Source organism: Rhodococcus sp. P4_F3_2, assembly GCF_056401335.1.
Map to the genome: position 1 here is coordinate 114,367 of NZ_JBFUJN010000010.1, position 57,671 is coordinate 172,037.

Sequence of the window (57,671 nt, forward strand, 5' to 3'; positions counted from 1 at the left end):
GGATTCCCATGGTGTCGAATCGTTCCATCCTGAGTTGACACCTCAACCCGTCTTCCATGGCGCTCAATCGGCGGAGTTCTGCCGCAATCGCGGCGCCCATCCGAACGCTGAAGAAATCCGGCTCGGTAGCCGCATCCGGATACTCCGGCACGATCACATCGACCAAACCGACCGCGCGAAGGTCGGTGGAGTCGATACGTTGGCGCACTGCCATTTCCGGTGCGTGGGAGATGTCGTGGAACAGAATCGCACTCGCCCCCTCCGGAGGTAGAGGAGACAACCATCCATGTTGTGCGGCAATGACGGCATCGGCCGGAAGAAGCGCCACAGCAGCACCGCCGGTACCTTGTCCGAGTAATACCGATACCGTCGGGACATCCAAGGCAATCAGGTCGGAGATACAGCGGGCGATTTCGCCGGCGAGTCCGCCCTCTTCGGCTGCCTTGCTCAGCGCCGCACCCGAAGTGTCGATCACGGACACCAAGGGTAGCTGGAGTTCCTTGGCGAGTTTCATACCCCGGCGTGCCTCACGTAAGGCAGCCGGACCCAACGGATTCGACACTGTTTGACCGCGGCGATCCTGGCCCAGAAGCACGCACGAAACGTCACCGAAGCGAACTAGGGCTAGCAACAGTGCCGGATCATTCTCGCCTTGGCCGGTGCCGTTGAGCGCCAATGACTCCGTTGCGGCATGCTCGAGTAGTTCTCGCACACCGGGACGCTTGGTCGATCGCGACGCAATCACCGACGCCCATGCGTCACCATCCTCATCCGAAACGGGCGCACCTATGTCGTCTCCGCCCGCAGGTTCAAGCCGAGGAGGGCTCGGCAACGAGATGATCGACAAGGCGCGGGCGATGAGCTGACTCAACTCTTGCGGTGGCACAACGGCATCGACCAGTCCATGCCGGAACAAGTTTTCGGCCACCTGCACATCCGCCGGAAAGGACTCACCGTAGAGGGATTCGTACACGCGGGGTCCGAGGAATCCGAGTAGCGCTCCAGGTTCGGCGAACGTGATATGCCCGAGCGATGCCCAAGAGGCGAAGACACCACCTGTAGTGGGGTGACGCAAGTACACCAGATAGGGCAGATGCGCGGCCTTATGTTGGTTGACAGCGGCGGTAATCCGAATCATCTGAAGGAAAGCACTTGTGCCCTCTTGCATTCGGGTGCCACCCGAGGCCGGCAGTGCGACTAGTGGAAGTCGCGCGGCGGTCGCGCGGCGGATTGCCGCGACGATCCGCTCCCCCGTCGCGACACCGATCGAGCCGCCCATGAATCCGAACTCACCGAATACGAGAGCGACGCACCTGCCATGCACGGTAGCCTGACCAGTCGTGACGGCCTCGTCCATTCCCGTTGTAGCACGGGCACGGCCCAATTCGGCTGAATACTCGTCATCGGCGACAGCGTCACGCGGAGATTCGTCCCAGCACCGCCACGATCCCTGATCGATGACCAGATCCCTCATCTCTGCGGCGCTCCGGCGCGTCATCGACCGACCTCGATTTGCCACTGCTTCGCACTGATCGTGGTGGGATCGCCAGCAGCAGAAGGGCATTGCCAGATGACGGGCAGGGTACTGGTCGTATGCGTCTCGCACATCGGTGTACTCCAATCGTTTGTGGTCCGGTTCGGTTAGTTGTTCACGTCGTTGAGCAACGTGTTCGAGCGAAGAGTTGTGCGCCTTCGGTCACGGCCTCAGTGGTTCACTCATTGCCCACTACGCGTTGGCATCCGAGGGATCCGACTCTCGAGGTTCGGCGAGTACGTTCCGCGCCGGCGCGTCCGCTGTTCGTTTGATGTTGCGCCTGGTCGACAGCACGATGATCACGATGGCCGATATCAGGGCACAACCGCCGAGTATGGACAGACTTGACGAAGGCTGGGCGGAGACGCCCCCGGAAGTGACCAAGATCGGTCCGACAATGAGACCTAGGTTGCCGCAGAAGTTGACGAATCCCGTGGCGCCGCCGGACAAACTTCGCGAGAAGTTGTCGATGACCCAAGCCCACCAGGGACCGAGCCCGGCATAAAGCCCAGCAACTGCGATGTAGAGAAGAAGTAACTCGACACCGAATGCCCCGTGGACGTATCCCCCCGCGAGCAGAGCTGCACCGCCTATCAGCAGTGGGACTGCAGCGTTCCATCCCCGACTCCACGGAGACTTGTCCGACAGAAGAGAATTGAGCAGCATCACAAGAACGGCAACTACGAAAGGCACGATGGAGACAAGGCTGACCGTTGCGACGCTGATTTCAAATGCCTGCGCGACCAAGCTCGGTAGCCACAAAGCCATGCCGTAGAAGGCGGACTGCCACAGGAGGAAGGTGCCGCCGAGTATCCACGCCATCGGACGCCGCAAAACTCCCCGAGCGAACGATCCTGGCGTCGATTCGGAGCGCCTACCCGCCAGAATGTAGTTGCGCTCCCCTTCGGTGAGTCGCCGATCGGTGTCGGGTGAGTCAGCTCCGAAAACCGCGAACAGTGCTGCCATCACGAATGCAGCCAGTCCCAGGCTGATGAACACCCAGTGCCAGGTCAGTGCCTGGGTCAGCCATCCACTGGACAGGCTCGCTATGACTGCGGCCAGCGGGATCGAGATCACGGTGAACGTGGCTGCCCGTCCGCGCTCCCATGTCGGATACCAGTTCGCAACGATCACGGCAAATGTCGACCACAAGGCTCCTGCCGCAAGGCCCATGGCGAAACGAATCGCTATGAGCGCACCGTAATTCGGGATAGTGGCGCAGAGAACGGCGCATAACCCCCAGATCGCCAGGGTCGCAAGCATTACGCGTTTCGGTCCGAATCTCGCTGCCAGGACGCCACCCGGGATTTGGGTGATGATGTATCCCCAGAAGAACGCGCTGAGCAGAACCCCGGTTGCTGTCGCGGCGAGCTGCAAGTCCGTAGAGATAAGCGGTGTAGCAATCGGAAAACTGGTCTGGTCCACGAACGTGATGAGGTAAATCACGAACAGCATCAAGCCAATTCGGTACCAGCGCGCACGCCCGACCCGGATCTGCGCCGGAGTTGCAGTAACAGCCATAGGAGGTGCCTCGTATTCAGGAGTAAGAAGGAGTAATTCGCAACTTTCGGCCGTACGCCGCAAAACTGTTCACAGAATCGCCCCGGACAGGGTGTTCTCCACACCGGTACGCAAATGTGCATGCCGATCGATCGGATACTCGACCACTTCGAACAGCACGTCTACATACTCGTGAATGTTGTAGTTGCGAAACAATTTTCGACAACCTTGCATCGTGATGATGCGGCGGGTTTTGCGGAGTGCGTCATCCCGTACAATCTCGGTTCCGTTGCTTCACAACGTAGTTAAAGTATTCCAACGGCCAACCAGTGCGATCATGGTTCAGAAAATCTCAGAATTCGTCATTCCCAGCTGCGACTCGCGTAGCATCCTGTGACGTGACACCGGCCCACGAAAGCCGATCCGGGCTGGCGGGCCCGTCGAGCAGGCTTATGGACGTGGCACCGAGACTATGCAGAATAGCCGCGAGCGCACCATCATCGGCCTCTGTCCAAGCGTGTGCAACCGGTAGCACAGCGCCGCGACCATGGGGGCGCCTGAGGTAGACGAGTAAACCTCCGTCCACCGCGATTCGCTCGGTAGCCTTGACAAGTTCACGCCCGCAGAAACATGAGTCCGACCCGAAGATGCCGCCCATCGTGCACTCCACATGCACTGACACAACAGGGCGCACAGGTGTACCCGGACCGCGCACCACAATGTGCTCGGCGCCGGTGATCTCATCGACGAAGCCCACGACGTCGAGGGCGCTGCGGATGGCATGCCATGGCGTTCCGACAGCGCGGGTGACCCGGCCTCGGGCACCGTCACCGACAAACAGGCGGTGCGTCACGAGATCAGCGATATCGACGATCGGGTGGTCGTGACTGTCGCCGAGATCCGTTATGTCTGCCTCACGAACAATTTCTCCGTCGTCTCGTACAAGTTGCCCAGCAAGGGCGACCGGTGGCAGGCCTGCCAAGCGACAAAGGTCCACCGCAGCTTCGATGCGCCCCGGACTGACAACAACACCCCCGTCGGAAGCGACGACAGGCATGAGGTGCCCAGGGCGCGTGAGGTCGGCGGGCGTGGAACCTGGATCAGCCAGCACCCGCGCGGTCCGAGCCCTGTCGATTGCGCTTATGCCCGTCGTTATCCCAACGGCAGCATCGACAGACACGGTGTGCGTCCTCGTTCGTGGGCTGTCTCCATTGCGCACCATCAGCGGCAGGTCGAGATCCTCAGCCAGATCCGATGGAAGCGGGGCATATAGAAAGCCCGACGACCACCGGACCGCCCAGGCTGTCCAGGCTGTGTCCGCAAGCGCAGCGGACATCACCATGTCGTAACCGCCGCCGGAACCGGGTTCTGCACCCACAAGTACCGGTCGGCCGGCCTGCAATGCCGACACTGCGGATTGAATCGCGGATCGGCCTTGCCACCAATCGCCCCGAGGTAGTGCTTGTGTCAGGGACATCAGGTTGCCTCGGACGCCAGCGTCCGGAAACCACTGCCATGGAAGACCAGCGGTGCAACGTCCGGATGGTCTTGCATAGCTTCAACCCGAAGCAGAACCACATCGTGGTCCCCGGCCCGTACGATCTCATGGATGGTGCACTCGAGCCACGCAACGGCCCCATGCAGCAGCACCGCACCACCATCGGTCACCGTATAGGACGTATCCGCGAACCGGTCGTTCGCCGACTTCGACGCGAGTCGACGGCACATGACGCCTTGGTCGCTTCCGAGCACCGACAGACCGAGTCGTGGGCGGTCGACAAGTAGCGGCCAGGTCGTCGACGTGTCCTGCACGCACACCGACACCAGAGGCGGGTCTACCGAAACCGAAACGAATGAGCTCGCTGCGAAACCCACTGGGGAACCATCACGCAAGGCACATACCGCTGTCACCCCGCTCGGGAAGGTGCCATAGATGGCGCGTAGTGCCATCGGTTCGGAAGGGTTCGGGATAATCAAGGGAAAACCTCCAGCATTTCAGGGATCTCGCCGGCCACGTAGCTGCCTGCGAGCTGGACGCGCCACTGGGGCCACAGCCGCTCACCCGCTCGACGTCCGATTGGTAGTCGAGCGGATGAGCATTGGACACCGCGGAGCCGGACCGGCAGGGAACCTTGAAGCCGGACCAGCGGGGATCTTGGAGCCGGACCGCATCATGTCCAAGCCTGCAGGCCTGACCACCGTGACCTACATTCGTAGGGGTCCCAGCGGCATCACACTAACATCGTGATGATAACTCTCACAACGGTTTCCGCCCGGTTGCGAAACACCGCAATCGCAACTCCGGCTGACTCGAGTTCGCACCGACTCGTCGAGAAAGTCCCCGCCGGTGCGAATGGCACCGCGGACGAAGGACTTCGTCTCCGCCTTCGGCCGGAATTGGCATCTTGTCGTTCTCTCGGACCGATACCCCCTCTATCGGGAGGCGCGCTCCGCGGCGTCCTCTGCGATTGCTTTGTCCTGCGCGGCACGGAATTCCGCACCGAATGCTTGGCGACCCGAGTACAGGCGATCCCACGACGATACGAGCGGTGCCGAAGTGCCCTGAAATTCGGGAATGACGTACTGGGCGAACAGTTCCAACGACTTCTTTGTTGCCGCCTGATTAGCCCAGTCGCTCCCGGCAAGCAGCAGTGTCCCGAAGCCGCCTGACTGCTTCTCGAGGCGACTGACAAGTTCAATGGCTTGTTCGGGTGTACCCACCACTCCCATGCCACTCATGTTCAGACCATCGACCATTTCCTCGTGGGTTGTCGAAGCGAGTACCTGTTCGATGTCCACGGCTTCACCCGCGAACGGGCCGGTAGCACCGAACTTCGACATCGGCACCAGGCCGTGGCGCACATCCTCGTATGCTTGCTCTTTCGTTTCCGCGAGGTGAATCGGGGCCATCACCCGCCAGTTGTCGCGACTCACCGACTGCCCCGATTCTTTCGCTCGTTCCTCCATCAGACGCCAGGTCTCACCGACAAAGGAAAAGCCGCCGTTCGGATCGGTCGCAGCGATCGACAGAAGGCCGAATCCGTAACGGCCAGCGAGCTTCACACCCGACGGTGAGCGGACCGAAGCAACTGCGATCTCGAGATCGCGGCCCTTGTACGGCAGGACCTGCAGACGTGCGCCCTGGAGGGTGAACCAATCGGTCTTCATGTCGACGGTCTCACCTCTGAGCAACCGGGTGATCGCGTCCAAGCCTTCTTCCATCATGCGGCGCTGGTTATTCGGTTCAATGCCCATCATGTGCGCATCGGTCACGAGCGCTCCTGGCCCCGCACCAAAGGTGAAACGACCACGAGTAAGGTTGTCCAACAATGTGATACGACCAGCAGCCACCAAGGGCTGGTGGTACGGGACCGAGGTGACACCGGTGCCGAACCGAATGTCGCGTGTGCGCTGCGCTGCCGCCGCAATGAAAAGGTCCGGAGCTGAAACAATCTCGAACCCACCGGAGTGATGTTCACCGATCCACACTTCGTCGTATCCGAGGCGGTCCATGTGCTCGATGATGTCGAGGTCGTGCGCGAGCGATACCGATGGGCTCTTCCCCGGAATATGATACGGAGACATGAAGATACCGAACTTCATTGGAGTTTTCCTATCCTTGAATTGAATGATCACGGGTTCTGAGGATGGAGGCATGGGAGCCTCGAACCTAGGCAGTGGCGGCGATGTCAGTGCATCGAACGTCCACCATTGACATGAAGGATTTGCCCTGTGATGTACCGTGCGCGATCCGAACCGAGGAAGACTATCGCCTCTGCTATCTCCTCGGGACGTCCGAGACGGCCCATCGGCACCAAGGCCATCATCTGCGGATCCGAGTCGGCATCGACCTGGCCGTCCGCGAGCGTTCCACCTGGGCCGATACAGTTCACTCGCACCGAAGGGCCGAGTTCAGCCGCGATCACGCGGGAGAACGAAATGACCCCACCTTTACTCGCCGAGTACGCAGAGAGTCCGGGATACGGGATGCGTGCCGCGCCTGAAATAACGTTGACAATCGCCGCACCCTCTTGCTCGCTCAGCACCGGCGCCCAGGCACGGCACATGAAGAAGGTGCCATCGAGGTTCACGGCCAGAGTGCGCCGCCAAACATCATCCGAAGTCTCCGTCATCAACGAGTTCGGGTAAATACCAGCGACATTGGCCAGTACATCGACCTTGCCGACGGACTCGATAACTCGTTCCTTCATGCTCTCGACGCTTGCCGACAACGAAACGTCGACATCGACAGCGAAGTGAGAGACTCCCTGCGAATCAAGGGTTTCGAGAGCTCTCTTGGCTGCGTCGCCGTTCAGATCGGCGACGACAACTTGCGCTCCGCGCGATGCAAAGAGTTGCGCAGTCGCCAGGCCGATGCCCTGGGCGCCACCGGTCACGATGACCGTTTTTCCCGCAAGTTCTAGGTTCATATGCCCTCCGAGGTAACTGTTGTGCTGGCAGGGGTTAGCAGTGGGCCGCACAGAACGCGCGGCCGAAGACGGTTACGACACGCTGGCCCTGCTCCCGAGTTCTCCGAATGACCAGATGCCAAGTCGGAATTCTCGAAGTGCGTACCGTCACGGTCGAATTCGATGGCTGTGCGACGAGAACAATGCAGGGAAGCCGGGTCTGTCGCGAGCGCAACTGGCAGACTCGGTGGCTTTCTTACCATTGGCGCCACCCCACATCCTCGAAGCTTCGATAAGCCTCTAATGATTTTCATCACAAGTCAAGGTTTTAGTTTGATGAAAATCTGAAAAGTGTTCCGAATGCTTACTTTCACCCCACTTTGCCCACCCCATCGTGCTACAGTTTTGCATCAATCAAACTATCGAGAGGCATGGTGCAATGAACGATCTGCTGGTGGACAGACTCGAGAACGTAACAGTCTTCACGCTGAACCGCCCAGAGGCGATGAACGCCTTGAACGGCGCGATCATGTCGGAACTCGAGGAGGGTCTACGGGAGTTCAACGCTGACGACAACCAACGGGTGGCCATCATTACCGGCGCCGGCGCAAGAGCATTCAGCGCTGGCGGAGACCTCAAGGCCATGGCTTCAGGACCGGCGAAGAACGCTGTTCCGCTCTCTCCCCAACCGGACATCGCGGGTGTCGCCGCAAGCGAGAAGCCAGTGATTGCCGCGATCAATGGATTGGCCGTTGCGGGCGGCCTCGAATTGGCGATTTGCGCGGACATCAGAATCGCCGCTGATACGGCATGGTTCGGCGTATTCGAAGTCAAGCGAGGATTTCTCGCGGGTGTGGCTGCTAACGTTCTGCCGCGTCTGATGCCCTTCGGAGCTGCGATGGACCTGATGTTGACGGGCGAGCGTCTTTCCGCCGAGGACGCACTTCGTCTTGGACTGGTACAGAAGGTTGTTCCTGCCGAGAAACTCCTCGACACAGCAATCGAGAAAGCTGCGGCCATCGCATCACACTCGCAGGTCGCAGTGCGGGGCACCAAGCAGGTACTACGCTACTGGCGCGACGTGCAACTTGCCGAGCAGCAGAAGTACTACGAGTCGGTCATGCAGCGCGTACTGCTCGCCGGCGACTTCGTCGAAGGCGCTCACGCTTTTGCAGAGAAACGCGAGCCTGCTTTCGCCAACGGCTGGCCCGATCCGTTCAGCAACCGGTGAAGATGCAGTAACGGCTGAACTCGAACCCGGCGGCGCCTTGCGCGATAGTTACCAGGGATGTGTGAACGCCAATTCGTTTTCTATGACGACCAGCGTTCTGCGCCGCCGGAAGTGCAGGATACTGGCCGCAGCCATAGTCGCCGCTCGGGCCTAGTGGCTGCTACATGGCTGCTGCTACATCGGCGCGGGTCTCTCTCCTGCAAGCGAATTCGACCGTCATTGCTAGTGCGGTAGGTGCTTTACCGCAAACTCATTGCAGCGAAGCCTCCGACTTGGGCGCGAACAAGATCGGTGCAGCAAGTGCGCGTGCCGTCGTAAGCCATTCCGGCAACATCGCAGCCAATGTGGCACTCAGGTCGTCGTCTCGATCGGCCTCCTGCAGCGATTCCAGCAAAATAGCAAGGATTCCCCCGACCAAGAACGACGCCGCCTTCCCCGCGTCCAGGCTGCCGGGCTTGCCAGGCGACTGATGGATAGCCGCGGTCAGTTGGTCTACCAACGTTGTCTTCAGTTCGGCAAGCGCCGGCAACTGTGTATCGGAGACTAGAACTGCAGAACACAGGCGGCGATGCTGCCCGAGATGGGCAAACAAATCTTCGAAAGTAACCGAGGCAGATGCTCCGTCCTGACGATCTACGTTGCGAACCTCTCCCGGCTCGAATTCGTCCAAGATCGACCGGAGCGCTGCGACTCCCACTTCTTCGATCCCCGTGAAGTGAGCGTAGAACGAACTCCGACTCACTCCGGCCTCACGAACGAGTTCGGCGACGGTTGGCATCTTGTCTGCTTCCAGCAACTGTTCGAAAGCCTCCAATAGTTGTCGACGAGTCCGCATCGAGCGCGGATCCATCGGATCTCCCTCCCGCATGAAAACTGCAGGTGGAATGCCAGTCAAGCCCATGAGGTCACCTCCATTTTTCATAAACACTAACAGCTGACATCGGACAGGTGTCCGTTAGTGTTTTCGCGGAACCACCGCAGAACGAAGGCGATGAGATGCCAACGACGGCCACTCATGCGTTTGTCTCCGAGCGCACCAGCGTCAGGCTAACTTCGTGTTCTGCCACCCTCGGATACACGTTGGATGCGAAAGACCTTTCAAATTACCGCTTTTCGGCGCGGATGGCTCGAAGCGAACGCAGCGGTCACACTCCTAGCCAGGGAGATTCCGAAAGCCGTTGATCGGCATAAGATTTCACCCAATCCCCGTGCGGCACGCCCAGAACTGACGGCCTGCATTTTTCGAGGTTGGGTGACTACAGGTGCTTGACAGACCCCGAGAATACTTAGATCATTGCAAATGTATCTAAATATAGATGCGAATCATACTTCACCCACGGCGGTTTCCACGAAGATCGTGATGGCCGTCATATCCCAAGCCGGAAGGTTTCAAATGACTGGAAGAGTTCAGGGCAAAGTCGCATTCATCACGGGCGCTGCTCGCGGGCAAGGACGTAGCCACGCCGTACGTCTGGCCGAAGAGGGTGCAGACATCATCGCAATCGACATCTGCAGTCCTATGGATTCGGTCGACTATCCGTTGGCGACGCCCGATGATTTGGCAGAAACCGTGCGATTGGTTGAGGCCCTCGGCCAGCGCATCGTTGCCACTCAGGCCGACGTGCGTGATTTCAGCGCGGTGGAGGCGGCCGTCAACGATGGTGTTGCACAACTCGGACGACTGGATATCGTCGCCGCAAACTCCGGAATCTTCAGCGCTGCCCGTATGGAGAATCTCGAGGAAAATGCCTGGCGGGAAATCATCGACGTCAATCTCACAGGGGCGTGGCACACAGCCAAAGCCACGATCCCGCATCTCCGCGAGGCCGGCGGCGGCGCGATTGTCATTACCAGCTCGGTTGCAGGCCTGAGGGGCGCACAAAACGCCGGCGCATACGTTGCATCCAAACATGGCGTGGTCGGTCTGATGCGCAGCCTCGCCCTCGAACTTGCCCAGGATCACATTCGCGTCAACACCGTTCACCCGGCAATGGTTGACACACCGATCATTCAAAATCCCTACATGTACGAGGTATATGCGCCCGATTTGACCCCGGAGGAACGGACCAAGGAGACGATGGCCGACAGGTTCGGCATGTCACACGCGCTTCCGTTGTCGTGGTTGGAATCCGTGGACATCTCCAACGCCGTTCTGTTCCTTGCCTCAGATGAAGGGCGCTACGTCACGGGCGTCGCAATGCCGGTCGACGCTGGTTGCATGCTGAAATAACGCGACCAACCTCTTCACCATCAAGTAGCCGAACGCCGAAGTGAGTGCCGCAGAATGCGACAGATTTGCGGCACTCACTGGAGGAGAATCAGGAGGACTCGGTCGGCTGGAATCTACGAGTGCATCCTCCGACAAGAACCGCACGTCCAGCTCAACCACGGGGAGCGATGCTCCCCGCGACCTTTCCCTCACCAGGTAGTGACCACCGGAACATGCTCCGCGCCAACGGCTACCGGATGAGCCACGTGATCTGTCATTGCCTGCCCGTGTCCCCTGCCTGTGGCCGCGGGAAATTTCAGCACGCCATCATCAACCGGCGCGATATCCGGAGCAAGTACCGAAATCGCCTCGAGCAGTGCGTGCAATGCTTCGGGACGAAGCGTGTAGAAGTTGTTACGACCCTCTTTGCGGAGGTACATGAGACCAGCTTGTATAAGGATCTTCGTGTGGTATGAAATCGTGGGTTTGGATACGTTCAACGTGTGCTCGAGCGTGCTACAAGGCAACTCCGAGACGGCGCACAGCTGGCGAACGATGCTCCAACGAACCGGGTCACCGAGAGCGCGGAGAAGGTCCATCGGACCGACCTCAGCCAGTGAGCCAACTGACACACCCGCATCGGACATGGAATCGGTTCGATCTTGTGACCACTCCATTGCACCTTGCATGAGTCCATCATAAACCACAACATGTCGTTAACTATCAAACAGATAGCAATAGTGACAACGGTAACTCGACGCCGGCGACTGTTTCGCCTCAGTCAACCGTGTTGGCCGGACTATCTTCCACACGAGTGACTCTGCACATTCGCCGCGCGTGCTGTGACCACTCAGTCACCAGTGAATACCGGTCGACGGCGCTCTTGGCTGGCGGCGATCCCCTCATGCAAATCCGCCGTAGCCATCGTTACCGGTTGCGCCAGAGACTCCCAAGTCACGGCAGCCGCCAGACCTGCGCGCCCCTGCTCGAGTCCCATCTTGGTCAGCTTGGTCGGAATGGGTGCCGCCGAGGCAATTGTCCGCGCCACATCAATCGAATAGCTGAGTACATCGTCCTGCACGCCGGTTACCAAACCCAATCTGAGAGCCTCGTCGGCCAAGACGTCACGGCCCGTATAGAGCATCTCCCGCGCCCAGGCGTAGCCGATTACCTCAGGCAAAAGCGCTGTGATTCCCATGCCCCCGTGTGTGCCCAAAAAGTTGAAGGGGGTCTTGAACAGTGCATCGTTGCTCGCATAACGCAGATCGCAGGCTAGTGCAAGGCACACGCCGGCACCGACTGCTGGCCCATTGATCGCCGCGATCACCGGGAATGGCATCTCCCGGGGCGCCAGCCAAGAGCGGTAGAAGGGTGCCATCTTTCGCTGCAGCCGATCGGGGGTGCGTTCGCCCGAAGGAGCGTCGTCCAGCCAAGACAGGTCCGCCCCCGAGCAGAACGACGTACCACTCCCCGTCACCACCAACGCCCGTACATCACGATCATTCTCAATGGCGTCGAGCGCCTCGGTCCAGGACCAAGTCATCTCTTCTGTCATTGCGTTTCGCAGATGAGGCAAATTGAGGGTCAACAACCGAACGTGAGGGGCTGGCTCGCTCAGGAGCACAGCCTGCTGTGGATCCGATTGCGTCATCGGTTACTCCTAGTGCGTAGGTCGCGCGGGTCTCACGTGAACCTGAAAATATGAGGCATAGAGATGCGATTGTTCAGAAACTATCACACGATGGGACCGGCTTTGCCGTGGTCACGGATCGAAGAATCAGCTGCAGAACACAGCACCGGACAGGATGCTCGTACTAAATTCGCCGACGAGAGGGGCTTCGCCCCTGTGCGCCTTTTTGGTAGCGCCCACTACCAGAAAGGCGCACGGGGCTGCAGGCCCTACTTACCTCAGATTGCGTCGAATACCCTGGGGCCGAACAGGATTGATGCGTCTTCGAGGCCGGGGCCTTCGGCGATGTCGCCTAGGATGCGGCGCATGACCTTGCCGGATCGGGTCTTCGGGAGTTCGGAAGTTCGGGGACGATGGTGATCCGCCGGGGTTTGGCGATGGGTCTAATGTCGGTGGACACCTGAGCCTTGAGTTCGGAGATCAGGACGTCGCCGGTGTTTTCGACACCTTCCGCCACGACTCGAATCCCGCCGGCATCATTCGCCGGCGGGCGTCCTACGAGAGATCGTCAAGCTGGACCGTCATCGAGAGTCGGTCGAATGCTCGATGTCGGCAAGAAGAATCCGGTTCCGAACAGATAACTGAGTTGGATCCTCAATGCGGTTACAGGTCTGCGATGACCCTGCAGCGATCCGCCAGTGTGCGACGGGTGACCCCGATATCCAGACTCATGCGGTCATGTCCGTGAATTACACCAGGAAGAACCTGCAATTCACATGAGATTCCCACCTCGTACAGTCTGCGAGCGTACGAAATCGATTCATCCCTGAAGATGTCGAGTTCACCCACTTCGATATAGGTAGGAGGAAGACCCGAAAAGTCCTCGAGACGCGCGGGCGCGGCGATCGGCGAGACCCTGTCGCTGCCGAAGTCTGCTCCGAGCACCGCTCTCCAGGAGGTCCAGTTGTTATCATGGGTCCACGCGACGGCACCCTCGAGAATCGGGTCCGGTTCAGTGTTTCGGTCGTCCAGCATCGGGTAAATGAGAATTTGTTTCGAGACCGGAACGCCTCTGTCGCGAGCAAGAATCACAGTTCCTGCAGCGACACCGCCGCCGCCGCTATCGCCCATGACGGCAATGCGAGCTGGATCTACTCCGAGTTCATCGGCGTGGTCGACAAGCCATTGAAGACCGGTGAATCCGTCTTCCGCAAGTGAGGTGCCTGTCTGTTCGGGAGCGAGCCGGTAATCAACAAGCAGCAGTGGAACATTCGACTCCTGCACGTAGTAGCGAACGATTCCGTCGTAGTGGTCGGGTTTGCCGGAGATCATCCCTCCACCGTGCAAGTACACGACTGCTGGACGGTCGGTCGTCCCGGTATCGGTGCTGTAGAAATGCAATCCAATTTCTGAGCCGTCAGGCGTCGGGGCGAAGTGCGAACTTACGGAGACGCCAGTTGAGGGCGGAGAAGGAACGCCAGCCATCCCGGCTTCGAGGACGGCCCGAAGCCCTAACGCGTCGCCGCGCTCAGGGATTGTGATCCCGCCATTCGCCATGGCTTCGGAAGCGATAACAGCGCAGGCTGCTGCCAGTTCAGGATCCATCATGTTGATCGTTGACATCGTTGTCCTATCAAGCTCGTGTTGGGTTGGGATCAGCGCCCTCACCGAGACACTAACGGACAACTGTACGATTGTCACCACTAATGGACAGTTGTTTGATTACGGCAGTTTATGATCGAACTATGGAGCTCCAGCGCATCGACCTGCACAGCGGTGCGCGATTCTTGGATGCATGGAACCCGTAGCGCCCGTTGTCGTTACGAAGTCGACATCCATAATTCGGCACGACCCCGGCCGGCACGACAGCAAGAGGGCCACGAGTAGCGACAGCTGCAGCCCGTCGACCCAAGCCCCCCCGGAGCTGTTCCGCAGATTTGCGCCATCGACACATAATCCCGCCCTCCGAGTGGCGACTACCGGCAGCCACCCGGCAGCGATATCCTGAGAACATCGTCGACAAGGTGGCATACGTCACACCTGCTTCGATGACACGAAGAGGGTGAAGTGCACAGAAGCCGATGGCCGACCAGAAATCCGTTCGGGACGCGGGGTGACATGGTCCCCGACGTCAGCATTGAATTGAGTGCCGCGGGATTCGACAACGCCCGCGAGATCGAACGTGGCGATTTCAGTGTGGTCTATCGGTGCGATCAAACCTCGCTCAACCGCACCGTGACAGTCACCGTCATCCTCTCCGACCTGGACGTCGGCGACCGGAAGCGCTTCCTCCGGAAACAACAGGCAATGGGCCGACTCGCCGGACACCCCCACATTGTCACCGTCCTACAGGCCGGCGCCACCGAAAGCGGGCACCCGTTCCTCGTGACGCAAGACCAGTTGCGCAGTTCCCTCGATGCTCAACTCCGCCAGCACGGCCCACTGACTCTGGAAGACACATTGAGGTTAGGGGTAAAACTAGCCGGCGCACTCGAAGCCGCGCACCGACTCGGAATCGTGCACCGCGACGTGAAACCCGCGAACATCCTATTCACGGAATACGGCGAGCCTGCGCTCACCGACTTCGAGATCGCCTACATTGCAAGCAATCTCGAGACCACGACCGACGTCCTGACCGTGCCGTCCGCGTTCACTGCACCCGAAATCCTCACGGGCGAATCTCCAAGCCCCACCTCGGACATCTACGGTCTCGCTGCCACCTTGTACTGCGCTGTGACAGGTCATCCCGAATTCGAACGCCGCAGCGATCAGCCATTGTCCATCAAGATCACGACACAGCCCATTCCAGACCTACGCGATCAAGGCATCGCCGACGCCTTATGTGCGGTGATCGAACGCGCCACGTCCACAAATCCGGACGACAGACACCGAACGGCAGCCGCACTCGGCGAGGAGCTTCGCGATCTCTTACTGCGACACGACATCCCGGCCGACGACATAGCCGCGCATGGACAACCTGAACCACCCTCGGGACCGCGACGTCTTCGCCCGAACATCCACTCGCACACCTCCCACAACTCCAGTGGGACACTGCCACTCGACCTAACCAGCTTCGTCGGGCGCCGCAGCGAACTCTCAGAGTTGAAAGCCTTGCTGAGTTCATCGCGGCTGGTGACGTTGACAGGGATCGGCGGCGTCGGGAAAACACGGCTCGCGTTGCGGGCAGCGGCAAATGCGAAGTCGAACTTCGGAAACGGCGTCTGGCTCGTAGAACTCGGCGAACTGTCCGACGAGTCACTGCTAGTCGACGTAGTCGTGGCCGCGCTCGGGCTGCGGGACCAGTCGGCCCTGTCTCCGAACACTGTCCTCCTGGATTTCCTCGCCAACCGCGAGGTGCTGCTACTCCTCGACAACTGTGAACAGGTAGTCGACGCCGCGGCCTCCCTGTCAGAGACGCTGCTTCGGTCCTGCCCGGGCGTGCGCATTCTGGCGACGAGCCGAGAAGCGTTCGGGATCGGCGCTGAATCGGTCATGCGAGTTCCACCCCTCACAGTTCCTGATCCCAACTGTGAACCGTCGCTTCGCGGACTCCCCCGCTACGACGCGGTCACGTTGTTCGTCGAACGCGCAGCCACTGCTCTCCCCCACTTCGAGCTCACCGACGACAACCGCAGCGTCATCACACAGATCTGCAACCGATTGGACGGACTGCCCCTCCCGATCGAGTTGGCGGCGGCTCGGCTACGCGCCATGTCGCCAGAGCAGATCCTGCAGCGACTCGACGACCGGTACTCCCTGCTCACCCGCGGCAACCGGGGCGCGCCGTCGAGGCAGCGAACGCTTCGATTGTGCATCGACTGGAGCCACGACCTGTGCACGCCGCAAGAACAATTGGTGTGGGCACGGCTGTCGGTGTTCGCCGGCAGTGTCGGACTCGATGCTGCGGAAGCGGTCTGCAGCACAGGGATGAATCCTGACGACGTGCTCGACACATTGACTTCCCTGGTCGACAAGTCAATCCTCGTACGGGAGGAATCGAACGGTGCGGTTCGATTCCGACTGCTCGAAACCCTCCGTGACTACGGCCGGGAACAACTGCAGCGGCGCGATGAGTTTCTGGAACTCCGTCGCATGCATCGAGATTGGTATCAGCAGCTCGCGCTTGACGCCGAATCCGAGTGGATCAGCGCACGGCAGCTCGACTGGATCGCGCGACTCGAGCAAGAGCAGCCGAATTTCCGTGAGGCACTGGAATTCTGCATGTCCGACAGCCCGGACGCAGGGCTGCGCATCTCCGCCGCTCTCTTGCCGTTTTGGAGTTCGCGTGGGCCATTCAGTGAGGCGCGGCACTGGCTGGACCGACTCCTGGCGCGCCAGCCAGGGCAGGTGACGGTCGAACGAGCCATCGCGTTGTACTCCAGCAGCGTGCTGGCCGAGGTGCAGGGCGACATGGATGCGGGCGCCGACCTGGCCGAGGAAGGGCGCGGGCTCGCGGCACGGATCACCGACCCACGGACCCATGCCTTCATCGCACACTCCGACGGGATCTTGGCGGTGTTCAACGGTGACATCCCCCGGGCGTGCGCACGCCTGGAACGGGCCCTTGAATTGTTCGGGCCGGGAGACGACGCACCACAAATCGGCATTCTGCACATGCTCGGAATCGCGTATGAACAAGGGGGCGACATACGGAAGGCAATCGAATGCTACGAACGCGTGCTCGCTGTCACCGAGGCACGCGGAGAGTCCGTATACCGGTCATACGTACTGTGGTCCATGGCAGTTTTGATGTGGCGTCAGGGCGACCGTTCCCGGACAATACAGCTGCTCGAGCATTCTCTGCAGCTGTGCCGACAGGTGAAAGACCGCCTCATGGCCCCGACATGTTTCGAGGCGCTGGCCTGGATCGCGGCCAGTGAGAACGACCCACGTCGTGCCGTAATTCTGATGGCCGCGGGCGAGGAGCTGGTACGAGAAGTCGGCAGTGTCACGATCATGTTTCCCGCCCTCTTCGTCCACCATGAGGAATCCGATCGAGCATGCCACCAGGCACTTGGACAACGCGAATTCGACGCTGCCCATCGGAAGGGCCGGTCGCTGGGATTCGACGCCGCGATCGCGTATGCACTGCGTGAGGAACTCCCGGAGGCCCCGCCCGGTCATGCGTCGACGACTCCGACGAGACGAGAACAGGAAGTCGCGGAACTGGTGGCCGAGGGCATGACCAACAAGGAGATCGCCGACCGACTCGTGATCTCACCGCGAACCGCACAAGGACACGTCGAGCACCTGCTCACCAAACTCGGATTCACATCCCGCGCCCAGATCGCGGCGTGGGTGGTGGAGCAGACACAAAACGATCGGTAGCGACAAGTAGCTATGCGGACTCCACAGCAGGAAACACGATCCGGCTGCGCGCCACCGGCTTCGACCTCGGTGCCAGCCAGGGTTCAGACCCGCTGCTGCGCAACGCCCTACCCACCGCGGTTTGCGCTACGACCTCGAGGCAGACACCGGCCAAGGTAGGCTTCTTGGCATGGCGAAGCGAATTGCGGCCGGGAGGCCGGACAGCGCTCCCGCACCAATCGAACTGCTCGAAGGTGAATCGGCGAAGCTTCCAACCAAGTCCGCCCCAGCCGATGCTGCGCCACTCACGACAACGCCGAACCGGCCCGCCCGAGTCTCGTTGCGCGATGCGCAGCGAGCGGTAACGCGGACTCGGTTGATGGCCGGCGCTATGGATGTTTTTGCACATACGACGTACCCCGCGGCGACTGTTGACGAAATCGCGATCGCGGCGGGTGTCGGTCGGGCGACGTTCTATCTTCACTTTCGCAGCAAACTTGATCTCCTGCAGGCGATCATGACCGATGCGACACCCGAGATCTTGTCATACTTCGAGCGGGCCGATCCAGCGTTCGCCACCGGAGATACAGCGGCCGTCGAAGCCTGGGTCCGCGACGGATTGTCGTACTTCGAGAAGAATCGAACCTTGATGTTCGTACTCGATGAGGTCCTCGCGACCGAGAGAGCCGAGTACGCAACCTTGTTCAACACCCCGGTCGAGTTCAGCGACTGCATGCCGTTGCTCATGTCGAACTGGCCGTCCGAACGTCGATCCGAGGCGAGCGCACGAATCCGCCTGATGGCCTTGATGCTCAATCGGACATGGCTGTCCTCATCCGGACTAACCAACGACCAACTCGTGAAAATGCTCGCCGATATCTGTATGAAAGCTGTCTGTCCGCCTACCTCGCCGCCGGCCACGACCGCAGGTCACGAGGCTTGATTTTTTCCCAAGAATCCTAGAACTTCATTGCGAGATGCAGGCACAACCGGTTTCACCAACTTATCACCGGATGCGCACGAGCAATCCGCCTTGGTGGCGGCTTACGCCCTTCCCGTACTTATTTGTCGGTGCGACGATCGTCGACGCGACCCAGAGGCGGGGCATTAGGACTGACCGACGCTCACTGACTGATGTCCTTGTAGTCGACACCGACGACCGTCAGCTTGCAGCGGTGATACCTGAGCGTCCGCATCCTTCGTTGTGCGACTGCGCGCGGTGCATCGCCTCCGTCCGAGTCCCGTCAGCCCAATTGGTATGGGAACGAACCGCATCGGGGCGAAAGGTCCGCTCCATGCGAGCATTGCGATGAGATGCGAGAACGCATTGTCTTCTTGGTAGACAGGTCGTACAGTCTTTCTGACACGGCATGGTTGATCGGGCGTTGCCTTCATGGCGACCGCCCAGGAAGGGTGCGTCAAATGCCCAAGTCAAAAGCTCGTTCCACGCTCTCCCGCAGTAACGTCGCCATTCATCAGATGGTTAACACGGACGATTGCGTCGCTTCTGAAGGACGGCCACTTACCCAGTGCCTCAACAAGGTCCAGCGGTGGATCGCATGGTGAGCACCGACGAACCGAAAGTTCGGGTCGATCCAACCAACGCCGAGCTGACAGGCGAGGAGCTGGCGATCACGCAGGAACTCGTCCGCTCCGCTCGTGCCCGCGGCGTCGCGATGACCGGACCGCACGGGATACTGAAGGCGTTGACCAAGACGGTGATCGAGACCGCGTTGGACGAGGAGATGATCGAGCACCTCGGCTACAGCAAGCATGACCCCACCGGCCGCGACAGCGGAAACTCCCGCAACGGCACCCGCGTCAAGACGGTACTGACCGACAACGTCGGCCCCGTCAAAATCGACGTCCCGCGGGACCGCGACGGCACTTTCGACCCGGCCATCCTCAAGAAAGGCCAACGACGCCTAGGCGGGGTCGACACGATCGTGCTGTCGTTGGTCGCCAAGGGACTGACCGCCGGAGAGGTCTCTGCCCACTTCGAGGAGATCTACGGTGCGTCGCTGTCGAAGGACACCATCTCCAAGATTACCGACCGGGGCCTTATCGAGATGGCCGACTGGGCCGCCCGTCCCCTCGAGAAGGTCTACGCCGCGGTGTTCATCGACGCGGTCTACGTCAAAGTCCGCGATGGGCAGGTCACCAACCAGCCCTTCTATGCTGCGATCGGTGTCGACCTGGCCGGACACAAAGACGTCCTCGGCCTGTGGGCGGGTACCGGAGCTGGGGAATCAGCGCAGTTCTGGATGCAGGTTCTGACCGAACTGAAGAACCGCTGCATCGAGGACGTGTTCTTCATTGTCTGTGACAGCCTCAAGGGACTCCCGGACTCGGTCGGAGCGGTCTTCCCCCAAACAACAATCCAGACGTGTGTGATCCATCTGATCCGGAACACGTTCAAACACGCCTCGAAAAAGTTCTGGGGTGAGATCGCCGAGGACCTCAAGCCGATCTACCGGGCCCCGTCGCGGGAGTCCGCGTGGGCGGCGTTCGAGAAGTTCGAGGACAAGTGGGGCAAGGCCTACCCAGCGATTGGCCAACGGTGGCGCAACGCTTGGGAACAGTTCGTGCCGTTTCTAGATTTCGACGTCGAGATCCGAACAGTGCTGTGCAGCACCAACGCGATCGAGAGCTTGAACGCGCGTTATCGGCGTGCGGTCACCGTCCACGGACACTTCCCGACGGAGCAGGCCGCGCTGAAGTTCCTGTATCTGGTCACCAGGTCACTGGACCCTAAGGGAACTGGTCAACAACGATGGACCATGCGCTGGCAGCCGGCGCTAACCGCGTTCGCGATCACGTTCGGTGACCGCATGCCCATCACAGCTCGCCAACAGCAGATCCAATCCGAAGAACCCGAAATACGACCTGCCAATTACCCCATTTCTCGGACAGACCCAAGGTGCCAGGCTCGAAGTAGCTACCTGCATCCAGAAGGGGCACAAATACGGCGCTAACTCGTCGTGGCGGCGCACGAGGAGCGGTCCCGCCGTGCCGAGTGGGGACTATTGCAGCCGAGTTCGTCGCACTGGTGTTGGGTGACGTCGAGTAGAACGACACGGATGCCCGGACTGCCTCACTCACGAAAAATGTTGTCGCTGGTGGCCATACGATCCTGGTAGCGAGGTTGTAGACACATATCCAGCTCGGACATGTTGTCCCACGGCTGACGGTTCACGCTTCGACAACTCCGCCGCGTGGCCGCTCCTCGCGACGCCGGCACAGATCTCCCCGTCCAAATCAAGCCGCTTTCACCAGCCGACGCGGCATGAGATTAGAAGCGCCACTTGCACTTTTGCGCACAGACCGACGTCAAGCCCCCGGGAGCTTCCGGGCGTGCGCTATCCATGTTCTGCCGTGACGCTTCATCATCCGATAGCCGCTAGTTACCACCGAATCACCCGGCGGTGAAAATCTCCCGCGGGTTATCCACAAGCATTGTCTCGATGTCTCGAGGCGCGACGCCCGCGTTCAGCAATGCGGGGACGACGTCGTCCACGATGTGTTGGAACTGCCAGTTGGGCCAGTTTTTTGCACGGTAGTCGTCAGGAACGTTCTGGGTGTGACATGAAGTGTCGTGGGACAACACCATTCGCGATGCGTATCCGCGCCGTACTAATGCTGCGACGGTGGCCACTCGTTTCTCGAACGTCATGATGCCGTCGAGGCCGAATCTGTCCATACCGAGGTAGGAACCCGCATCAATCAAGCGCTGCAGGTAATCCAGATCGTCAGTGTCCCCACTGTGGCCGATGACCACAGCACCCAGATCTACTCCTTCTTCCGCGAAGATCTTCTGCTGATCCAGGCCGCGCTCGGCCAATGCATCGGTATGCGTGGAAATCGGAACGCCGGTGATGAGATGTGCACGGGCGACGGCGCGCAAGATTCTTTCGATATCGGGAGTTACACCAGGAGCATCGGTCACGCACTTGAGGATTCCCGCTCTGATCCCTGTTCCCGCGATGCCCTCCGTGATGTCCTTCACGAACATTCCAACCAGAGGCTCCTCACCCCCGAACATCCTGCCAGGCCCCCGCACACGAAGGTAGGTAGGCAGATCGGCAAAGGTATAGAACCCTGTCGCGGCGATGATCGTCACCGGCGACTTCTCTGCTACGGCCCGCACCCGTCGGATATCCCTACCCAAACCCAGCACAGTCAAGTCGACGATCGTGTCGATACCGGCGCTTTTCAGCGCGACAAGCTTATTGACCGCGTCCGCCGTGCGTTCGTCGTCGTCCCAGGTCTCGGGGTAGTTGACCTGATACTCGTGGTTTATCACGAACACGTGCTCGTGCATGAGCACCCGCCCGAGTTGCCGGCAGTCGACCTCTCCGGTCACGGTCTGAACTTTTGCCATCGGTGTGAATTCCTCCATACGCGCGAGCTGTGGAATCTATCTACAAGTGGTCAAATCTCTACGGCTTCAAGCCATCCGCGGGGCCGGCCTCGGACCGCCACCCAAAATCTCGCGATCGAACCGGGGCCGATTTGCGACCCCGGTTCGATTGCGCAGAGTCAGAGTTGCGGGCGCACTTTCTCGGCGAACGTAGTCATCGACTGGAGAACCTGCTCCTGCGGCTGGCTCCCGCCGCCGTCGAACCAGAGCACCAGACCTCCGAGGCCCGTGTAGCTGTGGAAAGATGCCACTTCCTCCGCGACGTCATCTGGCGACCCCAGAATGAGCATCTTGCGTTCGACGTATTGCTCGAAAGTGAGATCCTCGATGCTGAGGCCAACCTTGGCACGGTTCTTCTTCTCCCCAACGAACCACATATAGCCCTCGCGGAATTCGCGTCTGGCCTGCTCGGCGGTATCGGCGACATGGGTTGCTTTGAACTGTGAACTGCGAGAGAGGTTTTCATCGATCGCGTCGAACGAGTGTCCTGCCGCACGTGCCTCCTCGCGGTAGACCTCGACCAACGACTTCACCTGGTCACGGGTCGCACCGCCGAGCACGAACGCGAAACCTTGGCGTGCGGCCGACCGAAGTGACTCCTCGGTCGAACTGACCATGACATAGGTCGGCGGAATAGGCTTTTGGAACACCTCCGGGAAAAGTTCGACTTCGTCGATCGTTTCACCGACACCGGGCACCTGGTAGTACTTGCCCTGGAAATTGACCTTCCCGGTCCGCCATGCCTGCATGACGATTTCGAGGACCTCGTTGTAGCGCTCCTCACGCTCGGTCAGGTCTATGTTGTAGGCCTGGAACTCGACCGGATCATAACCCTTGCCGATGCCGAAGTTCAGCCGGCCACTACTCAACTGGTCAATGTAGGCGTAGTCCTCAGCCAGGCGCAGCGGGTGGTGCATCGGCAACCGTGAGACCGCGGATCCGACACGAATCCGTGTCGTGGCGGCCGCAGCCGCGGCCAGCAACAGTTGCGCCGAAGCCGTGATTCCGAACTTGCGACCGTTGTGCTCGGCCACCCAGGCATCTTCGAAGCCGAGCTTGTCGGCATGTTTGATCTGCTCGAGCGCTTTGTTCACCGCTACGTTGTGGCTGTGCCACGGCGGAACGGTGGACAAAGCGAAGACTCCATAACGGGGAGTAGATGCAGAACTCATTGCGTTCCAATCCGAAGTAGTTGGTGTCCATTTCGACCTATCCCAAGGCCTGCGTCATGAACGATGTAATGACAAATCCAGGTATGTGTTCGTGCGTTAACTGACATCGGTCAGGTACCAGTTACTTCTTGTACAGGCGATATCCGGCGAAGTTGCGCGCTTTTCGCCGCGTGTGCACCAGCGCGGCGGCCCGAGTAAACACCATCGGCAAGTGACAGACCGCTGACATAGCTGTGGGAGCAAATTCCGATTGCACACCGGCCGACGGCATAAATCCCTGAGATGGGCTGGTCCGCACTGTTAAGGACATGGCCCGAGGACTCGTCCACCCTGAGACCGCCGAGCGTGAATACCGTGGCTGGATACAGCGACGAATTCTTGATGGAAATCTTGACCGCCCTGAACGGACCTTGTTCGATCGCCGTGCATAACCCGGCCGCCTTGTGGCCCGGATCGCCGCTCGTACTTGCGATTCCGTCGTTATAGGCGCGCACTGTCTGAACAAGACCAGCCGGCGGGACGCCAATCTTGGCGGCAAGAGCATCCAAGGTGTCTGCCTTCTTGTGCCCTGCGGTGAACAAATACATCGTTTGCGGAAATTGGAAGGCTTGCCGACACTGCTTGCGGACCTGCCCGCGAGCCTTCTTCCAGCTCTTGGCATCAAGAATAAGAAAGCCCTGCCCTTGATGCTCGGTGATCATGACCTCGGCCAAACGCGCGCCATACACGTCCTCATTGATGATTCGTGCACCCGTCGGGCCCACGGTCACACCCTCGAGGAAGGCGCTCGGCGGTGACAGGAACCGCCAGGCCGCCAGCCGATCGAGATTGGTGGCTACACCACCGGCTGATATCCCGAGGTTGATTCCGGTACCGTCGTCGCCCACCGTGCCCAAGGGAAGCAGGCCCGGGTCTTGGAAGGGACCGGCGTGCTTGGCCATCATCTCGGAATTGAGTACGAATCCGCCGGCAGCCAGGATCACAGCATTGGCTCGGACGCTGACTTCAACGGCGTTCTTCTCCCAGAGTTTCTCGGCCTTGGCGTTGAGTCGGGCCCCGATAGGCGGAATCCAGTTCCCCAGTTTTCCGCCGACCTTGCTCAGCTTCCGGTGGCTGTCGCCACCATCGTCGTCAGGATTCATACTCCGATAAACCACACCGACAACCGCACCATCTTCGATGATGAGCTCGCTGACACGACTCAACGGCTTGAACTCAACGCCCTTGGCAATGGCAGACTGGCACAAGCTCATGGTGAGCGTGTGCCCACTTTTTACGCCCTTTGCAACCTGCCGGTGCCCGCGGGCGGCCGGTACTGCCTCGAGGTTGTAGGGCCACGCTGTTTCGTTACCCGAGTAGTACAGGTAGTGCGTGTCGGCCGTGTAGGACGCCTTGTACGGCGACAACGTTCCTTGGAACTGCGCACCTTGCTGTTCCAGCCAATCAACCATGGCCGGACTCGTCTCGCAGAAATGGCGGAGTGTCTCATCTGAGACCACACCGTTCGCTTCCTGACGAAGGTAGTTGAACATGTTCTGCGGGCTGTCTTGCACACCGGCTGCCTGCTGATACCGCGTTCCGCCGCCTGCGTAGATCACACCGCCCGAGAGCGCAGCGGCTCCCCCGCCGTAACCGCGATCGAGTACGAGAACCCTCGCACCGGAATCGGCGGCCTCGATGGCTGCCGACGCTCCCGCCACACCGAAGCCCACAATCACAACGTCGTAATCGTTTTGCGGCTTCACAGTGACATTACTTTTGACCATGAGACTCCTTCTGATAACAGATGAATAAATCAAAAGCGCCGAAAACTGAACAAAGGACCAACTCGGTACAGGACCGCACCACAGCTCCGCACTCATGAAATCGACGTTTCATCAAGATTCAGGAACTGATCGGTCATGTCAAGGGTCTAGACCGCCATCCTGAAAGACAACCCCAAGTTTCAGAAAAATGGTGTAAGTGGATCGAGGGAGTGTCATAAAAATGGTGTAAACGAATTTAGGTGGTGTCAGAAAAATGGTGTAACTTCTGCCATCAGGCCACTGATCATTGTGAGCTCTATCCGGCCCTGCAACGGCCCCTGAACGGTTCTGTAACAACCACCTGAATAAAGTCACTCAAAGGGCAACTGATATCGTTTCCGTCGATGCTGCAAGCTTCCCATGATGGCCGGAAAAGAATTTCGACGCACCTTTAGATGGGAGGCAACTTGGTCAATTCTCTACGGTTTTTCACGAACTGACCTACCGAAGTTTTCGAGCATCCGCGAGATCACGACGTGGTGGTTTCCTCCCACATAGGCCTTGCGGTCTAGTGCGCGCCCGAATCCAACCCGGACGAATTCAACCATGACCAGCAGGAAAGGAGCGCTCGGTGGACAGCACCGCCTTAAGCAGCCGAGGATCGGCACTATCGAATCAGGCTTGAGATCATTCTTACGGCGCGGGTTATCGAAACTCAGTTCGGTGATTCCTTCTTTACGTAAAACTGAAGTACGGCACATGCGTGACATTTTCCCGAGACTTCATATCCTGATTCAATTCTTTTACGATCAGCGAATCAAGCTTCGTTTAGACACGGTTAAGTCTGTCGATTTACCGCCACTAAAGAGCCTGCACAAGGACAGAATGCCATCAAGTGGATACCGAGCCGATCTTCACGCCGGCGCCAGCCCTGCAGTCGCGAATACTTCGGATACCAGAATCGAATTCTAGGTTACTCCGGGAAATGTTCTTTCCGCTCGCGACAACGCGATTCTTGACGAATCGGGTTCACGCATGGACCCACTTCTAGACAGACCAATTCGGAAACGATGAAACCAGGCAATATCGTCAAAGCTGACAAGCGCAGAGATCTACCGGATCAATCGTCCGTCTAATTCTAATTCGTATCCAGGTTTCGGTGCCGCATGGCATTCGCGCGGTAACGCCTACTCTGGACGAGAATTTCTGGCTCAGGACATGAACTCGAGGCTTCGCCGTGGGTGAAACACCGGCACCGTCGCCAATGAGACGAACGCGAGCCCCAGCAGAACTACATATCCGGCGGTGAAGCTTCCCGTGAACTGCCTCAACACGCCGAGCATCGCCGGTCCCGTCGCGCCGACGAGGTAGGCGACGAGCATGACCATGGCGCCGAGCCGCGCAGCGTCCGCCTGCGTGTGCGTCACGTCCACGAGTGCAACCATCGCCAGTGTCGAACTACCGCCGGCGCCAAACCCGAACATGACCATTGCAGGTACAGCGAGCTCCAGTGGCGCGAGGACAAGGCACAGCATGCCGGCAGCTGACAAGGCTACGACGAGCGCAAGTAGCGGTCGCCGGTCGGACGTGTAATCGGCGAGCACCGGCAGTGCCAGCATCGCCAAGAGCCCTGCGAGTTGGAAAATCACGAAGTAGCCGGCCGCCTGCTGCTGTGAGCCGCCCAGATGGATGTAGAGCGGCGAAACCCAGGCCAGCCCGCTGAAACCGATCATCATCGCCGAAGCGGTGAACCAGGTGATCCACCAGGCGGTCGGTGCGCGCCATGGCAGTCGATGATCGACGACTGGACCTGCCGGCCGGACCGCGTGAAGCCTCCGCGCTGTGCCTGCCCAGACCAGCAAAGTCACCGCAGCGACTGCGCCCCAAAGGGCGAGCGCTTGCCGCCAGCCGCCCAGCCACTCATCGGTGGGCACGGCAATCCATGCTGCGAGCGCCACGCCCACCGAGGTACCGACCGAATACAGACCCAACGCGAACCCACGCCTCCGCGCAACGTGAGTCATGATCAGGCTCGGGACCAAAGCGGAGGCTCCGCCCATTCCAGCCCCGACCACCATGCAAGAGACGAGGAACAGTGGCAGACCCACTGGGATAACGCGGGCTAGACAACCGATCGACAACACACCGAGCATTACGGTCATCGCGTTGTTCACTCCGATGCGAGCGGCGACCTTCTGCCCCATCGGCGCGCCAATCCCCATGAAGGCCACGGCAACTGACGTCAGTAACCCTTGGGCGAGGCCGGACAGGTGTAGGTCACGCGTCATGTCTTGGAGCAGCGGCGGTATCGAGCCGAGCGAGGCACGCAAGTTCAGCCCTATTACGGCCATCAACGCAATAATCGCCCACGCCGGGACCGTGGCCTGTTGTGCGCGAGCCGTGACCGCGGAGCCGGTCACTGGGCTTCGCTGACGAAGTGCAGCAGGGCCGTAACGGGCTGGTCGGCAACTTCACACCGTGAGAAGTCCAGTCGTCCGTGCAGGGCGACACCGACAATCTCAGCAACACCGGCCACTGACGGTATTTCAGCTTGGCCGTTGTGCAAGCGCCTAATGATGACTGCCTCCTATCAAGCTGATTTCGGTAAATTCCGAGGGCACATGCCGACGTGGGGGCAAGACCTACTCAATGTTCCACTTCTTGGAGATTTCATTCGTTCAGGCTGGCAGCGAGATCGTGAAGGGCGCACCAGTGCGCTCGCGGAGGTAGTCGAGTGTGACGCCCGGCGCCAACTCTCGGAGGGCGAGCCCATGTTCTGTGACATCGAAAACACAGAGGTCGGTGATGATCCGGTCGACCACACCCAAGCCGGTTATCGGCAATGTGCATGAATCGACAACCTTGAAACTGCCGTCTCTGGCGATGTGCTCCATAAGCACGATGACTGTCCGGGCTCCGCCCACCAGATCCATCGCGCCACCCATACCCTTGACCATCTTTCCCGGAATCATCCAGTTGGCGATGTCACCGGTGGTCGAGACCTGCATTGCCCCGAGAATCGCTGCATCAATTTTTCCGCCTCGGATCATGCCGAAACTCGCAGCCGAATCGAAGATCGATGCGCCCCGGCGAAGTGTGACGGTGGCTTTGCCGGCATCGACCAGGTCAGGGTCTGTATCGCCGACGTACGGTGCTGGTCCGGTGCCAAGCACTCCGTTCTCTGATTGCAGCACAATCTCGACGTCATCGGGAACATGGGCTGGAACCAAAGTCGGCAATCCGATGCCGAGGTTGACATAGTTGCCATCCGACAGTTCCTGCGCAGCTCGGGCGGCCATCTGATCACGACTTAGACCAATGCGTAGTTGACCGTATTCATCACTGCGACTAGATGATTCAACTTCTACCGAACCACTCGTTACTCGATTGCGAGTAACCAGTTTTTCAATCCGCTTGTCAGCTGCTTGTGCCGGAGTCATCGCGAGCACGCGATGCACGTAGATGCCGGGTAGGTGAATCTCGTCGGGGTCGAGCTCGCCAGGCTCAACGAGTTCTTCGACCTCGGCAATCGAGATCCTGGCGGCCATGGCCGCCAGCGGATTAAAGTTTCGGGCCGACCTATGGAATACCAGGTTCCCGTGCCGATCGCCCTTCCACGCCCGCACCAGTCCGAAGTCGCACGTAATTGCCTCTTCGAGCACGAAAGTGCGTCGCTGACCGTTGAAGTCGAATTGCTCCGTCCCCTTCGGCGGGCTCTGCTCGAGCACCTCACCGTCCGGGCCGAACAACCAGGGCAAACCCCCTTCAGCGACCTGGCTGCCCACGCCGGTCGCGGTATAGAACGCAGGAATCCCGGCACCGCCGGCGCGCAACTTCTCAGCCAATGTCCCCTGTGGGACAAGCTCCACCTCGAGTTCACCGCCCAAGAACTGCCGCTCGAACTCCTTGTTTTCACCGACGTAGGAGGACACCATTCGCTTGATCCGCCGCTCGCGAAGCAGCAACCCGAGCCCCCAGTCGTCGACCCCGCAGTTATTCGACACGGTCACAAGATCGCGGACGCCCTTTTCCAAGAGACCTGCGATCAGCAGACTCGGAATGCCGCACAGGCCGAAGCCGCCCACCGATAACTTGGCTCCATCGTCTATTCCGTCGAGCGCTTCGGCGAAAGTGCCGACAACCTTGTCCATTCACAATCTCCCTACATTCGATAGCACAGTCGTTCTGGCGCAGTACCCTTCACGGCGCGCAGCCAGATGACCAATCGATGCGAGCTCACACAGCCGACTAACGCCGCCACTGCGCCGGCTGGCGTGATGCGACGCTGCGACCACATCCGTTGTGGCGGTGAATGTTCCAGTGTCGCATTCACCGCCACACAGGGCCGCTAGGTCAGCTCTCCAACCACAGTGCCGACTGCATATGTTTCGTCTGCCTCTGCCTTGATCTTCAAGACACCGTCGACAGGTGCCTCGATCTCGGTCTCGATCTTGTCTGTTTCGAGGAGGTAGATGCCCTCGCCCGCACTGACTGTCGCCCCGTCTGCCACAAGCCATTCGGATAGCGTGCCCTCAACCATCGTGACCCCCAACTTGGGAATGCTCAGTTCCATCGTTCTTGTCTCTCCTTCAGAAATCGTCGAGGCGCGCACTAACGTGCCGTCAGTACTACGTTCAGCTCAGCGAAAAAATCCCAGGACTGCCTGTTCGATTGCAGAGCGACTCGGCATGTACGCCTGCTCTAACACCGATGCATATGGGACCGGCGTGTCGGCTGACGCCACCCGACGCACCGGGCCATGCAGGTCGCCGAAGAGCTCTTCGCTGATCGTTGCCGCAAGCTCCGCCCCGAACCCGTTGCGGCGGACCGCTTCGTGCACGATGACGGCGCGGCGAGTCCTACCTACCGATTCGAGAATCGCATCAAGGTCGAGGGGAACGAGCGTACGCAGATCGAGCACCTCCGCCTCGATACCCGCGGCGCTGAGGTCGTGCGCAACTGCCAGGCAGTCGTGGACCTGTCGGCCCCAGCTGATGAGGGTGATGTCGGACCCTGGCCGCGCGGTCCTGGCCTTGCCGAGCGGCACCCGGTAGTCGCCGGCGGGCACGAAGTCCGAGGCGGAAAAGTACAACGGGTACATCTCGATGAACACCACCGGGTCGTCATCGAAAATCGACGACAAAAGTAGGCCCTTTGCGTCGGCCGCCGTCGACGGAATCACGACTTTCAATCCCGGGGTGTGGACGAGGGGGCCTTCGAGCATGTCCGAATGCTGCGCACCGAAGCCGCCGCCGGCGCCGGTCATGGTGCGAACGGTCAGCGGAACATTGGTCTGCCCGCCCGACATGTATCGCAGTTTGGCCGCATGATTGAGCAGCTGGTCCGCGCACACTGCCATGAAGTTCATGAGCATGATCTCCGGAATGGGCCGCATTCCGGTGATCGCTGCGCCGATCGCCGCACCCATGATCGCCTGTTCGGAGATGGGTGTCGGACGCACGCGCTCGAGGCCGTACTTGGTGGACAGGCCCTTGTGGATACCGAACCCACCGCCCTTCGGGTCCTGGATGTCCTCACCGAGTTCGAATACCGAATCGTCGATATCCATCGCTATATCGATAGCCTCGGAGATGGCCTCGATCATCTTCATTTCACGCCCGGCCACCGCGCCATCGCTGGGCTTACTTTGTACTGTCATCGAGTTTCCATCCCGTACACGTCGGTGGTCAGATCTGCAATATCAGGCAGCGGAGCTGCCATCGCGTATTCGAATGCGTCGTCGATTTCCTTCTGCAATTCACCCTCGATCGCGGCCACCTCGGCTTCGGTGCGATACCCGGACGTGATGATCCGGTCGCGCAATCGCGGCACCGGGTCCGCGTCGATAGCAGCCTTCAACTCTTCCGCAGGCTGGTACTCTTTCGTGTCACCCATCATATGGCCCTCGAATCGATAGGTAACCGCCTCGATCAGCGATGGGCCGTCACCTGCGCGTGCCGCGTCGATTGCGATCCGGGCGGCTCTGTACATCGCTTCGGGATCGTTTCCATCGACATGCATGGAACGCATCGAGTAGGCCGCACCGCGCTTCGCGATCTGATCGACCGACGTTCCTTGATCGTACGGCGTGTATTCCGCGTAACGATTGTTCTGGCAGACGAAAACAACCGGAAGCTTCCACAGCGACGCCAGATTCAGCGCCTCGTGGAACGCGCCGATATTCGCAGCACCGTCCCCGAAGTTCACCACCGCGACTTGACCACTCCGACGCATCTGAGCCGACAGCCCAACTCCGACAGCGATCGGTATCCCGGACCCGACGACACCGGTCGTCACGATCAGGCCGGACTTGACGTCCGTGATGTGCATCGGGCCGCCTTTTCCTTTGCAGCTACCACTCGCACGCCCGAAGAGTTCTGCGGTCAGAGTCCGTAGGGGAACACCCTTCGAAACTTGATCATGCACGCCGCGGTACATGGTCACCACATAGTCATCCGGCGCCAGCACGGCATTGATCGCCGCCGGAATGATTTCCTGCCCGCGCGCGGAGTAATACATCCCGCCGACTCTTCCCGCATTCATCATTGCGCGATACTGGTCGTCGTAGAGCTTTGCCTTCGTGGCGGTCGTGAATATGCGAACAAGGATGTCCGCGTCGACCACCGGTTCGACTTCTTCGGCGATTGAACTTGTCATTGATGCACTCCATTGGGCTGCCGAGCGGCTATCCGCTCGATCACGAATACGGGCTCTAGTTTGGATCTTCTGGAAGTAGTTTTTCCTGCTCGACCCTGCGGACCCCGGGCTTTCTAACCACGACATCGCCGCGAACCTTCACCTGACACGCGAGCCTGACACGGCGGGGATCAATTCTTCGTCTCCGCCCTGCAAGGTCCCTGGTCATCTCGGCCTCGGGCTCGGTGTGGGGAGAAACCAGGTCGAGTCCCTCGACGAGTTCGCACTTGCAGGCCGTGCACTGTCCCACCCCGAAGCAGAGCGTCGGCCAGTGGTATCCCTCGCGCCAAGCGGCCTGCATCAGGGACTCGCCCGCCCGCACCTCGATGACATGACCGGCAGGTTGCACGGTCATCCGGCCGGCGATGGGCTCGTCCGGTCGAGATTCGGCAGTCGGGGTACTCCCCGCCGTGCGATCGCTCATCGTGCCAGGTAGCGGTCGATTTCGTTATGCATTCCGTAGATCATCTTCTCGAACCGAGGAGACATGGTGGCCTCGGCGAACGCACTGCTCCGGTACCCGGCCTGCTGGCGCTGGATATTCTCGGTGTCCTGACGCAGAACGAACGGCAGATCCTTCACGGCGAGCGGGCCTTCCGGCTGTGCGGGAGCCTGCTCCCCGTCGGCCTCGACCGGAATCTGCATCGCAAACACCTCGAAGCGGCAGACATTCGGATCGGACCCGATCGGTCGCATCCGGTACAGCAGGAGGTTGCCGGTCAGTCCGAGGAACACCATGTTCGGGAAGACGTAGCCATAGGACGACGCCTCGGGATCGGGAGGAGGCAGCGGAATTCCGGCATCCTGCGCATACGCGAAATATTCTGCGAAGAAGGCCGGGACCATCTCCTCGTCCGGCAGCCCTTGGTGGCGGACCCGATCGCCGATGAACTCCTCGCGTTCGGTGAGGTACGCGCCGGCGGTGCCTTCGAACATAATCCGATTCTGTTCGAGGAAAAACTCACCGAACGGCAGGTGTGTGACGGGCATCGGCGCCATCGGAGCGCCTGTCACTTCATCGGTCTTCATCCTGGCACCAACATTGAAATGCCCATTGCCCTTGGGGTGGAACTCCAGGAAGTCCGCGTCATAATCGTCGCCTGTTGCTCCGAATGCAAGCTCCGGATGAGCTTGCATGACGTGGTATGCCTCGATAAATGCCTCGGTAGCCACCTTCCAATTCGCTGGAAGATCCAAGTACTTCCACCACCGGACCCGCATGCGGTCCATCCACATCGGCTCGAGATGCCTATCCATCGGACCGATGAACTCATCGAACGAAGGCGCATCATTGTCGAAATTGATCCAGACAAAACCATATCGAATCTCGGAACGAACCTCTTTCAGATTGATCTTCGATGGATCAATTGACTCTGCGATAAAACCATTTCGGGCATAAAGGTACGACTGGGTCCCGTCGAGGTTCCATCGCCACCCATGGAATGGGCACACAATCTGCTTGCCGCTGAATGAGCCGCAATCGAGTGCGAGTTGCGTGGCCCGATGCGGGCAGACGTTATGGAAAACCTTGATGGTCTCCTCATCGACCCGCACAACCATCACGGACTCTTCGGCGACTTTGTACTCAACGTAGTCGCCAGGAAACTGGACGTCCTCCACCCGGGCAGCCCACTGCCAAGTGTGCATCCACAGCTTACTGTTCTCTAGATTGGCAAATTCTTGGTCGTAATAGCGCTCAGCAGGAATATGCACCCCATCCGCCATACGGAACGGCACCCCGGACGTGTCTACATCGAGATCCGGGAGACACGGATTGACCTCCAACTGGGGTAGCGGCAATTCGCCATCCCCGGCCAAATTGTTTTGCTCGATCTGAGTAGTCAAAACATATCCTTCCAGTTATTTCCAACCCACCTGGTAAGCACTGCTTCTAGATTCTTCTTTGCTTCATCTAATCGTCGGCGCGGCTCCGAAGCTCACAATCACGGCATCATAATCGGTTTGCAGCCCCTCTATGAGATCGCTTCTGACCATAAGACTCCTTCTGATAACAAGCCAACAAATCAAAAGCATCGAAAACCCGTACAAAGAACAACCAGAAACAGGAACGCACCACACCCCATGCTCATGAAAGCTTACGTTTCACAATCGTCCAGGAGCCAATAGTCATTTCACAAACATTCAGGAATCGAAAGGCCGTGTCAAGGTGTGCCGTCCATCATCTACGCAGCAACGGAGAATTTTGCAAAAAAGGTGTAAGCGGATCGAGGACGTATCAGAAAAATGGTGTAAGCCGATCAAGGAAGTATCAGAAAAGTGGTGTAAGCCAGCCGAGCGGGTATCACCGACAAGGTACTGCGATGACCGCGAGAAGCCAGTGTGTGAACGCGAGCATTCTTGCGACGGTCGGCTCAGCGCCATGCCACAACAGCGCGTAGATCAGACGTGGACGCGTGGGCGTGACTCGTCTCCGGCGCATTCAACTTCGACGTACGCACGGCGGATCGCGAACTGACAAACATCAAACATCACATTGACCACGCCGGAAGGGTGGGACTGGCACGACGACCACCGGCTACACCCAGATCTAGGCTAGCCAACCGTGCCCATGCGAACACCCCACTGCGCCACCCTCACGCCGAGTTGCGGCCGCATAAGCGCGCCAGAAAACCCGACTGGCTCAATTTGAACGGAACTTTTCGTGTATTTGCGCAGAGCGCGCGGCGCCACCCCGGTGTGAGCGCGTCTGGCGCGCTTCTCCGCCCGATCGGCGATCGCAGACCGCGAGCATTTCGGCCCGCGTCGACTCGTCCGGAACCAAACTGGCGTGAGTGGCGAGAAGTTTCGCGAGCCGTGCGAAGTAGACCTTCGAAGATACGCCGAATGTTACGAAAATGTCTTCGTCACTTCCGCCACCGTAGGGCGCCCACAACGTTGCGAATTGGATGAGTTCCGCGGACCGGATTGTGCCGGCGGACCCGCCGGAAACGCCACCGAGTTCGACGACATCTGCGGAAGGTGAGGACATGTGGATCTCCTTGTACGGACGGAACGTGGAATCAAGTGGGGTGGATCTAATGGGATGAGATAGCGGCGACCGCTTCGGCGTGCATACGGCCGGCGCGGTAGGAAGACCGGACCAACGGCCCCGACATGACGCCCAGGAAGCCGATCTGACGTGCAATCTGTTCGAGATGACTGAACTCGTCCGGCTCAGCCCACCGCTCAACTGGATGATGCCGCGAAGACGGCCGGAGATACTGTGTGATCGTGATCAGTTGACAACCTGCCTCGTGCAAGTCATGCAGGGCCCGGATCACCTCGTCGTTGTTCTCGCCCAGCCCGAGGATGAGGTTCGACTTCGTAATCAGTTCTTCCTCCCGAGCTCTGGCGATCACCTCGAGCGACTGCTCGTAGGTGAAGCCCGGCCTCACCCTCCTGAAAACCCGGGGTACGGTTTCAATGTTGTGAGCCAATACTTCTGGCCGCGTATCGAACACTTCACGTAGTTGACTCGGATTCGCGTTGAAATCCGGTATGAGTAGTTCGACACCGGTTTCCGGGCACAACTGGTGAATCTGGCGCACGGTTTCGGCATAGAGCCAAGACCCTCCGTCCGGAAGATCGTCACGGGCGACACCGGTCACAGTCGCATAGCGAAGCCCCATCGACCGGACAGATTCGGCTACCCGGCGTGGCTCGTCGCGGTCCAAGTCACTGGGTTTGCCAGTATCGATCTGACAGAAGTCACAGCGCCGCGTGCACTGGTCTCCACCAATCAGAAAGGTTGCCTCGCGATTCTCCCAGCACTCAAAAATGTTGGGGCAACCGGCTTCCTGGCAAACAGTGTGCAAATTCTCAGTCTCGACCAGGGCAGCCAGCGCCCGATACTCTGGTCCGGTACGTGCTTTAACCTTCATCCATGACGGCTTCTTCTCCACTGGAGTCTGGGCATTGCGGACCTCCAATCGGAGGAGTTTGCGTCCACCAGGGGAGGTTCCGGCGGCGCCGGATTCAGACACGGATACGGGGTCAATTCTCATTTGCATTCCTTCGTTTGCCGGAGCTGGCGAGAGCTCGCCCAGAGAATCTGACTGTGTGCGATGACACGAGATCCTCGATATCGACAGGATCCCTTGTGGAGCGAACGCGCTGACGCATGTACGACGCGCGCGACAACCTTTGAGCAACTAAGTATTTGGTAACTCTCACATCAGGCGCAGAGGACTCGGCGACTACGCCAGGAGGCGTGCGGGTCCAGATCGAGGATGTCAAACGACCTCACGTTTGGCAATAGCGAATTGTGTCTCGTCCAGAAAACACGTCGCCCAATGAAGTCATCGCAGCACGGGGATCACTCGGCAACAACTTCGAACCCATACGAGGCGTACATCCCGATTCGCTTTCGAGTCGGTGAGATCGATCGAATGCACCAATGACCTGGCCGGCGGGCGCTGGCAGGTCACCCACCAATGACTCTTCTTGAAAAACACACCAGTTACACCCTTTTGTTGACGGGCCCCTGAAAACTGTTCACCCATAATTGATTTGAGAGAAGTCTTCATCTACCTTTCAGCCGTATGGAACAAGGAATCCTCTATGTCACCTCTCGTCCGAGTTCGCCCGAACGAGAAGCCGAGTACAACGAGTGGTACGGCATCCATCTCCGCGAAGTCTGCGCGATCCCCGGATTCGTCGGCGCTCGGCGTTTCGCTCCCGTTCAGGACGACGGCCCGTACGTTGCTGTGTACGACATCGAAGCTGAAAACATCACCGAGGCTCTGGCGGAGCTCTATGCCGCCACCGCAGAGGAAGGAAAGATGCAGATATCGGATTCCATGCAAATGGATCCGCCTCCCACGATCAGACTGCTCAGATTGTGTGGAACTCACGTCGTGAATCGCTGACTCACCCAGGAGCGGGTATCGAACAGCAGCCCCGGTGTCTGCCGCGGGCGTGGTAGCGCTCGATGTGTGGTTCTTCCAGACTGACTGAAAGTCGACCGATTCGTACAAGTCGAGAGCAACAGATATCAAGCACCATCGATCACATGCTCACCTTCATCGTCAGATACGGGTACGTCCCGTTCATGCTCTTGGGAATCAATGGAGCCGCAATCGCGCTGGCGGCATCCGGCGCGCCGAAATGGTCACTGGTGGCATTGATTCTCTTCGCAGTGGTCTGCTCTTTCGCGGCCGAACGGGCGCTTCCCTACGAATCTTCGTGGAATGAACCAGGACCGGACAGGTTTCGCGACGCTGTCCATGCGTTTGTCAACGAATCCCTCATCCTGGTCAGCGTCGCGGTCATCCCGTTGATGGCAGCGGTGATTCCGTTCGACGGGCTGTGGCCGAGCGGTCTTCCGTTTGTACTTCAGGTTGTCTTCGCAGTGTTGGTTGCCGATTTCGGCATCACCGTGGTGCATTTGATCAGCCACAAGGTTGGATGGTTGTGGCGTTTCCACGCGGTTCATCACAGCCTCGAACGGTTCTACGGTATGAACGGACTCATGAAGCACCCCGTGCATCAGACTTTCGAAACCGCCGGTGGCGTCCTGCCACTGATCCTCCTCGGGATGCCCGTTCCAGTTGCCTCGGCGCTCGCGGTTTGTGTCGCTGTCCAACTCCTGCTTCAGCATTCGAATGCCGATTACCGCATCGGCCCCCTGCGTCCGATACTCGCCCTCAACGCCGGCCACCGATTCCATCACCTGAAGTGGGCGGGAATCGGTGACGTCAATTTCGGTTTGTTCACTCTGATCTGGGATCACCTGTTCCGCACTTATTCTTTCGATCCGGAAAAGCGCTTCAGCAGTGACGATCTCGGAATGGCGGCCAAGCCCGACTACCCGGACGACTACCTCGGCCAGTTGGCCGAACCGTTCCGGAGACAGAACTGACGGACGATCGGTGGAGATTCAGCCCGCGAGTACCCGTCGCATAACGGGCTTGGCTGCAAACGCACTGGCCAACACCAACGCGATCCCCACAGCCAGGGTGACGCCCAACTGAACCAGCGCCATCGGAGTGGTCAATACGGCTGCCCCTGCCAGCGGGAAGAGGAACAGCAGTGCAGCGCCGGCGCCGGCCAGTGCCATCACCACCACGGGAGTGCGAACGTGCCTCATGCGGGCGCTGTCCATCACCTCGACAGGTGTGCCGGCCAAAGTCAGACTCCGATACAGCTCACGGTTGTCGAGGATCCCGGATACCTGGGTGAGCGCAGACGAGATGGCCGCCAACGTGAATGTTGCTCCGAGAGTGAACAACACCCCGGTTCTCATGTCCGCGAACAGGAACTCCTGCCCTGGCTGCAAATCCTGCCCTTCCCCGTTGCCTATCGCGGCGAGGAGAGATGTGCCTGCGGCAACGAAGCTGGCCATCGTCACACCGCTGACCGTGCGCCACACAGCCTTCGGATTATCCAGGACCCGACGCGCCGCAATCAGCGAAGCACCGTCTTTGGCGCATTTGAGCATGATCCGTCCAAGCAGCGAAATGACGAACGGACCGACCAACGCAACAACGCCGAAGCAGAGACCAAGGCCCACCAGGATTGCCGCGATGCTTGCCGCGGAGCCCCCGAATGCACTCCATCCCACAAGAACCCCCACCCCAGCCACAGCGAAGATCATCTTCGGTGCGGCGCTGGGATTGCCCGCCGTGACGCCCAACGGGCTCACGAACACCTGGCGCATCCCGAGCATCGACGTCAAAGCAGCCAGGATGGTCATTCCGAATACGATGCCCACCAGCGGAAGTGCGCCTACCCAAAGCTCACTCCACTCGAATGTCCGACCTTGAAATCTCAAGAGAGCTACGAGCGGCAACGCGAGGAGGTATCCCACCACACCGATCAACGCACCGGCCAAGCCCTGGATACCCGATTCCGCAGCGCACAGCGCAACGATCTGGCGAGGGGTGGATCCGATGAGTCGCAGCGAGGCAAGTCGTTCGTCGCGACGACGGGCGCCCAAGCGGGCCGCCGCCAGACCGAGAGTGATGGCTGGAACGATCATCAACACCGAAGCAACCCCTGCGAGTGCTAGGTACGCCTCGGCTTCGGGTTCGCTCGATCTGCCCGCGAATGCACCGTAGCCGCCGAGCACCGTCAGCAACAACGTCGTCGAGGCGGCAAATGCGGACACTGGGAGCGCGAAGGTACTCAAGGCCTTTCGCCCTTCACCGCGCACCGTCATCAATGCAACGCGCGCTGTGGCCTTCATGCCGCCACCTGTGTCCCGACGAGCGAACCGGCCTGCATCATCATCGTGCGATCACACCACCGAGCGACTTCGGCATCGTGAGTGACGACGACCAACGCAGAACCGATCTGTTGAGCCGAATCACGCAACACCCTCATCACTTCCCAACTCGTCTGCGCGTCGAGGGCACCGGTCGGCTCGTCTGCGAAGAGAACTGCGGGTTTGGTTACCAACGCTCGCGCAATCGCCACACGTTGCGACTGCCCACCCGACATCTGACCCGGGCGACGATCCTGCAACCCATCCAGCCCCAACGGCGCGAAGAAGCCGTGTGCCGTCCGCTTGGCTTCTGCGATGGACAACCCGTTGAGCACCAAGGGCAAAGCGACGTTCTCGATCGCCGGAAGCTCCGGCAACAGTTGGCCCGATTGAAAAACGAACCCGTACGACTCCCGTCGGAGCCGGCTGCGGTCGTTCTCACCGAGGTTCTCGATATGCCGGCCGCTCAGCAAGATTGCTCCCGAGTCGGGCTTGACGATTCCTGACATGCAATGCAGCAGTGTCGACTTCCCCGATCCTGAAGGACCCATGATGGCCGTGGCAGTACCGGCGCGCACTTCCAGCGATACACCTCGGAGCACCGGAACGTCGCCGTACGACTTGCCCAGCGCGTGGACCGACAGGACTGCGGGTGCTTGTGCGTTGTTCATGATTCCACCTTCTCGTGAACCCCTCGCCAGCACATCGGCCCAGCGCACGATCTTCGGACTGAGCTCGGTCCTACCGGAGGATGACCGGACCCCGAGCTCTGTCAGGGTCGTCACTATGATTTCCGACATGACCTGGTCCGGCGCCGTCCACATGCAGCCCGGAATTCTCATGTTCACCGGCGCAGTGGGATCCGCGCACATGCATTCGCACGCCGCTGTTCAGATCATGATCATCGACGACGGGGACGTCACGGTCACGGACGGGGACGGCCACAGTGCAGTCGTGCGGTCCGTGGTCATTCCATCCGGGGCGGTCCACGCGTTGTCCGCCTCCGAGGGTGCGCGGGGACGGGCGATCTACATTGACTCCACCACTGGGATGGGTCTGCGCATCAGGCCACCGGAGCCGGGCCGCGGTGGTGTGACCGACTGGTCGGACCGTGGGCAGACCGCAGTAGCGATGACGGACCGCGGCGCTGATTCGGATCTGGAATACGCAGCGAGGCTGATCGATTCACTATCCGAACACGAAAAGGCGTCGAGCCTGCGCGCTCTTCACCCGGCCCTCGAGCATGCCCTGACGCTACTTCCCGAGAGAATCTCGGGGCAGGTCACACTGACGGACATCGCCGCCCTGGTCTCCATCTCGCCCGGACGGCTGGGAAGAATCTTCAACGATCAACTGCAGATGAGCTTTTCGACCTACATCCGCTGGTTACGGTTACGACGTGCCATGGAAGTGATGAGCAGTGGCGCAACTCTGACAACCAGTGCACACGAGGCCGGTTTCACCGACAGCGCCCATCTCAACCGTATCTGCCACAGTATGTTCGGGCTCACGCCCAGCGCCGCGACCGGCGGCCTCACCTGGAATTGACGCTACTCCTCAACTGACGCTGTCCATCGCCGTTCTCGCCAGTAACGACAGACGACTGTAGAGGCGCGCCAATCCGGGCACGTCCCGGAGGCTGCCCGCAACGTCCTCCACACCGGCAGCGGCATACACCGTCAGTCGCGCATCGACGTCGTAGAGAACATCGACGACATTTCCGAAACGGCGAAGGGCAAATTCCGAAGCTTCGGCGAGCACCGGTACTCCGAAGATCACCCAGTCGTCGAAGCGGGAGGCAAGCTCGAGATAGTCGGCAGCCGAGGTCGAACCAGCGCACAGCACCTCGAAGTCGAACCAGACAACACCGTCTCGAATCGCCGAGCACTCCAATGTGCGCGTGCCTGTCGTCAATTCGACACTTTCGCCCGAAGGCCACGTAATTCCCGAGCCGACGAGGAATGCCCCTGTCGCAAAACGGTAGTCCCCGGCACCTGGCTGACCCGCCGTCCGATAGTCGACGGAGCCACCCAATTCGATCACCTCGAGAGTCCGCTCGATCAACTCGATCGACGGAACGAACTGCTCGTGAAAAAGCGGATTCGGAAGAAGATCGGTCGGCGGGACATTGGACGTGACAACAACAGTCACACCTTTCGCGACGATTGTGTCGAGAACCCTTGCCATGAACATGGCGTCGGCGACGTCGTCGATGTGGAACTCGTCGAAACAGAGCATGCGGATTCCGTCGACGACGTGGTCCAGCGCCGCGCCCATCGACCCGAGTTCGTGCGCCCGAGAGTGCAGATCTGCAAAGAACCGATGAAAGTGAATGCGCTGCTTGCCGACTCGGATGCTCTCGTAGAACTCGTCCATGAGCATCGTCTTACCGCGGCCGACGCTACCCCAGAGGTAGATCCCTCCGCCGACCTCACCGCCCGAGATTCGGGCCCGCAGTGCATCGAGGGCTTCATGTGCCGCCAACTGCTCTTCGTCCAGTAACATGAGGCTCCTCTACATCTGTAGAGTCGAGGCTAGTGACCGAGGGCAAATCGAGTCAATGTGACCCTCACGACGCACCATCTGCAGCATGCAACTCCGGGAGCATGCAACATCGACAGCAAGGAACGACATGAAGCCCGATCGCAGAGCCCTCATGGCGGCGTCCGCCGTCACGATCATCGCCGAGCAGGGCCCGCGTGCACTCACCCACCGGGCGGTTGATCAGTCCCTGGAACTTCCTGCCGGTTCGACGTCGTACTATTTCCGCACTCGCGAGTCACTTCTCGAAGCAACCGCATTGCACATCGTGCACCGGTCACGTTCGACTTTCGACGAACTCCACGAGAGGCCCAGCGATCCTGCTGCCCTGACGGCCGAGTATCTCGACGATCTTCTCTCGCACCGCAGACACGAATTGATCGCGCGCTATGCACTACTCGTGGAAACTCCCCGAGATTCGGCATTGCACCAACTCCTCGAAGGCAGCGTGTTTTCGTTGGAGAAGGCAAGACCCGTCTTCGAAACCGTTGGCGTTGACGACCCTGATGTCTCTGCCGCAAATTTCCTGAGCCTACTGGAGGGCTTGATCTTCGACTATTGTCTCGGATCACGTAGCCGGGACCCTCACTCCAGCGAAACCGTTCGGCAACTTCGGATCCCGATCGACATCTACCTTCACGGAGTGGGGGTCCTCTGAAAAACCTTGGTCAGCAGAGGCTTCCGGTACAGGGTTGTCGACCAGAGAACAGCGCCGCGACAAAGGGAGTGCTGTCTGGAACCGAAGCCGGGACGGTCCCCAGATGATCAGTGGGATAGGTATGGAATGCAAAGTCCACACCGTTGGCAGCGAGGTCAGCCGCGAACTTCAGTGTCAGCGGTGCCGGAACATCGATGTCCGACAACCCCTGACCGATGAAGAACGGGCGGTCGTATCCTGCGGTCGGCACAGTGAGCAGTTCACGCGCAGCCTCCATGAATACTGGGTTGTCCAGCGACTTCGTCAGCACCTGCCCGAGTGTGACGGTTCCGTACTTCGTGCGCGCCTCGGTGTAGCACATGTTGTTCTCGACGTCGTCGAGGATGGTCTTGCCGAGCGGGGTCAGATACGAGTCGATGTCGATGTCCGGCCGCGAAGCACGCAGTCCGTCAAGAACGTTCGCGATGTAGACCGTCGTACCCTTGAGCGGAAGCGCCGGGAAAGCCGGACCACCGAGCGGTAGAAGATTTTCGATGTTCGAGGGGACACCAGTGGCGACAGCGCCGCGGTAGTCCAACTCCGGCGCGTAATCAGTGGCAAGCGAAGCGGTGAACATAGTCGCCTGCCCACCCTGCGACTGTCCCATCGCAACCCATTCGCTCGACAGGTCGTCGTCGACCGCACGAGCGGCACGCACCATGTCCACAACGCTGTGTGCAGCGGAACGACCGTCGAGATACGGGTGAACACCAGGTGTTCCGAGCCCCACGTAGTCGGTCGTCACCACCGCGTATCCCTGCTCCAGCCAGTGACCCAGATGCGTCGCGGTCCGTTCGAGCGGAACACTGCTGCTCGGCGCACACTGATCCGCGACACCCACCGTTCCGTGCGCATAGGAGATGACCGGCCAACCACCCTCGGGCGGAGCCCCCTCTGGGCGATACACCACACCGGTACTCGTCATCGGCGCATCCTTCGGGCCCGTCGACCAGTACGTCACCTTTGTCGCGCTCACGGCACCCGGGATCACCCGATCGGGACCGAGTAACTCCTGACTCACGACAGCACCCGGAGCATCGTTCGGTTCCGCTGCGGCCGGCGCCGCAACTGTCAACGCCACCAAAGCACTCGCACTCAGCCCGACGAGCGTCCTACCCAGTCGCTTACTCACGTACTTCTCCTACGATTGCGGTGACGGTGCATATGTGGTGATCGGCCCCACATCAGCCGATCGAGTTCAGACCATAGAACAGCCTTACCAATTGGTCAACCTAAATTTCCATTCCGCATCTACCGTCGTGACACGCCTGCTCGGGTAGGGTGGCGGTGTTCGATACGTGCAGGTCCCCAGCGAGATCAGGAGGCCGAAAGGCTCTCTCATGTCAGCACCTGATCTCCCGACCTTCCCTGCTTCGCAGCAGAAGTCGGTGGCCGCGATTCTCCGAGCAGCAGGTTGCGTATTCGCCGAAGACGAGGCTCGCCTTCTTCTTCACACCGCACGCTCTCTCGATGAACTCGACGCGATGGTCGACCGACGAGTTGCCGGCGAACCACTCGAACCTGTCCTCGGATGGGTCGAGTTCTGCGGCTTGCGTATTCACATCGACTCTGGAGTCTTCGTCCCACGCCGGCGCACCGAGTTCCTCGCCCGGCAGGCCTGCTCACTCGTCGTCTCGGGAAGCGTCGTCGTCGACATGTGTTGTGGCTCAGGAGCTGTCGGTACCGTCCTGCAGTCGACGCTCGATGCCGTCGATTTGTACGCGGTAGATGTGGAACCAGCCGCGGTGCGGTGCGCTCGCCGAAACATCACACCGCCCGAGCGCGTACTCGAAGGCGATCTCTTCGAACCACTGCCGACGGAATTACTCGGTCGCGTGGATGTGGTCGTTGCCAATGCACCTTATGTCCCCACCGATTCGATCAGGCTGATGCCGCCCGAAGCCCGTCTTCACGAACCGCTGGTCTCGTTGGACGGCGGCACCGACGGACTGGACCTGCAGCGACGCATCATCGCGGACGCTGCGCCGTGGCTACGACCGGGTGGCTGTCTTCTCGTCGAGACGAGTACGGAGCAGGTCGAAATGACTGTTGAAACATTCACTCGGGGAGGTTTTCTCACTCGAGTGGCAACCTACAGTGAGACCGCCTCGACCGTGGTGATCGGTCAGTGTTGAAGGCGATCGGATCCTGGCGTGGACCACTCCCGAGCGCGGGCGGCAAAGCCGTCGACAAAAAGCCCGAACGCACGATCGACGCGGGCCCGGTCCCCAGTGGCCAGAAGATCCATCGACAGACCCCGCATTTGCGAGAGCAACAGAGTAGCGACAGAGGCAACATCGTCCTCGGGGCAACCCGCTTGTCGTAGACCGGCTTCCAGGGCCTCGATCCAATCGCCTACAAAACGGTCCAGGAACCGTCCGTAGCGTTCGCGGTCGCCGAGCGCGAGGGCGTAAATCTCGACCATCACTCGGAACCGCGGCAGGACCTCCGGCGTCGTACGTTCGGTCCACCACGCGGTCAGCACTGTCGCCGGATCGACCCCCGGTTTCATCGGAACCGCAATCGGAATGGACTCACCACGCATGTTCTCGATGACCTCGGAGAGCAGGTTCTCCTTGCTCTCGAAATGGTTGAGCAACGACGCATGCGACACACCTACGGCCTTGGCGAGCTGCCTCACCGTCAGTTCCCCGACACCGTTGTCGATGACGTAGCGGGTCAGCGCGTCGAGCAACTCCTCACGTCGCCCGGCGTATCTCAGGCTGCGTTTGTCGATGCGTTCGGGCTCCGGCACATACCCACCCTACCGGCCGGAATCACCAGGTCAGCGGCTGACTGCCTTCTGATACCGACGAATAGCGAACGGCACGAAGACGATCAGCAAACCGAAAGTCCACAACAGCGACGCGATGACCGGATTCTGCAGTGGCCACGCATCCGGAACCGTCATCGCAGGATTGGTATTGCCGAACAGTTCACGCACCGCCTGAGTCACCGCCGACACCGGATTCCATTCGGCGATCACTTTGAGCGGGCCGGGAAGATTGGTGGTCTCGACAAAAGTGTTCGCGATGAACGACAGCGGAAAGATGACGATGAAACTCGCGTTGTTGAACACCTCCGGCGTGCGGATCCAAAGCCCGACAACAGCCATGACCCATGACAATGCGTACGCGAAGAACAGAAGCAGCGCATACCCGGCCACCGCCTCGAGGAAGCTGGAATGGATGCGCCACCCCACCAGAAGACCGGTCAACGACATGACCACCAAGCTGATGACGTTGATCAACACGTCACTCGATGTTCGGCCGGTCAGCACGGCAGACGGAGCCATGGGCAGCGATCGAAATCTGTCGATGATTCCTTTCTGAATATCTTCGACCATCCCCAAACCAGTCCAGGTAGCACCGAATATGACCGTCTGCGTGAAGATTCCGGCGATCAGGAACTCTCGATACGACGTGCCCGGGACGGAGATCGCGCTGCCGAACACGTATGCGAACAAGAGCACGAACATGATCGGCGACAAAGTGGTGAACACCAGTAGATCCGGAACGCGCTTGATCTTGATCAAGTTTCGCCTGGCGATGGTCAAACCGTCTTCGAGCGCCATCTGCACGGTCATTTCTGATCCTCCAGTTCAGCCTGGTGCCCGGTCAGTGTGAGAAAGACATCGTCGAGAGTGGGCCGGCGCAGACCGACGTCGAACACCCGAATGCCTCGTGCCGACAGGAGATTCAGCGCTGCGACCAACGCATCTGTACCGTCGTCGACAGGAACGGTGACGCGACGGACATTCTCTTGAACCTGAATGTCCCCCACGGCAAGCGAGCGCAATTCTTCTCGGACGATGTCGAGATGTTCGACCTCGTGCACACTCAGTTCGATGCGCTCACCCCCGACCCGCGCCTTCAGCTGATCTGCAGTACCGCGCGCGATGACCGAGCCGCGGTCGATGACGGCGATCTGGTCGGCCAACCTCTCGGCTTCCTCCATGTATTGCGTCGTGAGCAACAGTGTTGTCCCCTGCGCCACCAACCCTTCGATGACATCCCAGAGACCGAGTCGCGCACGAGGATCGAGGCCGGTGGTCGGCTCGTCCAGAAACAACACCTGCGGCCGAGCAACCAATGCGCCGGCGAGATCGAGACGTCGCCGCATTCCGCCGGAATAGCCCTTGACCGGCCGATCTCCAGCCTCGACGAGATCGAACTGCTCGAGCAATTCACGCGCTCGGGCCTTACTGCTTCGGGCGCCGAGGTGATACAGCCTCCCGACCATGTCCAAGTTCTCATAGCCCGTCAGGTACTCGTCGACCGCGGCGTACTGACCCGAAGCACCGATCTTGGACCGCAACGCCCGCGCATCCTCGACCACGTCCAGCCCGGCAACCTTGGCGCGTCCACCGTCCGGAATGAGCAGCGTCGTGAATATCCTTACCGCAGTCGTTTTTCCGGCGCCGTTGGGACCCAATAGAGCCATCACCGAACCCTCGCGCACTTCCAGGTCGATGCCGTCCAATGCCGTGACGTCGCCGTACTTCTTGACCAGCCCCTCGGCCACAATCGCTTCGGTCATGAGCCCTCCCGCATCGGTAATCCGTCGGTAGTCCGTTCCCCAGTGTGACCCAGGAGGCCGACACATTCCAGGATTTTTCACGCAACAGTCCGAAACGCTGCACCACAGAACAGACCACCACCCCCCGGATTGCCAGAAACATCACCTCCCAGGATCACCTAGGATCTCCCGGTCTCGGGTACCTGGTTGATTCCAGTCGAAGATAACGGTGACGACGAAGATCGGGTCAGTCCGTCGACTCACCCGATCTTCGTTGCGCCATCGGTTTCGGCTGCAATTGGTAACTCGGGCAGCGATACCGCCCCCGTCCGCTCCACCTTCACTGCCAACGTCACCGCGGCGGCCAGTGCTGATAYGCCCGCTCCGATCCAGTACAAAACCGCGAACGAATGCAGGGTCGGCACAGCGCTCGCACCGATCACCACCGTTGAACTGGCCAATACCGCTGCCGCAACGGCGCTTCCGGTGGAGGTACCGACCGAACGGAGCAGGCTGTTGAATCCGTTGGCCGAGGCAGTCTGATGGATCGGCGCAGATTCGGTGATCAGAGTCGGCATGGCTGCCAGGGAAAATGCCACACCGGCCGATACCACGGCAGCGCCGATCACGATATTGACCAACGTCGGCGCCAACAGCACACGCAAGACATATCCGATTGCAATGACGATCGCACCCGACGCCAACGTAGCCTTCGCTCCCCATCGCCTCGTCACTTTCGACGACACCGGCGCCAATCCGATCATCAGGACTCCGCCCGGCATCATCGCCAGTCCGGCTTCGGCAGCCGAGAGTCCGAGACCGTCCGCCGACGCCAGGGGCAACTGAAGTTCCTGCGTTGCCGCCAACGCGCTGATGAACATGGCAAAACCGAGTAATACTGCGCAGACGTTCGAAACCAGAATCGGAGCGCGAAGGGAAGTCCGCAGATCGACCAGTGGTGCCGGCGTGTGCAGTTCCCACGGAATCCATCCACAGAGCAAGACCACGCCTGACGCGATCAGAACCAGAACCTCGGGGCTTGCCCAGCCCCATTCGGTTCCTTTCGAAACGGCCAGCAGCAGTGCAGTCATAGCGAGCGTGAGGACTGTGGCTCCCAGAAAGTCGAAGCGTCCGCGACTCTTCACAGTCGATTCCGGCACCACCAGCGGCAAGACGACTATCAGTACGACCCCGAATCCACCGGTGACCCAGAAAAGCGCGGGTAGTCCCCAGTGCGCCGAGATCACCCCAGCCATCGGCATACCGAACATGCCACCGATCCCCAACGTCGCACTCATGAGAGCTACTGCACCACTGAGCTTTTCCGGAGGAAGGACATCGCGCATGATGCTGATTCCGACGGGCAGAAGTGCCGTCGCGAACCCCTGCAACGAGCGCCCGAGGATCAGTAACCAGAAACTCTGGCTGAGCGCAGCAACCATGCAGCCGACGATCATCACGGCAAGACAGACGAGCATCATCGCGCGCTTGCCGAACATGTCGGCGAGTCTGCCGATGAGAGGGGTTGCGACGGCACCGGTCAGCAACGTCGAGGTCACCAGCCAGGAAGCGGTGGACGACGATACTCCCGATGCCGTCGCGAACGCAGGCAGGACCGGCACCACCAAGGTCTGTTGCAGCGCGACCACCACACCGCTCAGACTCAGGACGCCGACGACCCACCCGGTCCGCGCTTTCGCGCGAACAGTCTTGTCCGTCAAGCGTTCGAGCGAGCGGCTACTCCGGCGTCGACAGGAACCACGATGCCACTCATGTGGGCACTCGCGTCGGCGGCGAGGAACAGGACTACTCGCGTGATCTCGAAGGGATCCAGCCAACCGACCGGCTGCGCATGCAGAGTCGCGTACACGGGTTCGACGTCGTCTGCCGTCGGCGATTCGAGGTCAGGCCGCATCATTGCGTACATCATGTCGTTGTGAATCATCGGCGTCGAGATATTCCCCGGCGCAATAGCATTCACGGTCACACCCGAGTTGGCCAGTTCGAGCGACACACTCTTCGTCAAACCGATGACGCCCCATTTGGAGGCGCCGTACGCCGCCATCTGGGTGCCACCGGATCGACCCATCATCGAGGAAATCGTGATGATGCGACCGTATCCACGTTCCGCCATTCCACCTGACACGGCCGCAACGGTGTTGAACACACCGGTCAGGTTCGACGAGATGACTTCGTTCCACTGTGCCGACGTCATCGACGTGATCGGAGCGGGCACGGACACACCGGCATTCGCGACGGCGATGTCGACACGGCCGAACTCGGCTTCAGCGCGGGCAACGAGCGCGTCCATTGCGTCGCGATCAGCAGTGTCTGCCTTGACGGCAATGCACCGACGACCGGTGGCTTCCACCAAACGAACGGTTTCCTTCAGATCCTCCTCGTTTGCGAGGGGGTAGGCGACGACATCACTGTTCTCGCACCGGTCGCAGATCACGATGTCCGCGCCACGCTCCGCGAATGCGACAGCGTGGGCGCGCCCCTGACCGCGTGCGGCGCCGGTGATCAGTGCAACTTTTCCTTCGAAGCTGCCTTCGAGGCTGTTCATGCCGTCTCCTAGTTCGTCGTATGCAAGCGTGCGCTGTACTGCATGCGTACTCCGAACCCGCCCGAAAGAAACAGTCGATCCCGGACAGCGGGAATCCAGCCGATCACTGGTAAACGGCGGTCTCGAATTCCAGGTATCCGTTGATGGATCCAGCGTCCGCGAACGGCAGAATCTGCGTTGCCCAGAACCCGCCGACGCCGGTCTGCCGGTCGATCCAGTAATAGAGGTTGGCAAGACCCGCCCAAGCCAGCGATCCAGCCGGCCTACCGGTGGGTGCCACCTCTTCATTTGTCATGAAGGAGTATGCCCATCCCTTGGGTACACCGGGGAAGAATTCCGCATCGTTGGACAGCGTCGGGAGAACTCCGGGCAACAACCCCACGTGCTGGCCTTCGAGCCCGTTCTGAACGGCTGCAGCTACCGTCTCCGGCGACAACACGCGACCGGATGTGCCCGCGCCGTCGTTGAGCCACATACGAATGAACTTCGTGTAGTCGCCGACAGTGCCGTGCAAACCGTGGCCACCCATGTGCACCTCGGGTTCGGCCGGAAGCTCGAATCCGATGAGCGGAGTGAGGCTTCCGTCGCTCTCGCGCTGATGGATCGGCGCAAGTCGATCCTTCATCGACGGGTTCATCGTGAATGCCGTATCGGCCATCTCGAGAGGTTCGAAGATGCGCTCACGCATGACATCGCCGAGTCGCTGACCTCGAATCGACTCGACGACCTGTCCGGCCCAGTCGATGTTGGTGCCGTACTCCCATTTCTCACCCGGGTCGAAGAGCAGCGGTGTCGTGAGCGCCGCTTTGCTACACGTGATCACGCTGGGCTGCCCATGTTCCTGTGAGAGCCGGTTGTACGACTCGTTGAAGAAGTCGTAGCCGAACCCTGCAGTGTGAAGGAGCAGCATGCGAGTGGTGATGTCACGCTTGGGTTCTCGAAGAACGGGGTTTCCGCCGGCCTCGAAACCGTCCAGGACCTTCAGCTCACCGATGTCGGGAACATAGGTCGCTGCTGGTGCATCGAGATCGAGCAACCCCTCCTCCACACATTGCAGGACAGCGGTACCGGTGATCGCCTTGGTGGTGGAGAAGAGCGCAAAGGTTGTATCGAGGGTCATCCGAACGCCGGAACCGAGAGTCCGCTCACTCGCAGCACCCTCGTAGATGTTGCCTTCTCGATCCGTGATCATCGCGACCACACCCGGGACGCGATCGGCCCCCTGAGTTGCTCGCGCCAGCACGTCGTCGAGGCGCTGCTTCGAAAGGGGCTTCCGCGCAATATCTTCGATCGTCACTGCATTTCTCCATCCGACTTGCAACTTGTCTTGTCGAACAGAATGTAACGGCGATCACACACCCGGCTCTGCCTCGAAACGGCAGGAAAACTGTCTCGTTTCGGCAGAACCGGGCAGAGTCTGGAGTCAGCTCTGGGGCGCTCCGATATTCACCAGCCAGGAAATGCCGAATTTGTCTGTACAGGCGCCGAATTCGTCGCCCCACATCTGCTTCTCGAGCGGAACGCTGACGGTACCCGTTCCCGACAGTTGCTCCCAGTACCCGCGCAGCACATCGCCGTCGTCGCCGCTGAGGCTCACTGTGATGTTGTCGCCGGGGTTGTACGGCATGCCGGGCGGAGTGTCAGCACCCATCAGGGTGTATCCCTGATCGGTTTCGAGCATTCCGTGCATGATCTTGTCCCCGCCTTCGCCGGGATTGCCGAATTCACCGAACGTGCTCAGCGCCAGCGTGCCACCGAAAATGCCCTTGTAGAACTCCAACGCTTCACGCGCGTTACCGTTGAAACTGATGTACGGATTGAGTCGAGTTGCCATGACGTACTCCTAGCTCGTGGGATTGCTGTCACGTTCGATTTCAATCCTTGCAGAACGCTCCGACACGAAACAACGGATCATCGCAGTTCATCGAGTGCGTAAACCGATCGTCATGACCGTTCAAACAACTGTCCTCAGAGTGGGTTCCGAGTCTCGGAAGGCAACTCTCCGAACCGTTTCCGGTAGGCGGCTGCAAACATGCCCAGATTGACGTAGCCCCAGGCGTTTGCGATTTCGGAGACGGTTCTCCCATCGGAACGCAACAGTTCGCTGCGTACCCCCTCCAGCCGACGCGCGCGCAATCGTTGCCCCGGCGTGGTGTCTCGGTACCGTCGAAATCCCGCAGTGAGCGCCCGGACACTGACACCCACCGCAGCGGCGATCTCGGACGCCGTCGGCACCGAGCGCGCAAACGTGTCGATGTACTCCTCCGCCGATCGCACATAGGCCGGTTCGGCGGAGGCGACGTCGACACCGAGTTGCAACCCGGCCTGCGTCGCCCACTCGTCGAGAAGCTGAGCCGTGATGAGTTCTTGAACTCTGGCGCCCAGCCTTTCACCCGACATCGCGTCAGGTGACTCTGCAATTGCGCGAACGACATAGTCCATCAATGCGAGCCAACTCGAGCCACGGCCGCCGATGGTGCACTTGTGCCGCCACAGACGATCGTCGGGAACCGCCCCGTACCACTGCTGGGCGTGGTCGGCGACAAGCTGATGCGGCACAGTGAGATTCAGCTGCAGATGATCCGCGTCGAATTCGACGAAATAGTCGGTCCGACTACAGTCGGCGACAAAAGTCTCCCCCACGGCAGTATTTGCCGCAGCTCCCCGGCCAAGGGCATGTCGGCCGTTGCCTCTGATCGTCGTCAGAACCAGAATGTTTCCGGCCTCAGGAGAACATTCACCGACAGAGACCGGAATGCCGTAGCAGAATCGGGTGACGTCGATCTTGCCCACCGCCGCCGAGTACATGTCCGAAGCCGGCTTCAACCGACTTCCTATCGGCGTGACCGTATACGGCATGTAGATGTTGTCGGACCATTCCTTGATGCGATCCCAGTCCCGAGAAAAGGCCTGGTGATGCCGCATAGTGGGCCGGCCGGCCGCGTCGATGAGCAAGGCATCCTCGAACATGGTTCGAGTATCGCACCAGGGCCCGGGAAGGTCACGAAAAGTGAGCTGACGCGGTCTATGGCTGTACGGCGGCAGATCGTGTTGCAGCAAAAAGCAGCGAATCCACCGCGGTCCCCCGGATCACCATGTGAGCCCTCATCCGCCCCTCCTCCACCATTCCGATTTTGGTGAGCACCGACGCCGACGCCGAGTTCTCCGGACGACACGTTGCCTGCACGCGCTGTGCTCCAAGGCGAGCGAAGGCGAGTCCCAGGACCGCGCTCCCTGCCTCGGATGCATAACCTCGTCCTTGGGACTTCGGGTTCACGACAAAACCGAGTTCCGCCCGCCGGTGCGCGGCGGATACTTCCCACACAGCTACGGAACCGATGACCGTTCCATCAGCCTTCGACGTGATGGCCAGGGTGAACGTGCGACGTTCGACGAGCGCAGCTTCGAATGCCGCGTCAGCCAGGAATGCCCTGGTCACCGCGGGGGTGTTCGGCCCCCAATCAACATATCTACAGACGGCAGGGTCGGACGCGTACTGATGGACGGCATCTTCATCCGCGGCAGTGAAATCTCGAAGAACAAGGCGTTCCGTAGTCAACGTGAACATCCAGCGATCCTAGAGCGAGCCCGCAAGCACCCCTTGACTCGAACGCATGTTCGAGTATTCTCTGTGTAGGGGATCGGGGGATTCAATGAGTGTCTATCTGTCGGACGTGGTTTCGGGTTCTGCGGTGGGGTTGCGCGGACGCCTGTGGCAGTTGTCTGCTGCGGAGCTGCGTACCGCTGCTATCGAGGCGAGTGCGGAGATTCTGCGTCTCGAGGCTGTGCGTGTGGCGGTGGTGGACGAGTTGTCGTTGCGGCCCGATGATCAGGTGATCGCGAGCCGCGGCGTCGGTCCGTGGTTGGCGGCCAACACGATGCTGCAGGTTCGGGACGGGAAGAAGATCGCCGCCCTGGGTGCAGCGCTGCGGCCTTTTCCCGCAGTGGCGGCCCGGTTCGATGTCGGGGACTGCTCCTTCGATCATGCCGTGTTGATCGTGGCGTTCTGCGAATCACCACCGAAGGGCATGCCGGACGCCGCGTTGCCTCGCTGTATCGATTTGTTGTTGGCTGCCGCGTCGGGCGTGGAGGCGACGACCACGAAGGTGCGGAGTGTTATCGCGACCTTGGAGCGAGTGTTCGAATCCGATGAAATTCCACCCGCCGAAGATGTGGATCGCAACGAGCTCCGGATCGCGTCGACGTTGAACGGCCGGGTGGTGGTGCGCGGCGATTTCGACGCTCTCACCGGGGAAATGCTGCTATCGGCGTTGTCGAATCTGACGATGCCCACCCCGGCACCCGATGGAACCCCGGATTCTCGGTCCGCAGCGAAACGGACCGCGGACGGGTTCACCGAACTGATCCGCCGCTACCTCGACTGCGCGAAAACCGGTGTCGATGGTGGTCAGCGTCCGCACGTGAACGTGCACATCAACGCCCGTGATCTGGCTGAGCATCGGGACTGCGCCGCCGCACCCTCGCCCGATGGTGGTGGAGTGGCTGTGTCGGATCTCGATGTCGGGCACATGCCCTGGCTCGGACCCCTGTCCGTGTCGCAGACCAGCCTCCTCGGGTGCGATTGTTTCCTGTCCACGGTGCTGCTCGACGATCACGGGGCGCCGCTCGATGCGAAACCCGGGAAACGATTAGTGTCCGCGGAGCAGCGAGTGGCGTTGATCGCCCGCGACAGAGGTTGCGCGTTCCCCGGCTGCACATGTGTGCCCGCGTGGACCGACGCACACCATATTCGGCACTGGGCCAACGGCGGCCCGACGGTGATGAACAACCTTGTCCTACTGTGCCGTTCACATCATCGATTGATGCACCGAAAAACCGGATTCGTCGGGAAATGGGTGATCCGCATCGGCGTCGACAACAAACCCTGGTTCATCCCACCACCCTCGATCGACCCCGGCCAGCACCCGCGGCCCGCGAACACCACCTTCAAAACCTGAGGTAGTACTCCTCGGGCACAACAGAACACGGCCCAGCACCGCATCGAAGGAGACCTCGATGCGGTGCCAACAGGCCGTGACGCTTGATGAAGCTGTGCTCACAACGATCAGCGAGTCAGCACAAGCCCCGATGTCGGAACGCCCGTTCCCGCGGTCACCAGCACATTCTCGACGGAGTCGACCTGGTTGACCGAAGTACCGCGGATCTGCCGAACTCCCTCGGCGATACCGTTCATCCCGTGAATGTATGCCTCGCCGAGCTGTCCACCATGGGTGTTGATCGGAAGCTTGCCTCCGAGTTCGATTGCGCCACCGGCGATGAAGTCCTTGGCCTCTCCCCTACCACAGAAACCGAGTTCCTCGAGTTGCATCAGAACATAGGGCGTGAAGTGGTCGTAGAAGATCGCCGTCTGCATGTCCGACGGGCGCAGCCCACTTTGTGACCAGAGTTGATCGCCGACAAGGCCCATCTCCGGTAGGCCGGTCAAACCGTCGCGGTAATAGCTGGTCATGATGTATTGATCTGCCCCGCTGCCCTGTGCGGCGGCAGCGATAACGGCGGGTGTGTTCTTCAGATCTTTGGCTCGTTCTGGCGAGGTGACGACGATGGCGATGCCGCCGTCGGATTCCTGGCAGCAATCGAGGAGATGCAAAGGTTCAGCGATGAATCGCGAGTTCTGATGGTCCTCGAGGGTGATCGGTTTTCCGTAGAAGAACGCCTTCGGATTGGTGGCTGCATGCTTACGGTCCGCGACGGCGATTCGACCGAAGTCCTCGCTGGACGCTCCGTATACGTGCATGTATCGCTGCGCGACCATCGCGACAAACGATGCGGGAGTACCCAATCCGTGAGGATAGGAAAAGGCGTTGTCCGTTCCCGACGAATTGACCTGCGCCACAAGGCCGGAGTTCACCTGCCCGAAACGCGCACCCGATCGCTCGTTGAACGCGCGGTAAGCGACGACGACGTCTGCGACGCCAGTGGCGACCGCCATGGCCGCCTGCTGAATCGTCGCCGCAGCGGCACCGCCACCGTAGTGAATACGACTGAAGAACTTGAGGTTCGGGATACCCACCGAACGAGCCACTGCCACTTCGGTGTTGGTGTCCATGGTGAACGAGGTAAGACCGTCGACGTCGGCGGGTGTCAGACCGGCGTCGTCCAACGCGGCTTGAACAGCCTCGGCGGCCAGTCGCAGTTCGCTGCGACCGGAGTCCTTCGAGAAATCCGTGGCTCCGATTCCGACGATCGCAGCCTTGCCGGACAATGCGCTCATTCAATGTCTCCGTTTTCAATGTCTCCATTCGAGCCCGACGCCGGAAATGCCAGTGTGACCTGCGCAGTGATGTGATCTCCCAGACTGTTCTTGCCGACCACCGCGAGCGAAACGAGATCCTCGTCGTAGGAGGTCACCGTGCCGGAGAGCGTCAAAGTGTCGTAGGCGTACCACGGGACCCCGAGGCGCAGCTTGATCGACGTGAGTACTGCCCGCGGTCCTGCCCAGTCGGTCACGAATCGCTGCACCAGGCCGGTGTCGGTGAGGATGTTGACAAAAATGTCTTTCGAGCCGCGTTTCTGTGCGAGATCACGGTCGTGGTGAACATCTTGAAAGTCGCGGGTAGCGAGCGCTGCCGAGACCACAAACGTCGGGTCGCCGTAAATCGAGAGCTGCGGAAGAACCTCTCCCACAGTGATATCCGTCGTCAAAGTCATCGTCACTCCTTCCCCGCTGAAACCGCAGGAACCGCCGAAACCGCAGAAGCCCCAACCGGCTGCCAGGCGTACAAAGTCCAGGGAGTTCCCCCGGTCTCGTCGTCTCCGGGGAAGTCGAGGTAGATCGCCTCCACCTCCATTCCGATCGACACACTCGAGGGATCGACGCCGCGCAATTCGCCGAGCATCCGCACACCCTCAGGCAGTTCGACCAGGGCAACGACGAACGGCAACGACCGACCAGGAACCTTGGGCGCGTGGTGAACGACAAAACTGAAGACCGTTCCCCGCCCTGACGCGACCACGTAGTCGGTCTGCTCCGACTTGTCCTTCCAGATCGCGGGCACGGGTGGGTGCTGCACCGAACCATCCGCACGCAGTTGAATACGCAACTCGTGTGCGGCGACACCGTCCCAGAAGAACTGTGTGTCTAGAGACGCCGTCGGGCGCAGCATCCGAGATGCGTCCAGGTCCGCAGGTACGTCAGTGGAGGGACGCTCACTTACCGGCGGCGCGAACTTCAAGATCCGGAACATCATCTCCGAGACCAGTTCTTCGCCTACCCGCCAGAAGCTGCGGGTAGTGAAGAACCACCCTTCACCAAGACCTGTCTTCTTCGGTCCCACTACGTCTTCCAACACCGAAGAGATGGTGACTTCTTCACCCGGCTTCAAATAGCGGTGGTAGATCTGATCGCAGTTGGTCGCGACGACGGACGTGAATCCGGCCTCGTCGAGAATGTCCGTCATCCGGCCCAACGGATCGTCGGCTTCTCGAATTGCCCCCAGACCGCGCATCGTCCATACCTGCGCCATCGCCGGCGGCGCGACTATTCCGTCGTGTCCGGCGGCGCGGGCGGCCGATTCGTCGACGTAGATCGGGTTCTCGTCACCGATCGCCTCGACCCAGTTGCGGATCATCGGCAAGTTCACGGGGTCCCGGCCGGCGCGAGGAGCGCTTGGCCCGTCCTCTCGAACCCGCTCGGCAGCAGTGAGAATGGGATCTGACACGATTTGTTTCCTATCTCGGAACGCGGGGAAGCTTCAGGCCGGCGGTAGCGATCAATTCGCGCATCACCTCGTTGACTCCACCGCCGAAGGTGATCACCAGGTTGCGCTTGATCTGCATGTCCAGCCACTCCATGAGATCAGCCGTTTCGGGATCGATCGGATTTCCGTACCGTCCGACGATCTCTTCCGCGAGTCGACCGACTCGCTGGATGCGTTCGGTCGCAAATACTTTGGTTACCGAAGCGTCGGCAATGTCCACCGACTCCGAATCACTCGATGCCACTTGCCAGTTGAGCAGTTCGTTGAGGCGATACGTCGCGTGAATCTCGCCGAGCGCGCGTCGTACGTCAACGTGATCAAGCAGGTTTTCACGCTTGGCCCAATCGAAGACGTGGTCGTAAATCCCTGCGACACGACCTGCCGGACCGAGCATGACGCGTTCGTGGTTGAGCTGCGTCGTGATCAGGCGCCAACCCTGATTCTCTTCACCCACAAGCATGTTCGCCGGAACGCGAACGTCCTCGTAGTAGGTGGCATTGACGTGATGCGCACCGTCGCAAGTGATGATTGGTGTCCAGGTGTAGCCGGGATCTTTGGTATCCATGATCAG

Annotated in this window: 49 protein-coding genes and 2 pseudogenes (2 of these 51 only partly in view); 11 read left to right on the forward strand and 40 right to left on the reverse strand. The window is 60.1% G+C overall.

Annotated elements, in window-relative coordinates; genetic code table 11:
- The 6 genes from AC1DWA_RS12860 to AC1DWA_RS12885 form a co-directional block, all read right to left on the reverse strand.
- Window positions 1-1,498: the 5' portion of a carboxyl transferase domain-containing protein gene (locus AC1DWA_RS12860; RefSeq protein WP_095887217.1), read on the reverse strand. It extends 26 nt beyond the left edge of the window; 1,498 of the gene's 1,524 nt are visible here — the first part of the coding sequence; its start codon is at window positions 1,496-1,498; its stop codon lies beyond the left edge, outside the window.
- A 228-nt stretch (window positions 1,499-1,726) separates the two neighbouring features.
- Window positions 1,727-3,055 (reverse strand): MFS transporter, encoded by a 1,329-nt coding sequence (locus tag AC1DWA_RS12865; RefSeq protein WP_095887218.1) that lies wholly within the window; start codon window positions 3,053-3,055, stop codon window positions 1,727-1,729.
- A gap of 331 nt (window positions 3,056-3,386) precedes the next feature.
- Complete coding sequence (locus AC1DWA_RS12870) at window positions 3,387-4,511, reverse strand: 3,4-dihydroxy-2-butanone-4-phosphate synthase (RefSeq protein ID WP_095887219.1); 1,125 nt, start codon at window positions 4,509-4,511, stop codon at window positions 3,387-3,389.
- On the reverse strand, window positions 4,511-4,984 hold the full coding sequence (locus AC1DWA_RS12875; protein WP_095887220.1) for a flavin reductase family protein: 474 nt from the start codon (window positions 4,982-4,984) through the stop codon (window positions 4,511-4,513). Before AC1DWA_RS12875 ends, AC1DWA_RS12870 begins: the two co-directional genes overlap by 1 nt.
- A gap of 483 nt (window positions 4,985-5,467) precedes the next feature.
- Window positions 5,468-6,637 carry an LLM class flavin-dependent oxidoreductase gene (locus AC1DWA_RS12880; RefSeq protein WP_095887221.1) on the reverse strand — a complete coding sequence of 390 codons (1,170 nt, stop codon included), beginning with the start codon at window positions 6,635-6,637 and terminating at the stop codon, window positions 5,468-5,470.
- Window positions 6,638-6,723: 86 nt separating this feature from the next.
- On the reverse strand, window positions 6,724-7,464 hold the full coding sequence (locus AC1DWA_RS12885) for an SDR family NAD(P)-dependent oxidoreductase (RefSeq protein WP_095887222.1): 741 nt from the start codon (window positions 7,462-7,464) through the stop codon (window positions 6,724-6,726).
- Between the two features lie 418 nt (window positions 7,465-7,882).
- Between AC1DWA_RS12885 and AC1DWA_RS12890 the strand changes: the two genes are divergently transcribed.
- Entirely contained in the window at window positions 7,883-8,674 is a 792-nt protein-coding gene (locus AC1DWA_RS12890; protein WP_095887223.1) for an enoyl-CoA hydratase/isomerase family protein, read from the forward strand.
- 250 nt (window positions 8,675-8,924) lie between these two features.
- Here the strand turns inward: AC1DWA_RS12890 and AC1DWA_RS12895 are convergent, their stop codons facing one another.
- Window positions 8,925-9,575 (reverse strand): TetR/AcrR family transcriptional regulator, encoded by a 651-nt coding sequence (locus AC1DWA_RS12895; protein ID WP_477846393.1) that lies wholly within the window; start codon window positions 9,573-9,575, stop codon window positions 8,925-8,927.
- Window positions 9,576-10,067: 492 nt separating this feature from the next.
- Between AC1DWA_RS12895 and AC1DWA_RS12900 the strand changes: the two genes are divergently transcribed.
- Window positions 10,068-10,904 carry a mycofactocin-coupled SDR family oxidoreductase gene (locus tag AC1DWA_RS12900; RefSeq protein WP_095887225.1) on the forward strand — a complete coding sequence of 279 codons (837 nt, stop codon included), beginning with the start codon at window positions 10,068-10,070 and terminating at the stop codon, window positions 10,902-10,904.
- A 188-nt stretch (window positions 10,905-11,092) separates the two neighbouring features.
- Here AC1DWA_RS12900 and AC1DWA_RS12905 read toward each other — a convergent pair whose 3' ends face one another.
- The 4 genes and pseudogenes from AC1DWA_RS12905 to AC1DWA_RS12920 form a co-directional block, all read right to left on the reverse strand.
- Window positions 11,093-11,560: an ArsR/SmtB family transcription factor gene (locus AC1DWA_RS12905; RefSeq protein ID WP_179300771.1), complete on the reverse strand. Its 468-nt coding sequence runs from the start codon at window positions 11,558-11,560 to the stop codon at window positions 11,093-11,095.
- Window positions 11,561-11,733: 173 nt separating this feature from the next.
- Entirely contained in the window at window positions 11,734-12,534 is an 801-nt protein-coding gene (locus AC1DWA_RS12910; protein ID WP_095887227.1) for an enoyl-CoA hydratase/isomerase family protein, read from the reverse strand.
- Window positions 12,535-12,791: 257 nt separating this feature from the next.
- Window positions 12,792-13,024: pseudogene (locus AC1DWA_RS12915) on the reverse strand (AMP-binding enzyme); the annotation flags it as partial.
- 152 nt (window positions 13,025-13,176) lie between these two features.
- Complete coding sequence (locus AC1DWA_RS12920; protein ID WP_415394801.1) at window positions 13,177-14,136, reverse strand: alpha/beta hydrolase; 960 nt, start codon at window positions 14,134-14,136, stop codon at window positions 13,177-13,179.
- Window positions 14,137-14,580: 444 nt separating this feature from the next.
- Here AC1DWA_RS12920 and AC1DWA_RS12925 point away from each other — a divergent pair, with 444 nt between their 5' ends.
- The 3 genes and pseudogenes from AC1DWA_RS12925 to AC1DWA_RS12935 all read left to right on the forward strand — a co-directional run.
- Window positions 14,581-17,841, forward strand: a complete 3,261-nt coding sequence (locus AC1DWA_RS12925) for a protein kinase domain-containing protein (RefSeq protein ID WP_477916695.1) — start codon at window positions 14,581-14,583, stop codon at window positions 17,839-17,841.
- A gap of 169 nt (window positions 17,842-18,010) precedes the next feature.
- Window positions 18,011-18,763, forward strand: a complete 753-nt coding sequence (locus tag AC1DWA_RS12930) for a TetR/AcrR family transcriptional regulator (protein ID WP_095887230.1) — start codon at window positions 18,011-18,013, stop codon at window positions 18,761-18,763.
- 616 nt (window positions 18,764-19,379) lie between these two features.
- Window positions 19,380-20,657 (forward strand): annotated as a pseudogene (locus AC1DWA_RS12935) (IS256 family transposase); the annotation flags it as partial.
- Window positions 20,658-21,235: 578 nt separating this feature from the next.
- Here AC1DWA_RS12935 and AC1DWA_RS12940 read toward each other — a convergent pair.
- The 12 genes from AC1DWA_RS12940 to lipA all read right to left on the reverse strand — a co-directional run bounded on the left by AC1DWA_RS12940 (window position 21,236) and on the right by lipA (window position 35,857).
- Window positions 21,236-22,201 (reverse strand): phosphotriesterase family protein, encoded by a 966-nt coding sequence (locus AC1DWA_RS12940; protein WP_415394803.1) that lies wholly within the window; start codon window positions 22,199-22,201, stop codon window positions 21,236-21,238.
- 158 nt (window positions 22,202-22,359) lie between these two features.
- The gene (locus AC1DWA_RS12945; protein WP_287161663.1) at window positions 22,360-23,412 is read right to left on the reverse strand and encodes an LLM class flavin-dependent oxidoreductase; all 1,053 of its coding nucleotides are present in this window, start codon (window positions 23,410-23,412) and stop codon (window positions 22,360-22,362) included.
- A gap of 110 nt (window positions 23,413-23,522) precedes the next feature.
- On the reverse strand, window positions 23,523-25,274 hold the full coding sequence (locus AC1DWA_RS12950; RefSeq protein WP_477846395.1) for an FAD-binding protein: 1,752 nt from the start codon (window positions 25,272-25,274) through the stop codon (window positions 23,523-23,525).
- A 1,094-nt stretch (window positions 25,275-26,368) separates the two neighbouring features.
- The gene (locus AC1DWA_RS12955) at window positions 26,369-27,577 is read right to left on the reverse strand and encodes an MFS transporter (protein ID WP_287161669.1); all 1,209 of its coding nucleotides are present in this window, start codon (window positions 27,575-27,577) and stop codon (window positions 26,369-26,371) included.
- A 258-nt stretch (window positions 27,578-27,835) separates the two neighbouring features.
- The gene (locus tag AC1DWA_RS12960; protein WP_095887234.1) at window positions 27,836-29,308 is read right to left on the reverse strand and encodes a 3-oxoacid CoA-transferase subunit B; all 1,473 of its coding nucleotides are present in this window, start codon (window positions 29,306-29,308) and stop codon (window positions 27,836-27,838) included.
- A gap of 197 nt (window positions 29,309-29,505) precedes the next feature.
- A complete protein-coding gene (locus AC1DWA_RS12965; protein WP_095887235.1) occupies window positions 29,506-29,730 on the reverse strand; it encodes a lipoyl domain-containing protein in 225 nt (74 codons plus the stop codon).
- Window positions 29,731-29,796: 66 nt separating this feature from the next.
- Window positions 29,797-30,816 (reverse strand): alpha-ketoacid dehydrogenase subunit beta, encoded by a 1,020-nt coding sequence (locus tag AC1DWA_RS12970; RefSeq protein WP_477846396.1) that lies wholly within the window; start codon window positions 30,814-30,816, stop codon window positions 29,797-29,799.
- The gene (locus tag AC1DWA_RS12975) at window positions 30,813-31,814 is read right to left on the reverse strand and encodes a thiamine pyrophosphate-dependent dehydrogenase E1 component subunit alpha (RefSeq protein ID WP_219110262.1); all 1,002 of its coding nucleotides are present in this window, start codon (window positions 31,812-31,814) and stop codon (window positions 30,813-30,815) included. Before AC1DWA_RS12975 ends, AC1DWA_RS12970 begins: the two co-directional genes overlap by 4 nt.
- A gap of 55 nt (window positions 31,815-31,869) precedes the next feature.
- Window positions 31,870-32,277, reverse strand: a complete 408-nt coding sequence (locus tag AC1DWA_RS12980) for a 2Fe-2S iron-sulfur cluster-binding protein (RefSeq protein ID WP_219110263.1) — start codon at window positions 32,275-32,277, stop codon at window positions 31,870-31,872.
- Entirely contained in the window at window positions 32,274-33,698 is a 1,425-nt protein-coding gene (locus tag AC1DWA_RS12985; RefSeq protein ID WP_477846397.1) for an aromatic ring-hydroxylating oxygenase subunit alpha, read from the reverse strand. Before AC1DWA_RS12985 ends, AC1DWA_RS12980 begins: the two co-directional genes overlap by 4 nt.
- Before the next feature lie 796 nt (window positions 33,699-34,494).
- Window positions 34,495-34,842, reverse strand: a complete 348-nt coding sequence (locus AC1DWA_RS12990; protein ID WP_477846398.1) for a hypothetical protein — start codon at window positions 34,840-34,842, stop codon at window positions 34,495-34,497.
- A 46-nt stretch (window positions 34,843-34,888) separates the two neighbouring features.
- A complete protein-coding gene (lipA, locus tag AC1DWA_RS12995; RefSeq protein WP_477846399.1) occupies window positions 34,889-35,857 on the reverse strand; it encodes a lipoyl synthase in 969 nt (322 codons plus the stop codon).
- A 537-nt stretch (window positions 35,858-36,394) separates the two neighbouring features.
- Here lipA and AC1DWA_RS13000 point away from each other — a divergent pair.
- Window positions 36,395-36,721: a hypothetical protein gene (locus tag AC1DWA_RS13000; protein ID WP_477846400.1), complete on the forward strand. Its 327-nt coding sequence runs from the start codon at window positions 36,395-36,397 to the stop codon at window positions 36,719-36,721.
- Between the two features lie 143 nt (window positions 36,722-36,864).
- Window positions 36,865-37,713 carry a sterol desaturase family protein gene (locus AC1DWA_RS13005; protein WP_211918208.1) on the forward strand — a complete coding sequence of 283 codons (849 nt, stop codon included), beginning with the start codon at window positions 36,865-36,867 and terminating at the stop codon, window positions 37,711-37,713.
- A gap of 18 nt (window positions 37,714-37,731) precedes the next feature.
- Here the strand turns inward: AC1DWA_RS13005 and AC1DWA_RS13010 are convergent, their stop codons facing one another.
- On the reverse strand, window positions 37,732-39,039 hold the full coding sequence (locus AC1DWA_RS13010; RefSeq protein WP_019746873.1) for an FtsX-like permease family protein: 1,308 nt from the start codon (window positions 39,037-39,039) through the stop codon (window positions 37,732-37,734).
- Window positions 39,036-39,881 (reverse strand): ABC transporter ATP-binding protein, encoded by an 846-nt coding sequence (locus AC1DWA_RS13015; protein ID WP_054188043.1) that lies wholly within the window; start codon window positions 39,879-39,881, stop codon window positions 39,036-39,038. Before AC1DWA_RS13015 ends, AC1DWA_RS13010 begins: the two co-directional genes overlap by 4 nt.
- Between AC1DWA_RS13015 and AC1DWA_RS13020 the strand changes: the two genes are divergently transcribed.
- The gene (locus AC1DWA_RS13020) at window positions 39,856-40,605 is read left to right on the forward strand and encodes a helix-turn-helix domain-containing protein (protein WP_477846401.1); all 750 of its coding nucleotides are present in this window, start codon (window positions 39,856-39,858) and stop codon (window positions 40,603-40,605) included. The genes AC1DWA_RS13015 and AC1DWA_RS13020 overlap by 26 nt on opposite strands.
- Before the next feature lie 9 nt (window positions 40,606-40,614).
- On the opposite strand, the gene zapE is transcribed toward AC1DWA_RS13020, so the two are convergent.
- Window positions 40,615-41,562, reverse strand: coding sequence for a cell division protein ZapE (gene zapE, locus AC1DWA_RS13025; protein ID WP_477846402.1), 948 nt, complete (start codon window positions 41,560-41,562; stop codon window positions 40,615-40,617).
- Between the two features lie 127 nt (window positions 41,563-41,689).
- On the opposite strand from zapE, the gene AC1DWA_RS13030 reads away from it, so the two are divergent.
- On the forward strand, window positions 41,690-42,256 hold the full coding sequence (locus tag AC1DWA_RS13030; RefSeq protein ID WP_477846403.1) for a TetR/AcrR family transcriptional regulator: 567 nt from the start codon (window positions 41,690-41,692) through the stop codon (window positions 42,254-42,256).
- 10 nt (window positions 42,257-42,266) lie between these two features.
- Here the strand turns inward: AC1DWA_RS13030 and AC1DWA_RS13035 are convergent, their stop codons facing one another.
- On the reverse strand, window positions 42,267-43,427 hold the full coding sequence (locus AC1DWA_RS13035) for a lipase family protein (protein ID WP_182261273.1): 1,161 nt from the start codon (window positions 43,425-43,427) through the stop codon (window positions 42,267-42,269).
- Window positions 43,428-43,635: 208 nt separating this feature from the next.
- On the opposite strand from AC1DWA_RS13035, the gene AC1DWA_RS13040 reads away from it, so the two are divergent.
- Window positions 43,636-44,430: a putative protein N(5)-glutamine methyltransferase gene (locus tag AC1DWA_RS13040; RefSeq protein ID WP_020906129.1), complete on the forward strand. Its 795-nt coding sequence runs from the start codon at window positions 43,636-43,638 to the stop codon at window positions 44,428-44,430.
- Here AC1DWA_RS13040 and AC1DWA_RS13045 read toward each other — a convergent pair.
- The 9 genes from AC1DWA_RS13045 to AC1DWA_RS13085 form a co-directional block, all read right to left on the reverse strand.
- Window positions 44,421-45,050, reverse strand: a complete 630-nt coding sequence (locus AC1DWA_RS13045; RefSeq protein WP_019746866.1) for a TetR/AcrR family transcriptional regulator — start codon at window positions 45,048-45,050, stop codon at window positions 44,421-44,423. The two genes, AC1DWA_RS13040 and AC1DWA_RS13045, sit on opposite strands and share 10 nt — an antisense overlap.
- A gap of 30 nt (window positions 45,051-45,080) precedes the next feature.
- Window positions 45,081-45,881, reverse strand: coding sequence for an ABC transporter permease (locus tag AC1DWA_RS13050; RefSeq protein ID WP_003945537.1), 801 nt, complete (start codon window positions 45,879-45,881; stop codon window positions 45,081-45,083).
- The gene (locus tag AC1DWA_RS13055) at window positions 45,878-46,834 is read right to left on the reverse strand and encodes a daunorubicin resistance protein DrrA family ABC transporter ATP-binding protein (protein ID WP_003945489.1); all 957 of its coding nucleotides are present in this window, start codon (window positions 46,832-46,834) and stop codon (window positions 45,878-45,880) included. Before AC1DWA_RS13055 ends, AC1DWA_RS13050 begins: the two co-directional genes overlap by 4 nt.
- 239 nt (window positions 46,835-47,073) lie before the next feature.
- Window positions 47,074-48,534, reverse strand: coding sequence for an MFS transporter (locus tag AC1DWA_RS13060; RefSeq protein WP_477916698.1), 1,461 nt, complete (start codon window positions 48,532-48,534; stop codon window positions 47,074-47,076).
- Window positions 48,531-49,379 (reverse strand): mycofactocin-coupled SDR family oxidoreductase, encoded by an 849-nt coding sequence (locus AC1DWA_RS13065; RefSeq protein ID WP_003945658.1) that lies wholly within the window; start codon window positions 49,377-49,379, stop codon window positions 48,531-48,533. The genes AC1DWA_RS13060 and AC1DWA_RS13065 overlap by 4 nt, the downstream gene beginning before the upstream one ends.
- Before the next feature lie 103 nt (window positions 49,380-49,482).
- On the reverse strand, window positions 49,483-50,676 hold the full coding sequence (gene acmB / locus AC1DWA_RS13070) for a methyl acetate hydrolase AcmB (RefSeq protein ID WP_477846404.1): 1,194 nt from the start codon (window positions 50,674-50,676) through the stop codon (window positions 49,483-49,485).
- Window positions 50,677-50,802: 126 nt separating this feature from the next.
- Window positions 50,803-51,213 (reverse strand): VOC family protein, encoded by a 411-nt coding sequence (locus tag AC1DWA_RS13075; protein ID WP_003945857.1) that lies wholly within the window; start codon window positions 51,211-51,213, stop codon window positions 50,803-50,805.
- 134 nt (window positions 51,214-51,347) lie between these two features.
- Window positions 51,348-52,349 (reverse strand): AraC family transcriptional regulator, encoded by a 1,002-nt coding sequence (locus AC1DWA_RS13080; RefSeq protein WP_256063842.1) that lies wholly within the window; start codon window positions 52,347-52,349, stop codon window positions 51,348-51,350.
- A 55-nt stretch (window positions 52,350-52,404) separates the two neighbouring features.
- On the reverse strand, window positions 52,405-52,947 hold the full coding sequence (locus AC1DWA_RS13085) for a GNAT family N-acetyltransferase (protein ID WP_084326825.1): 543 nt from the start codon (window positions 52,945-52,947) through the stop codon (window positions 52,405-52,407).
- 85 nt (window positions 52,948-53,032) lie between these two features.
- Between AC1DWA_RS13085 and AC1DWA_RS13090 the strand changes: the two genes are divergently transcribed.
- Window positions 53,033-54,337, forward strand: coding sequence for an HNH endonuclease signature motif containing protein (locus AC1DWA_RS13090; protein ID WP_477846405.1), 1,305 nt, complete (start codon window positions 53,033-53,035; stop codon window positions 54,335-54,337).
- Window positions 54,338-54,444: 107 nt separating this feature from the next.
- Here AC1DWA_RS13090 and AC1DWA_RS13095 read toward each other — a convergent pair whose 3' ends face one another.
- The 4 genes in view from AC1DWA_RS13095 to AC1DWA_RS13110 are tightly spaced (at most 10 nt apart) and all read right to left on the reverse strand, a layout consistent with a single transcriptional unit that may run on beyond the window.
- Window positions 54,445-55,614 carry a lipid-transfer protein gene (locus AC1DWA_RS13095; protein WP_019746856.1) on the reverse strand — a complete coding sequence of 390 codons (1,170 nt, stop codon included), beginning with the start codon at window positions 55,612-55,614 and terminating at the stop codon, window positions 54,445-54,447.
- Window positions 55,611-56,051, reverse strand: coding sequence for a MaoC family dehydratase (locus tag AC1DWA_RS13100; RefSeq protein WP_020968404.1), 441 nt, complete (start codon window positions 56,049-56,051; stop codon window positions 55,611-55,613). The genes AC1DWA_RS13095 and AC1DWA_RS13100 overlap by 4 nt, the downstream gene beginning before the upstream one ends.
- A 2-nt stretch (window positions 56,052-56,053) precedes the next feature.
- Window positions 56,054-57,061 (reverse strand): bifunctional MaoC family dehydratase N-terminal/OB-fold nucleic acid binding domain-containing protein, encoded by a 1,008-nt coding sequence (locus tag AC1DWA_RS13105; RefSeq protein ID WP_021342830.1) that lies wholly within the window; start codon window positions 57,059-57,061, stop codon window positions 56,054-56,056.
- Between the two features lie 10 nt (window positions 57,062-57,071).
- Window positions 57,072-57,671 carry the 3' portion of an acyl-CoA dehydrogenase family protein gene (locus AC1DWA_RS13110; protein ID WP_477846406.1) on the reverse strand. Its footprint extends 552 nt past the window's final position, so only the last 600 of its 1,152 coding nucleotides appear in the window; its start codon lies beyond the right edge, outside the window; it ends in the stop codon at window positions 57,072-57,074.

What these genes read in the sequence shown, in the direction of transcription:
- AC1DWA_RS12880 (WP_095887221.1), bottom strand. Translation starts at nt 6,637, where the DNA reads ATGAAGTTCGGTATCTTCATGTCTCCGTATCATATTCCGGGGAAGAGC.
- AC1DWA_RS13015 (WP_054188043.1), bottom strand. Translation starts at nt 39,881, where the DNA reads ATGTGGACGGCGCCGGACCAGGTCATGTCGGAAATCATAGTGACGACC.
- AC1DWA_RS12870 (WP_095887219.1), bottom strand. Translation starts at nt 4,511, where the DNA reads ATGTCCCTGACACAAGCACTACCTCGGGGCGATTGGTGGCAAGGCCGA.
- AC1DWA_RS12900 (WP_095887225.1), top strand. Translation starts at nt 10,068, where the DNA reads ATGACTGGAAGAGTTCAGGGCAAAGTCGCATTCATCACGGGCGCTGCT.
- AC1DWA_RS13095 (WP_019746856.1), bottom strand. Translation starts at nt 55,614, where the DNA reads ATGAGCGCATTGTCCGGCAAGGCTGCGATCGTCGGAATCGGAGCCACG.
- AC1DWA_RS12960 (WP_095887234.1), bottom strand. Translation starts at nt 29,308, where the DNA reads ATGGACAAGGTTGTCGGCACTTTCGCCGAAGCGCTCGACGGAATAGAC.
- AC1DWA_RS13020 (WP_477846401.1), top strand. Translation starts at nt 39,856, where the DNA reads ATGACCTGGTCCGGCGCCGTCCACATGCAGCCCGGAATTCTCATGTTC.
- AC1DWA_RS13100 (WP_020968404.1), bottom strand. Translation starts at nt 56,051, where the DNA reads ATGACTTTGACGACGGATATCACTGTGGGAGAGGTTCTTCCGCAGCTC.
- AC1DWA_RS12920 (WP_415394801.1), bottom strand. Translation starts at nt 14,136, where the DNA reads ATGTCAACGATCAACATGATGGATCCTGAACTGGCAGCAGCCTGCGCT.
- AC1DWA_RS12930 (WP_095887230.1), top strand. Translation starts at nt 18,011, where the DNA reads ATGGCGAAGCGAATTGCGGCCGGGAGGCCGGACAGCGCTCCCGCACCA.
- lipA (WP_477846399.1), bottom strand. Translation starts at nt 35,857, where the DNA reads ATGAGAATTGACCCCGTATCCGTGTCTGAATCCGGCGCCGCCGGAACC.
- AC1DWA_RS12910 (WP_095887227.1), bottom strand. Translation starts at nt 12,534, where the DNA reads ATGACGCAATCGGATCCACAGCAGGCTGTGCTCCTGAGCGAGCCAGCC.
- AC1DWA_RS13085 (WP_084326825.1), bottom strand. Translation starts at nt 52,947, where the DNA reads ATGTTCACGTTGACTACGGAACGCCTTGTTCTTCGAGATTTCACTGCC.
- AC1DWA_RS13005 (WP_211918208.1), top strand. Translation starts at nt 36,865, where the DNA reads ATGCTCACCTTCATCGTCAGATACGGGTACGTCCCGTTCATGCTCTTG.
- AC1DWA_RS12865 (WP_095887218.1), bottom strand. Translation starts at nt 3,055, where the DNA reads ATGGCTGTTACTGCAACTCCGGCGCAGATCCGGGTCGGGCGTGCGCGC.
- AC1DWA_RS12970 (WP_477846396.1), bottom strand. Translation starts at nt 30,816, where the DNA reads ATGACAGTACAAAGTAAGCCCAGCGATGGCGCGGTGGCCGGGCGTGAA.
- AC1DWA_RS12965 (WP_095887235.1), bottom strand. Translation starts at nt 29,730, where the DNA reads ATGGAACTGAGCATTCCCAAGTTGGGGGTCACGATGGTTGAGGGCACG.
- AC1DWA_RS12905 (WP_179300771.1), bottom strand. Translation starts at nt 11,560, where the DNA reads ATGGAGTGGTCACAAGATCGAACCGATTCCATGTCCGATGCGGGTGTG.
- AC1DWA_RS13010 (WP_019746873.1), bottom strand. Translation starts at nt 39,039, where the DNA reads ATGAAGGCCACAGCGCGCGTTGCATTGATGACGGTGCGCGGTGAAGGG.
- AC1DWA_RS13000 (WP_477846400.1), top strand. Translation starts at nt 36,395, where the DNA reads ATGGAACAAGGAATCCTCTATGTCACCTCTCGTCCGAGTTCGCCCGAA.
- AC1DWA_RS12945 (WP_287161663.1), bottom strand. Translation starts at nt 23,412, where the DNA reads ATGAGTTCTGCATCTACTCCCCGTTATGGAGTCTTCGCTTTGTCCACC.
- AC1DWA_RS12895 (WP_477846393.1), bottom strand. Translation starts at nt 9,575, where the DNA reads ATGGGCTTGACTGGCATTCCACCTGCAGTTTTCATGCGGGAGGGAGAT.
- zapE (WP_477846402.1), bottom strand. Translation starts at nt 41,562, where the DNA reads ATGTTACTGGACGAAGAGCAGTTGGCGGCACATGAAGCCCTCGATGCA.
- AC1DWA_RS13080 (WP_256063842.1), bottom strand. Translation starts at nt 52,349, where the DNA reads ATGTTCGAGGATGCCTTGCTCATCGACGCGGCCGGCCGGCCCACTATG.
- AC1DWA_RS13090 (WP_477846405.1), top strand. Translation starts at nt 53,033, where the DNA reads ATGAGTGTCTATCTGTCGGACGTGGTTTCGGGTTCTGCGGTGGGGTTG.
- AC1DWA_RS12950 (WP_477846395.1), bottom strand. Translation starts at nt 25,274, where the DNA reads ATGAGTGCGGAGCTGTGGTGCGGTCCTGTACCGAGTTGGTCCTTTGTT.
- AC1DWA_RS12890 (WP_095887223.1), top strand. Translation starts at nt 7,883, where the DNA reads ATGAACGATCTGCTGGTGGACAGACTCGAGAACGTAACAGTCTTCACG.
- AC1DWA_RS12885 (WP_095887222.1), bottom strand. Translation starts at nt 7,464, where the DNA reads ATGAACCTAGAACTTGCGGGAAAAACGGTCATCGTGACCGGTGGCGCC.
- AC1DWA_RS12990 (WP_477846398.1), bottom strand. Translation starts at nt 34,842, where the DNA reads ATGTCCTCACCTTCCGCAGATGTCGTCGAACTCGGTGGCGTTTCCGGC.
- AC1DWA_RS13075 (WP_003945857.1), bottom strand. Translation starts at nt 51,213, where the DNA reads ATGGCAACTCGACTCAATCCGTACATCAGTTTCAACGGTAACGCGCGT.
- AC1DWA_RS12975 (WP_219110262.1), bottom strand. Translation starts at nt 31,814, where the DNA reads ATGACAAGTTCAATCGCCGAAGAAGTCGAACCGGTGGTCGACGCGGAC.
- AC1DWA_RS13050 (WP_003945537.1), bottom strand. Translation starts at nt 45,881, where the DNA reads ATGACCGTGCAGATGGCGCTCGAAGACGGTTTGACCATCGCCAGGCGA.
- AC1DWA_RS13065 (WP_003945658.1), bottom strand. Translation starts at nt 49,379, where the DNA reads ATGAACAGCCTCGAAGGCAGCTTCGAAGGAAAAGTTGCACTGATCACC.
- AC1DWA_RS13040 (WP_020906129.1), top strand. Translation starts at nt 43,636, where the DNA reads ATGTCAGCACCTGATCTCCCGACCTTCCCTGCTTCGCAGCAGAAGTCG.
- AC1DWA_RS12875 (WP_095887220.1), bottom strand. Translation starts at nt 4,984, where the DNA reads ATGGCACTACGCGCCATCTATGGCACCTTCCCGAGCGGGGTGACAGCG.
- AC1DWA_RS13055 (WP_003945489.1), bottom strand. Translation starts at nt 46,834, where the DNA reads ATGACCGAAGCGATTGTGGCCGAGGGGCTGGTCAAGAAGTACGGCGAC.
- AC1DWA_RS12940 (WP_415394803.1), bottom strand. Translation starts at nt 22,201, where the DNA reads ATGGCAAAAGTTCAGACCGTGACCGGAGAGGTCGACTGCCGGCAACTC.
- AC1DWA_RS13030 (WP_477846403.1), top strand. Translation starts at nt 41,690, where the DNA reads ATGAAGCCCGATCGCAGAGCCCTCATGGCGGCGTCCGCCGTCACGATC.
- AC1DWA_RS12980 (WP_219110263.1), bottom strand. Translation starts at nt 32,277, where the DNA reads ATGAGCGATCGCACGGCGGGGAGTACCCCGACTGCCGAATCTCGACCG.